Genomic DNA, 57,671 nt, shown 5'->3' with positions numbered 1-57,671 from the left:
ACAAGTGTTCTTTTTTGTAGTGGTGCATATTTTCAGATTGTGCCTGCGGAAAGACTTTGTTGTGGCTCTCACGAAGCGTACTCTGCTGAGTTAGAGCCTCAATATGCATAGGTATGTAATCCCCCAGCGGCTCTTATGACGCCCATCCTCGAATTATTAGCGAAACAAGTTAAGGAGCAGAGAATCCAGAGAGCCTCAATATGCATGAAAACGAAAGAGGGCATGTAATCCATGTACTGCATCATGACCTGCGCCTTTCGGATCCAGCTTCAACGGCCAACTCCTCGAAAACTTCACGCCCTCCACAAAAAGCAAGATCGGCTTTTTACTGCGGCCGCTCCAGTTTTTTTCGGAGCTGAACGGGCCGTTTCAGCTTTTCGTTGGATCCAGCTTCGGAAGCCAGCCCCTCGAAACTTTCACGCCCTCCATAAAAACCAGGACCGGGTTTTCATTGCGGCCGCTCCAAGTTTTTTCGGGGCTAACGGGCTTCCTAAGCTTTTCATTTAAAATTTCGGGTTATAAAACGATCGATTATCCAACCCAAATACTCGTTCTGTAAATTCGCCTGGTTTGGTATGTCGTAATGCTTTGTCCATCATGTTCATCGTTGCATCCATTAAATCAATCTGATGCAAAATTTCTGCCTCTCTCACAAGCGGCGGCTTAGGACTACCCCATTCACCTTTACCGTGATGGCTCAACAAGACATGCTTCAAGATCACAACTTCCTCGCCCTCAATTCCAAGCTCATCCGCCATCTTGCTCACTTCTTCCACTACAATCGAAATATGACCAATCAAATTGCCTTCCAATGTGTATGTAGTAGAAATCGGTCCAGATAGCTCAATCACTTTCCCCAGATCATGCAATATCACGCCAGCATACAATAAATCACGATTCACCGTTGGATATAAGTCAGCAATCGATTTCGCCAATCGTAGCATCGACACCACATGAAAACTAAGTCCCGACACAAACTCATGGTGATGGCGCACAGCCGCCGGATAATCAAAAAAATCATCTTGATATTTCTTCAAAAGCGCACGCGTAATTCGTTGCAAATTCGGATTTTGCATCTCAAAAATATATTTTGTGACCTCTTCACTCATCTCGCCCTTATCAATCGGTGCCGTCTCCATAAACTGCCCAATGCTCACGCCATCAAGCCCAGAAGTCTGCCTAATTTGGCGAATTTTCAACTGTTTTCTGCCACGATAATTCTGCACTTCACCAACGATATTTACAATATTTTGACTCGCATAACTTTCCTCATCACTGTCTGAGATATCCCAAAGTTTCGCTTCCAGCTCCCCAGACTTATCCTGTAATACCAGCGATAAAAACGGCTTGCCATTACTCGCGATTCCCTTCGTGCTCGACTTGATTAATAGAAACAGATCGAGCCCTTCTCCAATTTCATAATCCAATAATTTCTTATCCATCTTCAGATCGCCTACTTTCTCTGATTCCATTTCGCCTCTACTTTACCCTTCTAGTATAGCATGTGTTGCGCTTCCTTGGAAAAATATTTACTGAGCTGCTTGTGACACGTAAAAAAGATCACTTGGTTCTCGCGACGTATCTCCTGCAATAATACCATAATTTCTTCCAAACGTTCCTCATCAAAATTTACAAAACTATCATCAATAATAATCGGCAAACGCTGCTCTGCATGTAACATCTGAATTACTGCAAACCGAATCGCTAAGTATAACTGCTCTTTCGTCGCCTGACTAAGCTCTTCCGGGAAAAATCGTAGTCCATCACGCCTTTCCACTTGCAGCCTATTCTCTACAAAGCGAACCTGCGTATAATTTCCTTTCGATAGAACATCAAAGAAATGTGTTGCTCGGATCAATACCTTTGGCAACTTCTCTTCCTGTAACTTCCGCATAATCGAACTAACCATATCCTTTGCTAATTTGACGCGAGCCCATTCCTGCGCCAGCTCCTGAAAAGCCTCCTGCTCCGAATAAAAATGTTGCATCCGATCTGAAAAGCTCTGTCCATCCTCGAGTGTCTCCCGCGCTAATTCCCTTTCTGCAAGCACTTTATTATACTTATCCAATTCCGTATCAATCATGCGAAGCGCATCCTTGCGCGCCAGAATTTGCTCACTAATATCGCTTTCTTGCTGCACATTCGCAAGTCCTTCCAAATGCGCATCTGTTAACTGCGCTCGAAGTAAGACGACCCGTTCCTGCCATTTCCACTGTTGTTCGACCTGAAGTCCCTTCTGCCTAAATAATTCCTCACTCTTCACATTCGCAGCCTTTAATAATTCCGATTTATCCAGCGCAATCGACGCCTTCTCCCGCTCTAAAATCGCAATCTGATTCCGCAACTGCTCCTCTTTCTCCTGTGATTTCGCAATCTCCGACACAAATTCCTTCCTAGCCTGCCTTTTTGCCTTAAGCGCCATAACCTGCTCCTCCGTCGGTAGCTCATCCAAGCTCAGTTGCTCTGCCAACATTTCCAACCGTTCTTCCCACTCCGATACTTTCACAGTCAGAATTTCCGCATCATTTCGAGCCTTGCGCTTACTTTTTATTCCTTGCTGAATCTCACGCCACACATACAAAACACTTCCTAATCGCTTCCCAGAAAAATCACTCGGCAGAAAAAATAATTCCCGATAGCTCTGCCACTTAGCATCTAACTCCGAACCAGCCTGCCGTATTTGCATTGCCTTCTGTTCGCGCTGCTCCGCTTGTAAAGACGCCCGATCCATCTCATCATAGCACTCCTTAAGCGCCACGCGTGCTTGTTTCTGCCCCATAAACTCGGCATACTCTGCTGGACTATAAGTGGTATTTACAATATTCTTCCGGCTAAATGACAACCACAAGACGAAGCTTCCTGCTCCGAAGACAAAAGCAACAAAATACAAAACAAGCCACTGCAAAAACCCAGCTAAAATCAAACTCACCAAAAATAATAGCACTAGGCCAAGCACTGTAACCGGGAAATCCTTCTTTTTTCTCGTTTCCCGTTTCTCCATTTGTTGTTGCACTTGTTGAAATTTAGCAGAAGACCATAAATCGCCTTCTAAATCCTCACATTGCTTTTGTAGCTGATTTAGCTCATGTTTCCCCCATTCTAACTGCCGCTCTTGCTCCTCTAACGCTTTTTTGATTTTGATCCGCTTCTTGTTCTAAAACCTCCAATCCACGCTCCACCGACACATCTAATTGCATCGCTAAGATATCCTCATCTTCCGGGATCACCTTCACCGCTTCGATCATGGCAAACTGGCTAGCTTCTTTCTGCTCCAAATAAACAAGCTCCTGCTGCAACTCCATCTGACGCCGCTTCCATTCCTGAAAAAGTGGCCATGCTTCCAATAAACGATCCACTTTCTCCGCATCAGTATCGCTCCAAAAATCACTTGCTCGTTGCTTTTCCACCAGTTGTACCAAACGCTCTTGCCACTGAATGAGCTGCGCGTTTAACTCCTTCATCCGCCCCTCCAAATGCTCCAATCGAACGATCCCGTTCGCTGGAAACGTCAGATCTCCCAACTGTTCCATTTGCGTGCATAGAAAGTGCCATTCCGCATACACCGGCCAAACTTTAAGTAGCGATTCATCTATTTCCATTTCCGTCCGCAATCTTTGCCGCTCAGATTGATACTGCGTCATCGCTAGCCTTGCCGCTTCCAGCTCTTCCACAATAAGCAAATACTGCTGATTATTTCGCTTTCCATCCTGATACGTCGCAAAGGCCTGCTTTACTTTCACCAACTGCTGATTCAACTTCGGATTTTTCCCACTTGGCTTAAAAAGCTCATCCAGACGTTTCTGCAAGCGCTCCTCCGCCCGAATCAAAACATCTGATCCAATCGTTCCAGTTGCTAATAAATACCTTTCAAAATCCACTTCCTTCAAATTTTGCACATTTTGTAACCCATGAATATCAAACGAAAAAATAGATTGAAAACGCGATCGATCCATCCCACCTAGCAGTTTCTCCAAATCAGTCTCAGTGCCAATCGAACCATCCTCGTAATAAAGCGTCACATCTCCCGTAGCTTTGCCGCGTAATCGCTCTACCGTGATATGACCAAGTGTATCATCCTCTAATAATAGCTTTCCACCATACGCGCCTTTATTCTTTGGCTCCATCCGCGGTAAACTCTGCTGTTTAGTAGGAAAACCAAATAAAATACTATGAATGAACGCCATAATGGTCGACTTTCCAGCCTCATTTGGCCCAAAAAACAATTGAAAATCCTGCAAATTCGTTATCTTTTTATTTTCCCATCTACCATATCCTATAATTTCTAATTCAATAATCTTCATTTGAGGTCTCCCTTGAACTGTTCTAGCATATTCTCAAGCAAATCAGCGGATTCATCCACAAGCGCATCTCGCTCCAACTCATCCAAATCTTTTAAAAATCGATGCATTGTTCCATTGGCAAACAAGCTTGATGTCGCTTTATAAAACTCACTCTCCTGTTTCAAAGTCTCTTTTGCTAATTCCCACTCTGTCAAAAGCCCCGACGATGCCAACCAATCCGTATCCCGTTTTGCTTCCAGATAGCCAACACGCATTACCCAAACAAAGTTCGGCTCATCGATCCAAAGCTCCTGTAACATATCCAACCACTCGCCACTATCCATTCGCTGCTTCACATCACCACTGAGCGCTACTTCCGAACGCACAACAAGCGATAAAAGAACAGCTTTATCTGCTCTTGCTGACTCCTTTACTAGCTGCATCAAAAGCTGAAACAAATCTGAAATATCCATCTCCGTCTCCACAACAACATCCTTCTCTTCCCAAATAATCGGTGCTGTATCAACAAACTTTAATTCTGCTCCTGTCTCACTCAGCGAAACAATCGTCACGCCTTTTTCCCCAGTTTCCTTGCGATGCCTCCCCTGAATATTTCCCGGGTAATAAATCATCGGTTCCTTCGTCAAAATCTGCCGTAAATGTATATGCCCCAACGCCCAGTAATCCATTTCCTGCATCTCATTCACACGAAAAGGCGCATACACATCTTGCGTAGGGTTTCCCGTCATCTCTGATCCATGCAACAACCCAATATGAAAATCCGCCTTCCCCTCACGCCTATACCTATCATAGATAGTCTCACGAATATGCCGTTCCCCATAACTAAACCCATACAAATTCACAACACTACCCGTTTCACTCACAAAGCGATGCCATTCCAATTCCGTATCAAAAACCGTTACATTAACTGGTAGTTGCAATCGATCTTGATACTTCGCCACATAGTCATGATTACCATGAATTAAATACACCGGAATACCCTTCCGATTCAATCGCTCCATCTCACGGTAAAACCGCGCCTGCGCTTTAATGCTCTGATCTTCCTCATCATATATATCACCAGCGATTATAACAAAATCAACCGCTTCCCTAATAGCCACATCTACAGCCTTCGTAAACGACACAAAAGTACTATCCTTTAACTGCCTAAAAACAGCATCTGGCAAGTGTTTCAAGCCTAAAAATGGGCTATCTAAATGCAAATCCGCCATATGTACAAATGTTACCTCTTTCATTGTAGTCCTCCTAATTTACGAATATACGTTCTATTATACCCTATAAACAACTGCTAACACAACGATATTCCATTACGAATAAAATTTTTCCAAAAAGGCTCCCCATTAGCCGAAAAACATGCTATTCTTAACATAACACACCACAGGAGGGAATAAAAATGAGTAATTGGCACCGCAGCTTTGGCGTATACGGCATTGCAGAAGAAAATGGAAAACTATTAATGATATTGCGTGAAAGTGATCCATATAAACAAAAGTGGGATTTACCTGGGGGCAAGCTAAACGATGACGAAACACTAATGGATTGCCTCAAACGAAATATTGCCGAAATTGGCGGAAAGCCCGATATCACGGCCAATTTTGGCGTTTACGATTTCCTTGTTGGCTATCCATTTCTTGATAAACGTATTTTGCAACACATCACTGCGCTTTTCTATATGCAAGTAGATTTTTCAGCCGAGAAAGCTGTTCCACTAATTTTCCAAACAGAAACAGCTACAACTCTCAACTACAAATGGGTTCCAATGGAGCTTCTCACAGATAAAAACGCCACACCCGCCGCATTAAAAGCTGTCCAGATTCTTCAAAGTAAATAGAGCTCGAAATCAAAAGGAAAAGAAGCATCGTACAAAACCATTATATACTTGGCTTGTACGATGCTTCCCTTTTTTTATATTATTTTTCTTTTACGTCATATAACTCTTGTAACGGAGTCATGATAATGCGGTTTAAATCATTAATAATTAAGCTCATCGCTTGCTCTTTTTCCATTAAGTTCGTGATTGCTGCATTGCTTTGCACTTCCTCAGCCACTTCTTGCGCTAAGTTAATTGTGTCATCATCTATTTCTTGACCTGACATTTGTTTTTCTTGAATCGTCACCTGAACTTCACGGAAACGGTCAAATTTCACTTTCGCTTCAGCATCCGCGTTCACATCCGCATAAGCTTGTTTTAAATTCGAGAATTGTTCCGTTTCACGAATGCCTCGCTCTAAATCGTTTGCAATGTCATAAATATTGATAGTCATGTAATGTTCCTCCATATATACGAAATTTTCTTCCTTCCCCACTATATCAAATTTCGCAGGCAAGGGCAAAAGTTAAAACCAAATAGCGATAACTCCTTGAAGTATTCCAATGAAACCTCCCAAGAATCCTCCCAAGTAGGTAATCATTTTCAATTCTTTTCCTGAAATATCAAGTACGATTTGCTCCATCTCCGCAAGTGAAAAAGCTTCAATCTGATGTTGCACCATCTTGCCGATCTCAAGCCTTCTCATCACATCCGCACTATGTTCTCGCGCAAACTGCAGCACCGCATCCACTAGGAATGGCACGACTTTATCCAAAATCTCCTGCTCATACGGTCGAATCCACTCCTGAACCGGCGTATCCATCCATTTCTCCAATTGGACTGTCCGCATAATTTCAGCAACAAGCTGCTCCGAAAACTTCTCCTGTTTCGAAACCGGTATCACATCTATCAACGCTCGTCCCGAAAATTGTTGCCATTCTGAGACAATCAAAGCTTCCAAAACGCCTGCCGTCTCAGGCTTTCCGATAAATTTCACAACCTCTTTTTGCATCCGCGTTACAAAAGTGTCGTTGTTCAAAAATAACCCGACCATACCGCCAACTTTGCCATGCTCCGCCAAGATTCGCTCGATCATCGCTTTTATTTGCAATTTCCCAGCATCACTCGCTGTAAATAAACCTATTTTCTGTAGCGTTTGTGTCGTGATCGCCGGTATTTTCCGAGCCAACTCTTGCTGTACCACATCCGGCAACACCGTCTGTACTGATTGGTCATTACGCTTAACGAAAAACTGATCTAGCTGTCCCTGCAAAAATACCTCTATTCGCACATGTGCAGTATCACCAAATTCCGTCATATCCCACTGAGCTAATAATTCATTAGGCGTTGTTGCCACTCGTAATTTCTCCAGAACCAACTCATTTGTTGTAACGATTAGCTCCGCGCGTAGCGTTTCCTCAGAAAGCTTTTCTTGCACAGCCTCATTCGTTAACAAATGCTCTGCAACAACCTCACCGATTTTCACAGCCAGCTCCTCGCGCCTTTTTGGAATCACACCAGGCGTGAACGGAACCCGCCATTTTCCAATATATTTTGCCTCAAACGGCCTAAAAAGCATCCGAATAGCAATAAAATTCGTTGCAGCACCAATAAATGCCCCAACAATCACCATAAATAAAATTGTCATCCAAGCGTTCAAAATAGCGTCACCCTCTAATCTCTACGTCGTGTTATCATCTTACGGCATTTATACCTCCGATACAATGGTTTCGCTCTAATTTCAGCCTAAAGTATGACCGTTTTCCCCATCATCTATGTTCGTCATCGCAAGCGGATCAATCCAAACTTCAAACTGCTCTGCCGTCACAAACCCCGACTGTATCGCGGCTTCCTTTAAAGACAAGTCTTCAGCGAATGCCGTCTTCGCAATTTTTGCCGCTTTTTCATAACCAATATGTGGATTAAGCGCGGTTACAAGCATCAAGGAGCGATCCACCAGGCTCTGCATCGCCTCTTCATTCGCTTCCAACCCTTCCAAACAATGCACTCTAAACGAACGCATCCCGTCTGCCAACAAGCGTACAGACTGTAAAAAATTATAAATTATGACCGGCTTATACACATTAAGCTCAAAATTTCCTTGACTTGCCGCCACATTAATCGTCGTATCATTTCCCATTACTTGTGCCGCAACCATTGTCAACGCCTCACATTGCGTAGGATTCACCTTCCCAGGCATGATTGAACTTCCTGGCTCATTCGCTGGAATCTGTAGTTCACCAATACCGCTTCGTGGCCCACTCGCAAGAAATCTCACATCATTTGCGATCTTCATCAAGTCTGACGCCAATGCCCGCAATGCTCCGTGGACAAAATTAAGCTCACTATGACTCGTCAAAGCATAAAACTTATTAGCCGCCGACCGAAACGGATATCCCGTATCGGTTTCCAAATGCTTGGCTACCCGTTCTCCAAAATCAGCTGTCGCATTGAGTCCCGTACCAACAGCCGTGCCACCAATAGCAAGCTCCAATAAATGATCCATACTCTGCACAATGAAAGTTTGCGCATGCGAAATCATGCTTTCCCAACCGCTTATTTCCTGACCGAGCGTAAGCGGTGTCGCATCTTGCAAATGAGTTCGGCCAATTTTGACCATTCGCCAATATTTTTCCTTCTTCACGGCTAGTACCTCACGCATTGCCTCTAGCTCCGGTAGCAAGCGCTCCACTAGCGCTGAATAAGCCGCAATATGCATCGCCGTCGGAAACGTATCATTCGAGCTCTGTGACATATTCACATCATCATTCGGGTGCACCGAATCACCCGCTACATGTGCCACAACCTCGTTTATATTCATATTGGACTGCGTTCCACTGCCCGTTTGCCAAACCACAAGTGGAAAATGCCCATCCAGTTCATGAGCAACGATCCGATCACAAACAGCCACAATCGCCGCTGTCTTCTCCGCGCTTAGCTTTCCAAGATCCGCATTACTCTTTGCTGCCGCCTTCTTCAACTGCGCAAAAGCCTTCACAACCTCACTTGGCATCTTTTCCTCACCAATTTTAAAATTCTGTCTACTGCGCTCCGTTTGCGCTCCCCAGAACTTATCCCCGGCAACCGCTATCTCTCCAATCGTATCGCGTTCTATTCTCTCCATACTCATTCTCCCCCTATTGACTTGCGTGTTTAATTCTATCCTAGCAACAAATCAATAGTAACGCAATACCTTAACACCGTTTCAATAAACTACTTCCAAGCGTTAAAAAACCTACAGAAAAAGTGCCGTTCTCAGCGCCTATTCTGTAGGTTTTTTCATTATCTCCCAAATGAATCTAAAATATTATTGAATCCATCCGCGATTTGGCCACCAATTTCTTTTGCTTTATCGGCGCCTTTCTTAATCGTTTCGCCAGCACCTTTTGCAGAGTCTTTAATTGAACCCCAGAAATCGCCAGCTTGTTCTGTGACTGCATTCTCTTCGTTCTTCTGCTCCGTTTTAGCAGAGGCACTCTTCGTTCCAAAGTCTACTGGTTTCTGATACTTCAAACCACTCTTCATCACATAATGCGCAAGCGAGGCTACACCGTCTGAACTCGTTGTTTTTAAATAATGTGCTTCGTCTGTTTTATCAAAACCAATCCAGACAGAGCCAACTAGTTCTGGTGTATAACCAACAAACCACTGATCTTTCGTGCCATCTGTTGTGAATGGTACTTGTGTCGAGCCTGTTTTTCCAGCCATTTCATAGCCAGATACACCAGCATTCTCACCAGTACCACCATTATTAATAACATCGATCAGCATCGAAGTCATATCTGTCGAAACCTTCTTCGAGATGATCTGTTTTGTTGATGATTCATTTTCGTAAACTACTTTCCCAGTTGGATCAACAATTTTGCGAATAATGTGGGATTCTGGTTTCGCACCGTCATTCGCAAAGGTCGCATACGCCGTCGCAAGTTCAACTGGTGATACACCTTTGCTAAGTCCACCAAGCGTTAAACCAAGATACTCATCTTCTTTCGTCAATTGAATACCGAAACGTTTGACCGAATCGACACCTTTTTGCAAGCCAATCTTATCAAGTAGCCATACTGCTGGGGCGTTAATCGACTTCGCAACTGCCGTATACATAGGCACTTCCCCGCGGTATACACCACCAACGTTTGTAGGCGTATATTTACCATATGTTGTCTTCTTATCTTGTAACATGTCATCCACTTTCCAACCTTCTTCAAGCGCTGGAACATAGGTTGCCAGAGGTTTCATCGTAGAACCTGGTTGAGCTTTCATCTGTGTCGCACGGTTAAAGCCACGGAAAACGTGTTTTCCACGACCACCGACAAGTGCACGGACGCCTCCAGTTGCTGGATCCATCAATACCGCGCCACCTTGTACAAGCGTGCCATCAGGTGCATTGGACGGAAACAGACTGTCATTCTCAAACGTACTTTCAAGCGCTGCCTGGTAGTTCTGATCCAGTTCCGTATAGATTTGATATCCCTGTTTCATGATATCATCTTGCGTTAAATCGGTTTCCTTCAAAGCCTCATTGATGACCGCATCGATATACCAAGGGTAGTGATAGTTATCCGGATCATTTGATTTATCCGTCAGAACCAGCTTCGTCGCCTGATATTCCTTCATCTGGTCTTTCGTAATCTTACCATTTGTGTACATCGCACCAAGCACGATATTGCGTCTATTCACAGCTTTATCTGCGTGCGTATACGGATCGTAGGCCGATGGAGCTTGTAAAAGGCCTGCAATAGTTGCCGCTTGTGGTATCGTCAGATCAGAAGCGCTCGTCCCAAAATACTTCTTCGCCGCATTCTCCACACCCCACTCATTATTTCCGAAGTAGGACGTATTCAAATACATCTCCAAAATTTCATGTTTCGAGTAAGTCCTCTCGATCTCACGCGCCATAAACAATTCTTTGGCTTTCCGCGTAAACGTCTGATCTTGTGTCAGAAGCGCATTCTTTGCTACCTGTTGAGTGATTGTACTACCGCCACCCGTGATGCTTCCGGTCGTGGCAAGTCCCCAAACCGATCGGAAAATACCTTTCATATCGAAACCACCATGTTCATAAAAACGTTTATCTTCAATTGAAATAACAGCATTTTGCAGATTCGGAGAAATATCCTTAATGCTCACAAAAGTAGCATCTGACGCGGAAAGTTCACCCGCTTTATCATTATCCTTATCATAAATGACTGTTGTCGTTTCAAGTCCCTTTTTTAAAGCATCGATATCTGCTGACTTGGCCATAATGACCAGTGATACGATAAAAATCAGTATGCACGTCAAGCCGATAAGTGTTATAAATTTCCCGATATGCTTATTCTTCCAAAAACGGCGGAATTTACTCCAACCGATCCCCAACCACTTCTTTAGAAATAAAAAGAAGCTTTTTAAATAGGTCAAGATAGTTTTGTTCTCATTATTCACGCATATCTCCTAGCTTTCTTCATTAGTATTTGATAGTTATACTCAGCTGTATACTATCCATTTTACGGCAAAAGACGGATTTGCACCACCAACTTTAGACCGATTTTCGTCACCATTTTCTAATTATACACAATTTCGTAACAATATTTACACTTTTTTAATTTTATTTTCAAAATGAGGTTTTTCTCTATGGAGATGGGGTATTTACTTACTGTTAACGAGAAAGGCCAAACGAGAAAAACCATATATTGCATCACCGCCATCTCATTAAGAACGGCGTTATTACATGCTTTCATTTAGACAGATAAAATAACGCAAGCACCTTGCATTTTTTCAGTCTAACAAAGCAAGAAAGGATCTGGAGTATGAAGAAAACACTCATTTATTTTTTGTCCCCAAGGCACATTCGCAGTTCGATGGCCGAGGCTTGGGCTCAAAAACTGGCCATCAATGACGCCCATTTTGTTAGCGGTGCTTGGTGTGCTACAAAAACATCACCATTTGTCGCCGATGCACTTCACGAATACGCGATGGAACCACCAGCGTCAATGCCTGTCACTCCGAATCAAAAATTATTAAAAGAGGCTGATTTAATCGTTACCATCTACGATTCTGCGTCCGAACTCGCTCCTGGGTTCCCCGCTGAATTGGAGGAAAAAATTGTTTACTGGGATATTAAAGATCCTGAACAAACCACAGATGAACCAGACAAGTGGGCGTATTACCAAGAAGTCTGTGATAACATCGCCACCTCTGTCAAAGGATTAGAAAAAGTATTCTTATAAAGATATTTACGTCTCACTAGCAGTCCGTATATACTATACGCATTGTTAGCGAGATTTTTATTAGTTACAAAAATTAGTGGGGTGAGGCAACATGGATAACTATGAAGATTTAAAACGAGGCGAACGCGGAGCTTGGCTCAGCATTATTGTCTACATTTTATTAGCCACTCTGAAAATCGTGATTGGCTCATTGGGCAACTCCGACGCCTTGCAAGCCGATGGTTTAAATAATACAACGGATATCATCGCATCTGTAGCACTACTTATCGGCCTTAAAATTTCGCGAATTCCGCCTGATGAAGATCATCTTTACGGTCATCGTCGCACCGAAACCATCAGTTCTCTGCTAGCTTCTTTTATCATGTTCCTTGTCGGGATTGAAGTTATTTGGCGATCCTTCCTCGCTTTTTTGCATCAAGAATTCGCAACACCATCCACGTTGACCGCGATTGTCGCACTTTTTTCTGGCATCGTGATGTACATCGTTTACTTAATCAACAACAATCTCGCCAAGAAAGTTGATAGTCTAGCCGTCAAAGCTGCTGCCTACGATAATCGGTCGGATGCTTATGTAAGTTTTGGTACTTTTATCGGAATTAGTGGGGCAATTATCGGAATTACTTGGCTCGATAATGTCACCGCATTCCTCGTCGGTCTTCTCATTATTTACACCGCTTGGAAAATTTTCTATGACGCGGCGCACACGCTCACAGACGGTTTTGATATTAGAAAAATTGAAGCGATTCATACCATCATTGCCGATGTCCCACAAGTCCATGAAATCAGGGATATCAAGGCTCGGATGAATGGCAATCGAATTTGGATTGATGCTACGATTACCGTTAAAGCTGACTTAAACGTTGCCCAGAGCCATGCGATTACAGAAAAGATTGAAACAGCCATCCGCGCCGCCTATCCAAATGCTTATACACTTGTCCACATCGAGCCCTATTTCGATTCCGATGACAAAGTAAATTCAGACCAATAAATCACGATGAGCCAATTTTGAATCTTGTTTTATTGACACGTTTGATTTATAATTTAGATTAAGTATATTTTTTGCAGTCGTTGGGAGGGAAAAACACAGTGGGGCAGACAAACTAAAAAACGATATGGAACTAAATAATAGATGTAAACCGTTGCTGTCCTTGTGTTTCCTTACCGAGTGAATATCCTCTGGAACAGACACAAACGCAACATAAACTTTAGAAACCATAGGAGGTGTTCGCCATTTCTGGTGCTTTATCAGAGATGGCCAATCATTGATATTAACCACTAAATTTTTAATTATTGCTTTACTTATCGCCATTTCTGCCTTTTTCGTTGCAACCGAGTTTGCAATCGTAAAAATGCGTCCAAGCCGTTTAGACCAGCTGATATCAGAAGGAAATAAACGTGCCCATTTGGCAAAGCATATTTATAGTCACATGAACGCTTATCTTTCCGCCTGTCAATTGGGTATCACGATCAGCTCACTTGGACTAGGTTGGTTGGGGGAATCGACCGTTGAAGCCGCTCTTCATCCACTCTTTGTACTATTTGAATTGCCGAGCTCGATCACATCTGTACTCTCCTTCGCTATCGCCTTTATCCTAATCACGTTTTTACACGTAGTTGTTGGCGAACTTGTTCCAAAAACACTCGCGATCGACAAGACAGAAGCCGTGGCCCTATCCGTAGCGCGTCCACTGCACATTTTTTACAAAGTGATGTTCCCATTCATCTGGCTTTTAAATGAATCTGCGGTTGTCATTGCCAAAATGTTTGGCTTAGAAACAGCGACCGATCATGAAATTGCCCATACAGAAGAAGAGCTGCGAATTATCGTTGGCGAAAGCTATAAGAGCGGTGAAATTAACCAATCCGAGTTTAGTTATGTGAATAAGATTTTCGATTTTGATGAACGAATGGCAAAAGAAGTCATGATTCCGCGTACAGAAATCGTTACAGTTGCCACTGGCGGTACGATTGCTGACCTTTCGGATATCATGAAATATGAACGCTACACTCGTTATCCAGTTATCGAAGGCGATAAAGACCATATTATTGGCGTACTGAACTTAAAAGAAATCCTTTCCGCATATGTAGAGAATGGTTCCGATCCACTTTTTAGTATCGATCCTTATGTCAAACCAATTATTCGTGTTATTGAAACCATCCCGATTAAGGAATTGCTGATTCGGATGCAGCGTGAACGTTCGCATATCGCGATTTTGCTTGACGAATACGGCGGTACGTCTGGCCTTGTTACAGTCGAAGATATTGTCGAGGAAATTGTTGGTGATATTCGTGACGAATTCGATGCCGACGAAATCCCAGAAATCCGCAAAATTAAAGACGGACACTTCATTATCGACGCTAAAGTCTTGATTGACCAGGTGAATAACATGCTTGGCACAGATATCGAGGAAGAAGAAGTTGACACGATTGGCGGCTGGTTCTTAACACACAATTACGAAGTTGAAATCGGTGATGAAATTGAAAACAATGGCTATATCTTCCGCGTCAAAGAAGCTGAGCCACACCATATTTCTTACATCGAAGTTTTCAAAAAAGAGAAAAAGAAAACAGCAAGCGAAGAAGCGTAAAATAACCCCCGAGTCCACCATACAGGATTCGGGGGTTATTTATTATTTAGATTTGGCAACAAGTTCTACTTTCATCCGGTCTGGACCTTCTGCAAAAACCGCATAATAATTCGGTCCTCCAGCGAAAGGATGGCGATCCTCGTACAAAATCGGGATATCCTGTGCCTTAAATCGCTCCGTCCATGTATCAACGTCGGCACGCGTCGCGACATGAAATGCCAGATGACTAAGGCCTATATGTCCTCGATGATAGCCGGCATCCACAAAACGTGCCTGCGTCTGGACAAATACTAAATACGTCTCGCCGTACATCCAACTAACGCCCATATCCCATTCTGAATAAAGCGAATAACCAAGCCGTTCTAACAAATCATCCCAAAAAATACGTGCCTTTTTCAAATCCGAAACATTGATTTCTACATGATGCAACATCTCACTACACCTCCTTTTTAAAAATGTTTCAGTGCCTCCTTGCGACTTAGCGATGCCAAATCATGCGACTCCACAAAAGAAAGAACCGCATCCGGCTCAAATTTAGCATACTGTCGCAAAGCCCAGCCAATCGCTTTTTGAATAAAGAATTCCTCAGACTCTAGCCACTTCTCACAATTAGCGAACAACAAAGCCGCATCCGTTTTGTCCCTATACTTCAACTGAAACAAGATCGCCGTGCGTGCCAGCCATATATTTTCGCCACCGATCCATTTGGCATTATACGCCTCCATCAATTCTGGATACACCTGAAAATGCCCACCGACAAGCGTCCCTGCAAGCAAATCAACTGTATCCCACCACGAATCCGTCACGACCAACTGCTCATAAAAATCAATGGATTCACGCGGCTGCTTCTTCACATCCTTCGCCAAAATATCAATCGCGATATATCGAAACTCACGTTCGGGCTGTTCATATAACACCTTCGCCACAGCCAATGAATCCCGCGGCTTGCCCTGCTCAGCAACAAATTCCCGATAAACCGCGCGTCGCAACGGACTTCGTAACCCTAAAAAAACAAATTGATTTCGCATATACTGCTCCATCGCAATTTTTTCCTCCGGCAAGGCTCGGCTCCTCAAAAATGCTATCAATGTTTCTATATAACTATCCATGATTCTCTCCTTTTTTGCTCTTACTACGAAAACATGGCACGCTCTTTTTCCATGCTCGCTATCATGAAATCTACATCATCCGGATCGGGACCAACACGCTTACCAGTTTCCAATTGACCAATTCGCTTCATGTCCTCCGCGTCCAATTTAAAATCAAATAACTGCGTATTTTCAAGTGTCCGTTTCGCGCTGATAGAACGAGACATCGTAATCGTATTCCGCTCCATATGCCACCGTAAAATCACTTGATCCACATGCACCCCGTGCTTCCTCGCAATTTCTCCAATCACAGGATTCTGGAATAGCGCACCCTTCGCGAGCGGCGACCAAGCTCCGTGAGCAATACCCTGCTCCGCCAAATAAGCGCGCAACTCATTCTGCGGCAATAGCGGATGTGTCTCCACTTGGTCAATTGCCGGCTTCACATTCGCTTTCACAAACAAATTTGCCAAATGGTGCTCCTTAAAGTTCGCTACACCAATTGCGCGCACCATTTTTTCTTCATATAAACGCTCCATTGCCCGCCAGGTCTCCGTGTACATTTCCGTAAGCGGCCAATGAATTAAATACATATCTAAAAAGTCCACGCCCAAATTCTCCAGCGTATGCTCAAACGCGGTCAATACCTTATCGTATCCTTGATCCCCGTTCCAAATTTTCGAACTAATAAAAAGATCATCCCGAGCGATATCACTGTGTCCGATTGCCTCTCCAACTAGCTTCTCGTTATTATAAACTGCACCTGTATCAAACGAGCGATAACCAAATTCAAGCGCTTTCTCAATTGCCCCAGTGACATGCTGCTGATCGGTTACTTGAAAGACGCCCATACCAAGATAAGGAATCATGGCACCATTATTTAAACGATAACGTGCTTGAAAGGAATTGACCATCGATAAAACCTCCTGCTTTTCGTAGTTTATATAATATCGCAACGCTTTTCTTTCATTAAATACTTAAAACCAGTATACAGAAATCCACCCCGCTTATCTACCAAAAAGCAACCGCCATAAAAACAAAATCGTGAACAAAAACACAATCTAGTTCTCCAAAATAGGACCTTCATAAAAGTTACCTTCCCCTAACTAAAAAAATATATAAAAGAGCCCTTCGTCACGAAAGCCGTCAAATAGCAAATGTAACCGATTTCAAGTAGTTTTTACCTATTTTAACACAAAAAAAAGGATACCTATTGGCGTCATCCTATGTTAGTATGAATATGTAGTAAATTTCTATCCTTGTAATGATTTTTTTATGTATATTTTTTGTAAACATCCGCTCACTGACATCAATGAAAGGTGAGTCCTATTATACTGGGAAAAATCACACAAAAAAGATCGGGGGAATTAAAAAATGGCTTTTAAAAACAAAAAGGACCGTTTTGCATCATTATTACATGACATGGCAGTAAACCTACGTGAGGGCGCCAATTATTTCGCTTCTTACGACATTGAAACTGGGGAAGATCTACATACTTTTTCGGAGAAGATGAAAGAATATGAAACACATGGTGATTCACTTGTCCACAAAATGATTTTAGAACTAAACGATGCCTTCATCACGCCAATCGAGCGCGAAGACATGTTAGAACTAACAAACCGATTAGACGACGTAATGGACGGCTTTGAACAGATTGCCTTCACATTCGAGATCTGTCATATCAAACGATTTGACGATTATATGCAAAAATTCATCGATGCGATCGAAGCAAGTACTGTGGAAATTGAAAAAGCAGTAGACCTCGTATTCGACAAAAAATTAAAAGATGTACGCACATTAGCTATCAAAATAAAGAATTACGAATCGATTTGCGACGAAGTATACCGCGAGTCCTTGATTCAACTTTTCCAAAATGAAGAAAACCCAATCCGCTTAATTCGGATGAAAGAAGTGTATGAGAATTTTGAAGAAATCGCAGACAGTTGTCAAAGTGTAGCCAATACGCTTGAATCAATTGTTATGAAAAACGCGTAAGGGGCCGGCTAAATGGAAGGTATGTTATTTATAACGATTGTCATTGTTATTGCAGCACTAGCGTTTGACCTTATCAACGGATTTCATGACACGGCCAACGCGATTGCAACCAGTGTCTCAACGAAAGCATTAAAACCGAAGCATGCGATTATTCTCGCGGCAGTGATGAACTTTGTCGGTGCCATTTCCTTCACAGGGGTTGCCAAGACAATTACAAAAGACATTGTCGATCCATTCTCCTTACCACATGGTGACCTTGTTATTCTCGCAGCCCTTATATCCGCAATTACCTGGAACTTACTCACCTGGTACTTCGGTATCCCGAGTAGTTCCTCCCATGCTTTGATCGGGTCTATTGCTGGTGGTGCTATTGCGGCAGCAGGATTCGGTGCACTCGAATATAAAGGCTTCTTGACCATCATCATCGGTCTTATCGTGTCTCCATTCCTAGCATTTGGAGTCGGTTTCCTAATCTATAGCCTATTCAAGATGTTCTTAAAGAATTTAAACCTGACATCAACAAATCGTCGTTTCCGCTACATTCAAGTCGGAACTGCGGCACTACAATCCTACACACACGGTACCAATGACGCCCAAAAATCAATGGGTATCATCACACTCGCTTTGATCGCAAACGGTTTTCAACATACCGACGACGTTCAACTTTGGGTACAAGTATCCTGTGCGATCGCGATGGCCGTTGGTACATCGATCGGTGGTTGGAAAATCATCAAAACAGTTGGTGGCAAGATCATGAAAATCAAACCAGTAAGTGGCGTTGCGGCAGATCTAAGTTCCGTATTCATCATTTTTGGTGCAACATTCATTCATCTACCAGTCAGCACAACACACGTTATCAGCTCCTCTATTCTTGGTGTTGGAACAGCTCACCGTGTGAAAGGTGTTAAATGGGATACAGCACAGCGCATGATCATCACTTGGATCATCACATTACCAATCTCAGCCGCACTTGCTGCAGCTGTCTACTATGTCCTACGTTTCTTTTTAGTATAATACTTCAAAACTCGTTTCTAAAATATAGAAGCGAGTTTTTTTATGTTTCCCCTACTAAATAAAGGGAAAAGGTCTATATACAACAAATAGGTTAAGTTAGGAGACGATTTTATGCCAAGCTTTCACTTTCAAAAGCCTTTAGTCATCCGAAAAAATAATCCAATCGAAGTAAAAAATGAAAAAGAAGAAATCATCGGAAATATTGAAAAAATCTCATCACGTATTTCATTTCAAAATAACCATCCACTATACAGCTATTCTAACGACACCACACAAAAAGAATTGGCGACACTGACCATTGAAATTGGTTGGCTTGGAGAAGACGGTTCTTCCGTCGTCTACCACAACCTCGACCCAAGCTTTGATATTTCCTTCAAAGAAATACCAAGTAGCGATCACCATCTGCATATCCGAGCCAACCAAAAAGATCACCGTATCGATATCATTCAAACAGAAACAAAAAGCATCATCAAAATTTTAATAAACCATACCGATATCAGCCACATTTCCATCGATAAATCCATGTCCGGTAGCGCTGTTTTAATTGAATATCAAGAAGACAGCCCACTTCCGCCCGCCTTCTTTTTGTTGTCCTTTTTTATTATCAAATTAATAAAAGAGGAGTTCTAGAATTTAAGCCCATCTCTGTTCCTTCAAACAAGAGGGAGCAGTTTTTTATTGCCTTTTTGATCAAATCGCGTATACTATTGATTATTATCGAATATTCCATTACGAGGGGTTGTGGCTATATGCGTTCCAATGAAACACCGCAAGGAAGCCTATCTGAACTTTCTAGAGGAATGAGTTGGAAAGGCGCCGGTATTGTACTTCTTATTTTAATGGTTACCATCGTTGTACTTGCTTGTCTCTAGTCAAAAAAAGATGCTGCTATTAAGTCAAGCGATTAATAGCAACATCTTTTTTTAATTGGTGTAGAAATCCATCGAAACTGGTGACACACCTCGAAACGGGGTTTTCCCCTCCAATTTGTCAACGATGGCTTGGAGCACTTCGTCTGTTGGGCTGTAGCCATTAATAATTGTCATCACATCGGCAAAATCATACTCGTGATACGGGTTCGCCACCGAGATTAGCATTGTCGGGATTTCGTGAATAAACCATGGTGCGTCAAATCCGGCTAGCGACTTGAACTCCACGCGCAAATTCGTCTGATTCGACATCGTATCCTTCTTTACAAAATAAATAATCAGATCATACTTACTCGTGAACTCCGCAATACTTTCCTTCACCGACTCCATCATGACCTTAATCTGCGAATGATCGATAAAACTCACCTGATATCCCCGCCCTGTCAAAATTTCTCCGAACGCCTCATGGGATTTTTTCTTCCGCTTCTGAAATTTCAACGCAAGCTTCATAATTCCCGACGCGCCCTGCTCTAAAATATCGAAAACATCGAGTTCATTGCCCAGTGAGATAATTCCAATTTTCTGCTGTTCACTTGAATGAATCGGCAACAGATGCTGCGTATCCTTGACCAGCGTGACACCTTCATCCGCGACTTTTTTTCGCCAATTGTTTCGAAGTTATCTCTGAATCAAGCGTTGTTTTCCGCTCCAACCGAGCATCCAAATGTAACCGCGCCTTGAGCCCTAAAATCCGCTGCATCGCGTCATCCAAACGTTCCTCCGTAATAATCCCCTCGCGGAAACCAGCCATCATAAACTGATAATCCTCCTCTAAATTCTTCGTAAACAAGAACATATCATTTCCCGCCGCGATCGCCCTTGGCAACAAATCTCGCCGCTTTCCTTGCGATCCAAAACCGACCATCAAAGACGCATCTGTCATCACTAAGCCATTAAAGCCCAATTCTCCGCGCAATAAATCTTGAATCAAAGCTGGATTTAAACTCGCAGGCACGTCCCGAAGCCCCACTTCCTTATCTTCTTGAAAATAATCCGGCAACGAAATATGGCCCACCATCACGCCCGTCGCGCCATTATCAATGTTATCCCGGTACACTTTTCCAAAAGTCCGCATCCATTCGGGAAACGGCAAACTGTTCACACTTTTAACAACATGATGGTCGCGTCCGTCCACACCATCTCCAGGAAAATGCTTAATTGTTACCGCGCCTCCCGCCTCTTGTGCGCCCCTCACGTACGCCTGTCCCATTGCCGAAACCAGCTCCGGATTGTCACCAAACGAGCGGATATTCGTAATCGGATTTTCCCAATTATAGTTAATATCAATAATCGGTGCAAAAGACATGCTCGCACCAGCCAGCGCCGCCTCACCCATACAAAATTTCCCGAATTCATAGGCGTTATCCACGTTTCCCGTCGCCGCAATCAACATCTCATGCCCGATATTCGTATTCTCTTCTATCAAGCCATTCGAGCCCGTCTCCAAATTAGCCGCTAAAAATGGTGGAATTTTCGAATGCGTCATCAAGTAGGTGTTCACTTTTCTGACGTCTGCTTCCTTCAATGGACGCAACATGACGCCACCCGCTTCAAATTCTGCAACTTCTTGTAACGTCTTATCCTTCGCGTCTCCTGCCGCAATCACAAACAACTGTCGAATCTTCTCTTCCAAACTCATCGTCGCTATCGTATTCGCCACCCATTTCAACTGCGCCGCGTCTAAGTAAAATGGTTTTTTCGTCAAATCCACCGTCATACTTCCTTCACTCCTTTTCTAGCGTCCAAATCCTGCATAATTTGCGGATACAGCTTATCCACCTTATTAAAGGAAAGCACAATCGCCACAATCAAACAAATCATCCCTGGAATCCACAAATTGATCCACACAATCATCGATGATACCGCTTCTGGCTGTGTTGCTAACGTTCCATTATAATGCACTAGCGCTAGCAACCACCCCACGAGCGCCGCACCAACGCCACCACCAATTTTCGTACCAACGCTTGCCGCTGAGTAGGTCAAGCCCTCTATCCGCTTCTTCGTTTTCCATTCCCCATACTCGATCGTATCCGCAATCATTGCAAAAAATCCAGCTGTCCCGATGCCTAAAAAAGCCCCGTTCAGGACTAAAAATCCATAAAACAGCACCAAGTCATCTGGGGATTGGAAAATAAAATAAAACGCTACCGTTGCCAAAAACATAATCAAATTCCCAAATACCGTCGTCTTAATTTTGCCGAATCGTCTAAATAAAAGCGTCGCAACACCCATACCAATCAGCATTCCGGGCATCATCATGACATTTAAAATACCGACCAAGCTCTCATCACCAAAATAGTATTTTGCCATATAAATATTGGACGTCATCTTCAAGCCAGAGAACGTAAACACTAGAATCCCTACAAGCAACATAATCAGCCATGGCTTATTTTTCAGTAGCGCAACGAATCCCTCTTTAAAAGGCGTCACCTTGTCCTCTTGCGTCAAACCCACATGCTCTTCGGTTCCTTTAAAAGTCACTAAAAGACTTGCCGCTGCGACCAAACCAATGATCAAAAATGTCCACGTATAGCCGACAACCTCAATCAACATCGGCGCAATAATCGCCACTAACATTGAGCCAATCAACGCCCCAATTCCCCGAAATACGCCCAACGAACCGCGTTCCACCTGATCATCCGTCATCTTCACCGACAACACGCCATACGGAATATTAATCGCCGTATAAATCACCATCGTCACATTATACGACACAAATGCAAAAATAATATCCGCGATTCCGTTCGTTCCCGGCGTCCAAAACGTAATCATCGCCGAAAAAGCAAATGGAAGCGCTAACCATAATAAATACGGCCGAGCCTTTCCATATTTGGATTTCGTCTTATCCACCAAATTACCGAACACGACATCAATCACACCGTCAAAAATGCGCGAAATCAGTAGAATCGTCCCAGCCACAGCCGCACTAATTCCCGCGTAATCCGTCCAATAAAACAAAATAAAGATCGATATCCCTTGATACACCAGATTGGATGCAAAGTCTCCCATACCATACGATAACTTCTCTTTCATCGACAATTTGCGACGCTTCATCAATTCCCCCACGTACATAGCAAAAAACCCCCCTCGCTTTTTAGAAACCGCTTTCAAACACTATGTTACGCGTGTCCGAAAAAAAGAACAATGTCATTATGCGGCGATAAAAGCGAGAGGACTATCAAATTCCTATCGATGTTTTTTACGATACGCATTCGGTGTCATCTCATATTTCGCATGAAACAACTGATAAAAAAACTGCAAATTATTATAGCCCACTTCACTAGCAATTTTGTTAATAGGCAAAGTCGTTGCAGTAAGCAGTTCCGCAGCCTTATTAAGACGAATAAACTGCAGAAACTGCGAATACGTCATGCCCGTTATTTCCCGGATCAGTTTACTGAAATAATCCGCAGAATAATTAAACTTTCCAACGAGATCTTGCAATTTAATATCCCGATAATTCACCTCGATGTATTTTTCAATCTCATGATATAGCAACTGACGGTATCCTTTTTGCTCTGATTTGATAAAATGATAATCGCACTCCATCGTCAACATATTGAGAAGTCGCGAAAGTAGCCCCTTCATAATCAGAATATAACCAAAATCCTTCGCCGAAATTTCCTCAAACATCCGCAAAAGCACGTTTTCCATTTTCCGCTTATTCGTGCGTGGCGTGAATTTGATATACTCACTTCTCGTCTTCTCCTCAACCAACGCCATTTTCAAAAATTTCACCATGCTGATCTCATTCACATTACTAATCACCGTCTCATCCAACATCCGCTGCGAAATCCCCAGAAAAATAACCTTGCAATCCTTGTTTTGAATATAATCGGCATGAAGCGTATTACAATCCAGCATCAAAACCTCACCAGGATATAGCGTCACATCTTCCTTCTGCACTCGTAACCTAAACGTTCCCTCAACGACAAAGCATAATTCAATATGCCGATTCTTATGCATTGGCGTGATAAACTCCGTCTTGGCAAGCGCCGCCTCCTCGTACACGATCCCGCCATATCCTTCAAAATCCGCTAAATCTGCGTGAAACGACTCCTCCAACTTCTCAAGAAAACTCATTTTAGAGTCAAATATCCCGTTTTCCACCGACCAACGCGTCAAATAAAGCTCATCATCAAAAGACAACTCCCCACCTTGCGTCAAATGCATCGTCGTCGGCATCTGCATCTTTTTCAAATCCTCCACACCAAGCGTATGAGGTCGCGCATCCAACTCATCAGAAAATAAATCACGAAGCGGCATATTCTCCCTCCTCACACAATCCTTCTACTTATTCCTCACCCATGCTTCCCAACATCTTAGCCAGTATCGCATCCGCATGACGCGCCTGCGTATCCGAATCATTATACACCTGAATAAAGCCCTCTATTCCCAAATTAGCAAACTCAATCTCATGCTCCGGCGTAAATAACTTCCCAATCTCCACTTCCAACACCAAAAAAAGGGCATCCAACTGGCGTAACGGCCGCACATCCCGCTCCTCTTCCATTCTTGTAGCAAATAGCTTTAATTCCCGCTGAACCAACTCATTTACAAGGTGCCGCTCCTGCCTTTGCAACATCGGCTCATCCGACTCTGCGTCATAAGCCGCCTTATCCTTAGCAACAAAAAACTCCATACATAAAATGGTCCCATCAAATATCCCTCTAGAATCATTCGGAAACTCTACTTCTTGCATAACAAGTTCATATTCTTTTTCCATCATAACCACACCTTTTCTTTATTTTTAATCTACGATATAATAATCTTGCCTTCATTGTAACATTTACATACCCCCATAGCCATTAGAAAAAAAGAGGACCATCACACATCCATATCGAAGCCCGTCGAAAAAACCACCACATCTTTGTCTGACTTTTATTAAAAATACTATTGCATAATTACTCAAAATCATGTATTATTATATCTATCGAAATAAGTTATCAATTCTATGTTCATCTCTAATAGTTATACATGAAAATGCATAAATTGTCGAGATGCTATACATTATAAAGGAGTGTACGCATGTTTAAAGGGACGTTTTATCTCAAGTTAACCGCTATATTTTTCATACTAATGATCGTATTTTCTAGTTTCGCACCGGCTCTAGCCGCCACAAAAGATACCTCACTCGCTGATGTTCAAAATCGAGGTCGGTTAGTGGTCGGTCTATCCGCTGATTATCCGCCTTATGAATTTCACAAGACGGTTGATGGTAAAGACACATACGTAGGTTTTGACATCAGTATTGCAAAGAAAATCGCCAAAGATATGGGGGTCACGCTAGATATTAGCGAAATGGATTTTGACAGTCTGCTTCCTGCTTTAAAAACGAAGAAAATTGACATGATTATTTCTGGTATGTCTCCAACACCAGAACGTCTAAAAGAAGTTGATTTCTCCGACCCATACATGACTGTCCAACAAAAAGTCGTGATTCGAAAAACAGATAAAGATAAATTCAAAACAACTAATGATTTCGAAGGTGCCTCAGTCGGTGCGCAAAAACAAACAACACAAGAAGCACTCGCGCAAGATGAACTGACAGGCGCGAAAGTGAAGTCATTATCTAAAGTAACGACATTAATGCTTGAATTACAACAAAAGAAACTAGACGCGGTTGTACTCGAAGGTCCCGTTGCTGATGCTTATATTTCGCAATATGATGACCTGATGATTTCCGATGTGCAATTTGTCAATGGAACCAAACAAACCGCTATTGCCATGAATAAAGGAACAACATCACTACAAAAAAGCGTCAATGCCTCCCTTCAAGAAATCAAGGACAAGAATTTGCTAAAAGAATACCAAGAAGAAGCCAATAAAGCCATGTTCAAAGATGGCAACTTCTTCACACAATACGGTTCTTACTATATTAAAGGCGCACTTTATACTATCGGAATCGCTGCTGTTGGTGTCCTTTTCGGTTCCATCCTCGGTGCCTTACTCGCTCTAATGAAACTTGCTAGAACAAGATGGTTACGTTGGCCAGCAAATTGTTACATCGAATTCGTACGTGGAACCCCATTACTCGTTCAAATTTTCCTTGTTTATTTTGGGACAACCGCCATATTCGGAGGGCTTAATCTGCCAGCGATTGTTGCCGGTTGTATCGCCCTATCACTAAACAGTGCCGCTTATGTCGCGGAAATCATTCGTGCTGGAATCCTGGCCGTTGATAAAGGACAAGAAGAAGCCGCACGTAGTCTTGGTATGACCAAAGTTGCTAGTATGCGTTATATCATTTTGCCACAAGCGATTAAAAACATTTTACCAGCACTCGGCAATGAATTTATTACCGTTATTAAAGAATCATCCATCGTGTCCATTATCGGTATTACCGAATTAATGTTTATGTCCGGAGTCGTTGCAGGAGCAAGCTTCAACGCCGTGCTTCCATACGCAGTCGCAGCTGTGATTTACTTCATCCTAACGTTCGGTCTGTCCAGACTTCTAGGCGTTGCTGAAAGGAGAATGAGAACAAGTGATTAAAGTAACCAAACTACAAAAGCATTTCGATAAATTAGAAGTTTTAAAAGGGCTTGATATAGAAGTAGCGCAAGGTGAGGTGGTCGTTGTCATCGGCCCCTCAGGATCAGGAAAAAGCACTTTCTTGCGTTGTTTGAACTTACTCGAACAACCAACTGGCGGCGTTATCGAATTCGAGGGCACGAACCTCACAGATAAAAACGTTAACATCAACGAATTGCGTCAACGAATGGGCATGGTTTTCCAAAGCTTCAACCTGTTTCCACATAAAACCGTGCTTGAGAATTTGACTCTGGCACCGCTAAAAGTAAAAGGCGAATCCGCCGAGACTGCAAAAAAACACGCCTTGTCCCTGCTTGATAAAGTAGGCCTCGCTGACAAAGCAAACAGCTATCCATCATCGCTATCCGGCGGACAAAAACAACGGGTTGCCATCGCACGTGCCTTAGCAATGAACCCTGACGTAATGCTCTTTGATGAACCAACGTCCGCGCTCGATCCAGAAATGGTCGGCGAGGTTCTTCAGGTGATGAAGAGCTTAGCCAAAGAAGGCATGACAATGGTCGTTGTGACACACGAAATGGGCTTTGCTAAAGAAGTAGCCGATCGTGTCATCTTCATGGACGGCGGTTATATCCAAGAAGAAGGTACGCCAGAACAACTCTTCGATAACCCGCAAAATGAAAGAACACAAAGTTTTCTCGGAAAAGTGTTATAATAAACAAAAAGTGGAATGCCAATTCGGTCGCATTCCACTTTTATCTACATATGGAGGTTTTTTAAAATGAATGCATCTCATTTAGCGAAAAAATATCAACAAGCACCCGTTAATATCCTATCTCAAATCACAACCATCGCGAAAACAACGCCCAATCTGATTGACTTTTCGATTGGCGATCCCGACCTGATTACCGACCAAGAAATTATCGAGGCATCCTTCCAAGACGTCAAAAACGGCCAAACCAAATATACCGAAGCATCCGGTGACATCGAACTACTCCAAGCGATTTCAGGATTTTACGACCGCACGTATGATTTGCAGTTTCCAACGAGCGAAATTCGCGCAACAGTCGGTGCCTGCCACGGTATGTACTTAGCACTCCAAGCCATCATGGACGCGGGCGACGAAGTCATCATCCACGAGCCCTACTTCACGCCTTACAAAGATCAAGTAATGGCAGCTGGCGGTATCCCCGTCTTCATTCCAACCTACGAAAAAGACGATTTTGCAATCAATCTAGATATTTTAAAAGCCGCGATCACCGACAAAACGAAGGCGCTGATTCTAAATTCACCGAACAACCCAACTGGTGCGGTGTTCTCCAAAGAAATCTTTGAAGAAATCGCCGCACTCGCCAAAGAACACAATTTCTACATCCTATCCGATGAAGTCTACGACGGCTTTAGTTTTTACGAGAAGTTCACCCCGATGGCAAAATACGCACCAGACCATACCATCACGCTCGGCAGCCTCTCGAAAAACTTTGCGATGACCGGCTGGCGGATTGGTTATATAATCGCGGGCAACTACATCATTGAAGCCGTAAAAGCAATCAACGAAGGCATCACGTTCTCCGCCCCATCACCATCCCAGAGAGCCGCCATACACGCAATGAACCATGCCGAGAAGTTTATACCCGCCGTCACAAAAACCTTCCAAGAACGGCTAGAATACGTCGGAAAACGCGTTGCAGAGATACCGTACCTATCCATTCATCCCATCAAAGGCACGATTTACGCCTTCATCAACATCAGCGGCTCCGGCATGACCTCCGTCCCGTTCTGCGAATACGTCTTAAAAGAAACCCAAGTGCTACTCATTCCAGGCCTAGCGTTTGGCGACACCGGAGACAATTACGTCCGCCTAGCCGCGACACAAAACTTAGAAGTATTAAAAGAAGCTTTTGATCGCTTAGCAAAACTAGAATTCTAAACAGAAATAGAAATAAGACCATGGCGCAAAGCCATGGTCTCACCTTTACACCAAATTATACTTCCATTGTTCATGCCCATGCCACCAAACCTCAGCGGAGCGAGAAGGCCTTAGTTCCTAGGCAAAAGCGAGTACCGAAGCGTACGATTTGTACATTGACTGAAAACAGGGAGGGAGTCGTATCCCCGACCATGTAAGAAGTTATGCGAAACGTAGTGTACAAGAGCACCGGAACAGAACTTTTAACGACAGAGATAAGCGTTTGTCGCTTCGCTGAAGAGCCATTAGCCGATGGTTGGAGCCATGGATACTTGCCAATTCGTAATCATTCGGTGCATTTCTTCCTCCGTCAACACATTAAACGCGATAATCTGATCCACCGAAACCGTCAATCCCTTCGAAAAACGATTCACCCTTGATGCCGAAACACAGTTAATATACACATCTTTCAGGGCAACCACACTATGCGGAATCTCATCCGGAATATCGGTAATCCCAATAATATACCCAATGGCCGTCACAAATAAGACCGGCTCACCATGTGTCATTTGCTCGAATAACTCTACTTCTTTTATCGTATTTTCAATCATTTTCAATCACTCCTCATCATTTCCTTCTTTATTTACCCACTAAAAACGCATCCAAATCCACATCTTCAAATGAATCATAAACACTCGTACCTTCCGGGAACACAATGCCCTTCGTCACTTCATTTTTCACAACAATCACGTGAAGTCCTGCACCTACTGCTGACAAAGAACCATTCCGAGAATCTTCTACAGCAACAGCTTCCTCCGGTTTCACACCAAGCGCCTCTATTGCTTGACGATAAAGCGCTGGGTCAGGTTTGATAACCTCCACATCATCCGCCGTCTGAATCGTTTCAAAGTCCTCTAAGATACCAAACTTCTCTAAAATAGGATCTACCCAAGCCCGCGCTGAACTTGTCGCCAAGCCAATTTTGTAGCCATTATCCTTGGCATAATGAAACAATCGCATGAAACCCTCACGCATTTCCAATTTATCACGGCCGTTGTGCACTTGTAAGTCTATGTATTTTTGAAAAGCCGCTGCATCAAATTTACCATTCGTCTGCTCTGCCATATATAGAAGTAACGGCTCATCCGTGCTCCCAACCACCTGCTCATAAACATTCATCGGCAACTCCATACCATAGTTCTCTTGCAAATATTTCTGTGTTTCGTCAAACCAAACCGCTTCCGTATCAATCATCGTGCCATCAAAATCAAAAACAAATGCTTTCATGATTTTCCTCCAACTCACTTATTTCAACACCTTCATTATAACATATGAAACCGTTTCATCCTTAAAAAGAATATAACTTCCCAAAATAAGCTTGCATTTCAATCGAAAAACGAATATTATTGTAGATGTGATTTTAAAACGTTCGTAATAAGACGAGAAATCATCTTTTTAATTATAAAAGGGAGTGGAATTTTATGTTTCAACTAAAGGCTCATGGAACAGATGTCAAAACGGAGGTCATTTCAGGCTTTACAACATTTTTAACAATGGTCTATATCATTGTCGTAAACCCGGCTATCCTTTCAGCAGCAGGCGTTCCTTTTAACACAGTCTTCATGGCAACGATTATTTCGGCGGTCATCGGGACACTATGGATGGCACTATTCGCCAATTACCCCATCGCGATTGCGCCTGGGCTCGGGATGAATGCCTATTTCGTCACCGTTGTCACTACGCAAAAATTAGACTACACCACAGCATTCACAGCGGTTTTCGTAGCGGGTATCATTTTCTTACTACTATCATTAACACCCTTTCGTGAAAAATTAATCACGGCAATCCCGCATACACTAAAAGCAGGTATCACAGCGGGGATTGGACTTTTCATCGCCTTCCTAGGTTTCCGCATGACGGGAATCATCGTGAAAAGCGACTCCAATCTTGTGGGACTTGGTGATCTTCACTCACCAGAAGCATTGCTTGCCATCGCCGGCCTCTTAATTACACTTATTTTCTTGGCGCTAAATGTCAAGGGGGCGCTCTTCATCGGGATGATCGCCACCGGAATCATCGCTTTTTTCACAGGCGAATTAAAATTCAATGGCTTTGTCAAAATGCCATCGATGCCTGATCTTGTCATCACCAACCCAATTCACGCATTCGGTGATGTGATCTCATACAGCCTGTACGGCGTTGTTCTATCCTTCTTGCTAATCACGATTTTCGATACAACAGGAACGATGATCGGCGTCGCTAAAAAAGCCGGTCTGATGAAAGGCGAAAGCTTGCCAAATGCCAAACATGCCTTACTCGCAGATGCAGTCGCAACCAGTGTCGGCTCCATGTTTGGTACAACACCAACAAGTGCGTATATCGAGTCATCCGCAGGTGTTGCAACAGGCGGACGTACCGGTTTAACAACATTAACCGTAGCAGGACTATTTATTGTCTCCGCCTTCTTCGCCCCACTCGTCGGTGCCGTTTCAGGTATTTCAGCAATCACCGCACCAGCCTTATTATCGTTGGTAGCATGATGATTGGCGCCGTTAAAGAAATCGACTGGGACACGCTTGACGAAGCCTTCCCTGCATTCCTAGTCATCCTTGCGATGCCACTAACTTCAAGCATCGCAATCGGTCTTGCATTCGGCTTCATCTCCTACCCAATCCTAAAAATCTTCACAGGTAAATGGCGCGAACTCAACTGGTTCCTTATCGTCATCGCGATTCTATTCTTTATATTAGTCGCATTCCTACCACATTAACAACAAAAAGTGATATTCCTATCTTGGGAGTATCACTTTTCTAGTTCACCTATTTCCCAATTCGATGCAAAAATACCCACATTGAGCCCTCGTTTATTCACCATTCCGACAAACTCAAAGCCTCGAAATCATGCTATACTAGTACATAACACCTTAGAAGGGAGGGCTTATCATGGGATTTTTAGAATCATATAAATCATTTTGGAAAAACTATGTGAATTTCACTGGACGTTCTACACGCTCGGCTTATTGGTATGCGATTTTATGGAATGCTATTATTATTAGTATCTTTTATGTATTAATGCTAGTTTTCATCGTATTTACAGTGGCAACGTCTGCAACCAACGCCTCGGGGGACTTAGTGTTCCTCATGACATCCGGTTCCACATTGTTTATCTTGATACTACTATTTCTTTATGAATTAGCAACATTTATTCCAATGCTAGCTTTGAGCATTCGCCGTTTGCATGATTCCAATAAAAGTGGTTGGTTCATTTTACTCGGCTTGATTCCATTTGTAGGCAGTATTATTATGATCATTTTCATGTGCCTACCTAGCGAACTATCCATAGCAGACGATTTCGATTTTTAATACACAAGAGGACGCGAATCAATTTTCGTCCTTTTTGTTTGAAAAATTATATATATAGCCATTTTATTAGACATTCGCCTTACATATCTGCTATAAAGGAAAGAGAGATTTGAATAGAAAAGAGTGAGCCATTTGTGGAAAGCATTTTTTAGTGGCATTGGAATTGCCGCGTTAGTTATCATTTTCAGCTTATTAACGACCGGATACAGCATGTCATCGCTATTCTCCTTCGTATTGATGGTCTTAATATTTGCATCAATTATCTGCTCCGCACTCGTCTCCATTGGCAGGTCACAAAATCCAAACCGAAAAATTCAAATGCGATGGAGCATCCTACTCGTCGTTACCGCGATTCCATCCTTCGTTGGCTTTGTCGTGAGCTATTACTTCACGTAAAAAAACAGGCAAAACAAAACACGTACTCCTAAGCGATATTAGGAAATACGTGTTTTTGTTTTGTGTCCGAATATTATTTCTTAAAAGCTTCGATAAAAGCAGGTACATATTCCGGAAGATCTGGTGGGCGGCGACTCGAGATAATATGGCCATCCGTCACAACAGCCTCATCATGCCAAATCGCGCCAGCATTCGTCATATCATCCTTAATTCCAGGCGTACTCGTCACATTCACACCACCTAAGATCCCCGCCGAAATAAGCACCCAACCAGCATGGCAGATCTGCCCAATCGGCTTCTTCTCTTTATCGAAATAACGAACGAAGTCCAGCACCTTATCAAAACGGCGCAATTTATCTGGTGACCAGCCACCCGGAACCAAAATACCGTCGTAATCTTCCACTTTAATATCCTCAAAACTAAAATCACTCGTTGCAGGAACACCATATTTCCCATGATATACCGTATCCGCCTTTTCTCCAACTAAGTGAACCTCGGCACCAGCCTCGCGAACTCGCAAAACAGGATACCACAATTCCAAATCCTCAAAATCCTCACTGATTAAAGCGATAACTTTCTTACCTTTCAATACCATCTCGTCGTCCTCCTTCGATCATTGCTACTTCCAAGTATAACAATAGAAATAGCAAGCTTGAAGTAATCTGCTTATTTAAAACAAAATACCGTCCTACAAAAAAAGCCTAGTCAATAGACTAGGCACGCCATCATGTTCGAATGTTTATGCTTAACGGGATGAGGCACAAACGAAAACTACATGGCAAATGAGATGAATGAAAACAAATAATGGTTGTCGATGCGAAATCATATGATAAACATAAATGCTTACCATTTGGAAGATGGATACACCGAATTCCATTATAACCATGATAGGGTCTTATCCCCACAAAAATAAACAACACTTGTATACTTTTGTCAAAATAAGAACTTACACCATCTGCAAGGTATATATACATTCTACTTTTCTTCAGCAAAAAAAGCAAGGGAACAAACTGTGTAATTTTTGTGACTAAAATAACCGAAGTTTATAGAGTTTTATATGTAAAATCCTCTCCAAGTAGCCCAATAAAGGGCTTTTCTAGCTAAAACATGGAATTTTACCTAAATTGAGGTACAAATTCCTGCTCCCTCGATGCGAACAGATGCGAACGTTTCAAAAAAATATTCCCCAATGCCTCATTGGGGAATCGAGTTACGCTTATTAGTCTACTAATTTTATAATCATATTACAAATAATTGCTACGATCGGAATTAACGCCCAGATGGCCCATGACCAACTACCATTATGTGACTTCATCGTTTTGGCCTGTTCTAGTTCATTCACTTGCCTGCGTAACTCCAATACTTCTAACTCTAAATCCTGTACTTTGTCCTCAAGATCATATAACCGCTCTTCCATGATTAATCCCTCTTCCCGTCCTATTTATTCTATCATTATAACGTATCAACAAATCGAAGTCATCGTACCATAGCCTGATAAACCTAATGATAGCAATTCCTAGCACGCTTTGCTACAATAAGATAAAAGCGTTAGAATGAGGTGGAATAATGGATATTCATACAGAAGAAGCCGTTGTAAAATTAATTCTTCATGGTGGAAACACACGTAAAGAAGCTTATGCTGCCATCACGGCCGCTGAAAACTATAAATTTGAAGAAGCAACATCTCACTTACAAAAAGCCGAAGTCCAGTTTTTAGAAGGTCACGCGTGGCAAACAAAGTTGGTCTCTAGAAGGAATTCAGAACAAGAGATAACACCATCCTTTTTGCTAGTACATGGTCAAGATCATCTGATGACCGCTCAAGCAGAACTCAATTTAGCAAAACAAATCGTAAAACAATACGTAAAACAAAGTGAACTTGAAGCCCGCATTAAAAAATTAGAAGAAGAAACGTAAAAAGATACACAGATGTGATAGCGCAATAACCTGCTCGGTATTTCGCTAACGTATCTGTGCATCTTTTTTTATCGTATACCGAGTGCGATTTTAGCATAACGTGACATCCGGTCTTTCGTCCAAGCCGGCGTCCACACCAAGTCCACTTTCGTATCTTTCACTTCTGGAATATCCGACATTGCTACGCGTACTTGATCAGTCAAAACCCCAGCAAGTGGACATCCCATCGTTGTTAATGTCATTGTTACCGTACAAAGCCCGTCCTCATCCAAATCTACATCGTAAACTAGACCAATATTGACAATATCAATGCCTAGCTCTGGATCAATGACTTGCTCTAACGCACCCATCAAATTATCTTTTAGTTCTGCATCCATGAAGTAGTAGCCTCCTTTTGATTTTCTCTCATTATTGTAACATAGTTGAGAATGATTTTCATTATAATTTTTCCTCTAAAAAGCCGACACCTGCGAGCATACCCTCCATCGAGATTTTGTGTTTAGCTTTTTCGTCCACTATGAAAGCCACATTATCCGACATATCTTCCTCAACTAGCGCCTCATATAGCTTCTCGCTGTATTGGAATGGCACCACATCGTCCTCTTTACCATGCCATATCATCAATGGGCGATTTTTGAGCTTCGCGGGAGCCGCACTTAAATCATATGGTGCCAACTCAAGTATCCGCTCGTTCACGTCAAATGGAAACTGGAGTCCCTGTTTGATGACACCATCCGCTAGCGCCTTCGCAAAATGCCCGTAGTAAGAGCTACCAGCAAGACAAACACCAACTTTTAGCCACTCGTACTGCGCTAACATTCCAAAGCTTGTGATCGCCCCCATCGAAAAACCGCCTATAGCAAGCCTCGACGTATCAATCAAACCTTCTGAATCTAGCGCCGCTTTTAATATCGGTAATTCATCAATATTCCCTCGAACCGTATCCCAAAAATAAATTTCTTGCTCCATATCGGATTCACCGGCCTGCCGTTCCCCGTGCATCGGTGCATCTGGCAAAATCACACGCATTCCACGTTGCGCTAGCAAATACGCATACGGCAAATACAATTCCTTTTGCGATTGAAAACCATGATAAAAAAAGACAGTCGGTAATTTCTCGGTCGCATGTGTCCCGTCAAAAATATGTAGGACTGGAATTTTCTTTTATACATTTATGTTCTACTTGAATCATTGATAAGCCTCATTTCCGCGTCATTTATTAAGTTTTTGTAAAATCCTTAGACATTTACAAAGCGCCTAGGAACGTCTATCATGAAGGTATACTATCTATTCTATCACTTTATCAAAACGGGGACTAGATATACGAATTATGAAAAGAATGAGGAGACATATATGACAAAAAAATTAATCGTTCTTGATCTTGATGGAACCGCTCTAAAAGCTGATCAAACCATCTCGGATCGAACAAAAAAAGCATTAGAAAATGCGCGAGCAAATGGCCATGAAGTCATGATTGCAACGGGCCGACCGTATCGTATGAGCCATATGTATTATTATGAATTAGCTCTCGACACACCGATTGTGAATTTTAACGGAGCCGTATTCCATCATCCGCGTGATATCAAGTTTAGCGACGCCTATCACCAAGCGATTGACTTGAAAACAGCACACGAACTACTTGATTTTTCAACGAATTATGCACTTGATAATATTGCAGCAGAGGTTCAAGATAGTGTTTTCTTACGTGAGCGCAACGCCAGTGTTCCAGATATGTTCCAGCAAGGTAAGGACAATGTTTTTATCGGTGATTTGCGCAATACAATGACAACAGACCCGACCTCACTACTATTTTTCGCAAGCCACGACATGTTGCAAGAAATCAGTAGCCATATGGATACACGCCTTTCCAACATCGTGACGTATCGCAACTGGGGCGCGGAATGGCCCGCAATGGAAATGACCAAATTCGGCGTGCATAAAGCAATTGGTGTTCAAGCTGCAAGCCGAGCTCTAGGCATTGACCGCAAAGATATCATCGCTTTTGGTGATGAAGATAATGATCTTGAAATGCTCGACTATGCAGGCGTTGGTGTTGCGATGGGTAATGCCATTGAACCACTGAAAAATGTTGCAAACACAGTCACACTAACCAATGAAGAAGATGGTATCGCAGTGTATCTAGAAGAAAATCTCGGCGTTTAAAATAGAAAGTCAGAAACAAAAGATTCTCTGACCTAGAAAAATACGTAGCAACAATCTGAAACTAGATTCTTGCTACGTATTTTTTCCATTGTCATAAATTAAGTCCCTCCAAAACGGATGGCATAATTTCCGGACGCCTATGAGTAATACTTAATCCTTTAAAACTCCCGGTTTGTTTTTCATTCCAAATTAGGGCACGTTCTCCTTGCATATACGGGGAAAAAATAAGTATGGAAGGGATTCCTGCATCTATTAATGAGTCCTCATGATTCAAATACGTTATCGTGAGGACTCAAATTGTATTCTTTAATATGCATACCTAGTCCATCATGAACTTAAATAGTCCACGCAATGCTATTTCCATTCACATTCGTCGGCTATTTCTAATACCCGGTCTTGAATAATTGATCCATACCATTCCGCTGATTTTTTTTTTCGAACGCGTTCTTTTTTCGTTCTAGTTCAATTCTTATGAGGCCATATCGATTTTTAAAGGCATTCATCGGAGAAACGCAATCTGTAAACGCCCATAACATGTATCCTTCACAAGAGGACCCTTCTTCAACGGCTTTAAGTAACCATTTGATGTGCTGCTTAATAAAATCAATTCTATAGCTATCATTTACAGTGCCCAAATCATCCATATACGCTTCTTCATTTTCTCTGCCCATTCCATTTTCAGTGATAAGCCATGGAATATCTCCATAATTGTCTTTTAAATAGTGAGCCATATCATATACAATTTTCGGATATATTTCCCACCCGCGTGAATCATTCATTTTTTTCCCCGGCAAATCAAAATTTTCAAAGAACATTTCAGGATGGAATGGCGTCGTCTTATTCCACTCATACCTTGGAGCTTTGACTCTTTTTGGATAATATTGATTAATCCCTAAAAAATCAAGCGTATTTTCGCTAATTATTGATAAGTCGTTATCATCAGGATTAAAATAGATATCAAATGTCGTACATAACGCAATAAGTTCCGATGAATACTTCCCTTTAACCATAGGATCAAAAAAGACTCGATTATAAAACAAATCATACATTTCCGCAGCTTTTTTATCTTCTTTTGAATCTGACCTAGCGTATACCATTTCAGGATTTAATACACAACCTACTCTTCCCTCTAGTCCTAGGGAACGATATGCCTTAACAGCTTGAGCACTTGCTAATGCTTTGTGGTAATTCCATAACATCCATTTTTTAGTATTCTGTTCGTGAGGCCATCTGATAGCGTCTAGATAGATACGTGTTTGAGGAACTATTGGTTCATTGAAAGTAAACCATTGCTTCACTCTATCTCCATAGCGCTCAAAAGCTATCTTTGCATAGCCAGCATATAAATCTACTACTTTTCTTGACGACCAACCATCATATTTTTCAGATAAATACACTGGTAATTCGTAATGTTCCAAGCACAGCATAGGCTCCACATTCGCTTCTAACAGTGCGTTTATAACATCATCAATGTGCCCTGCATAGTCCTCATCAACAATTAAGTTCTCATAGTCAGTAAAAAAGCGGGACCAATTAATAGAAGTCCTATAATGAGTAAGGCCAATCTCTTTCATTAAATCAACGTCTTCTTGATATTGCTCCATAAAATTAGTTGCTACTGCAGGACCATACCCATTATGCCAAACAAATTTTTCATTTTTATACCACGAATCAGGATAGGAGTCTTGGCCTTCTTTCTTACCCTTCCAGCCTTCCGTTTGCCATGCTGATGAGGCCGCGCCAAGAATAAAATTTTCAGGAATGGATAGTTTCATAATATTCCTCTTTTCTTATTAATTTTTTTGCTGTGCTGTATTAGATATTTTAACAAATGGTAAATAGATAAGAATGGCAACTATAATACAGACAATTTGCGTAGCTACTGCACCCAAATCTCCTGCGGTTGCTAGATAAGCATTCACAATAGGCGGCATTGGCCATGGAACCATCACTACTGCTTTAGCTGCTATACCTGTTGCTGTTGCGAAATAGCCTATTGTACCTGTTATTAGCGGCGTAATGATAAACGGGATAGCCAAAATTGGATTCAACATGATTGGCATACCAAAAATGACGGGTTCATTAATGTTAAAAATGCCTGGTGCTGAAGAAAGTTTTGTTATTTCACGCATATCTTCTCTTTTACCGACCATGAAAACGGCAACAAGCAGCCCAATCGTCACTCCAGAACCACCTATACTCATATACATATCCCAAAAAGGCATCGTAATAATATTAGGAATTTCTTTACCCGATTCAAATGCTTCCGTGTTTACTGCGATTGATGCAAGTAGCAATGGTTCTCTTATCGGTTTAATCATTTGGTTACCGTGAATCCCTATTACCCAGAAAATTTGCGCTATTAGCATTAGAAGTAATATTCCAGGCAATCCTTGAACGACTCCTTCTAAAGGCCGTTGCACAAGATGATAGATAATATCATAGGCATACATACCTGTCATTGCTTTAACAGCGAATCCTGCGGTAGCCATGGCTGCAATTGTAATTATGGTAGGAACTAATGCGGAAAAACTAGCTGATACATTTGCTGGGACTGTATCGGGCATTTTGATTTGTAATCTTTTTTGACGGCCTAGCCAGCTATATAATTCTACAGATACGATGGCAACGATCATTCCTAAAAATAAACCTTTTGTATCTGTGTACTGTTTAGCTAAAACATTTTCTACAAGTATGTTTTTATCATCAGATAAGAATCCATAAATTGTTGGGGTAACCGCTAAATACGACATCACCGCAATTATGCCAGGAAAAACTCCTTTCAAATTATTCAGCTTGGCTAATTCAATCCCAATCAGGAAAACAGCATAAATTGTTAAAAAGCTTAAAGTAACATAACTAATCGATGAAGCAATAGGTTTTAGCTCCGCTAGAAAACTCAAGAATTGAATTTTTGCTAATCCGTTTTCTGCATCAAAAACCATTGCTGAAAATAATGTACCAAATGCCCCTGTGATAATAACCGGGATAAGTGCAGAAAAGGCATTTTTAATTACCATGATATAGCGTAAACTATTCACTTTGGTTGCAAATCTTCCTAAGACATCTGATAATCTCCCCATAAATCCGCTTCCCATAATTTTTTGACCCCCTATTTATTTAATGTTTTCTATCTATCATTTCATATTATTACTAGCTACCCAACTTAATTATTGCGTGCGGAAAATAGTATTATTTCTAACTATTTAGTCTATTTATAATAAATTTTTAAAATATAGAGAACTCGAACCATCCCTAGACATACAATTGCAACAGCTAGTTTACATGCCAATTTTAGATAAATTTTTCAGAGTCTTTATGTAATTTCTAATCACTTATCTCTATTTCCTCATGTATGATTACGCTTTCAATTACTTTCAAAAAAAATTCTGATTCAATATTATGCTTGAAAGACTATATATTGCTTCACCCACAGGTTTCCAACGTTCGCATCATGCTAGCTGTTATATATGATAGCTCTAAACTTACTAAATTTGTTGAGCCAACCAATTCATAGCTTAATTCTCTATGCATCACTCCTAATAAGTCATCTGATGTATTTATAATAAAATACATCAGATGACTTGTCAATAGTTTTTGCTAGTTTGACTGACTAACTTTGCTAAATTCCTTTCTATTATTCGCCATATGTACTGTCATAGCATCCAACGCGCTTAGTTCATCGTGTTTGGCAATAGCGTTTACCAAGTCATTATGCAGTTCTATTGTTTCAGTTTTTTAAATTACTTACATTATAATTTTCATTAAACAAAGCGATAGATTCATTAATAATGGGCACAATGTGAGAAAGTGCGATATTCCCACTCGCTTCTGCAATAGTTTTATGCAACTCTATATCTAATTCTATATGTTCATCCGTATTACTTTTGAAGGAAACTTCGATAGCATCTTTTAAGTGAATCATATGGCTTATTTGATGTGCTGTAGCATTTTTTGCTGCTAAAGCTGCCATTGGAGGCTCTAATATATATCTTAAGACAAACAAATCTTTAATCATTTTGTTTTTATTTTTAATTAAAGAAAATCCTAAGGGGTCCTTGACAATACCCTTTCCCTCACTTATATATGTTCCAGAACCTTGCCTAACTTGTAGTATATTTCGCGCAACTAATACTTTGACCACCTCTCTGATGGTGCTTCGTCCAACATGCAATTCCTCAGCAAGGGCATATTCATTAGGTAATTTGTCTCCCATCTTAAATTCCTTTAAACGTATATATTCAAGTAATTTATCAGCTGTATTTTCTACCAAATTTTCACGCATTTTATTTTCTCCTCTCTAGTCATCTGATGTATTATTATTAGCATTTTGTAAATTTACGCTATGTCCAAATTCTAGTTAGTGAACATAGGTAACTTTATTTCTTATTCTGTATAATGTCAGTCATACTATAGGTTCCGATTTGCCAAACACTGTAATTTCATTTTATAATACTCTTCTTAATTTGTATAACTTTTAATAGGTAGTTGAAAAATGATATACTCAAAGCATAGACCTTCTCCAAAGGACGTGTTAAACAATGTTAGCCATTATTATTATCTTCTGCTGGTTCATCGCTTTCATGGCCGTATGGGCAATCATAAAAGCATCCACAAAAAAGCCAAAATAAGTCCACCATTCACTCGGCGCGTGCTTATTTTGGCTTATTTTAGCTTTTTTCATCATTAATGCATTCTAGTTCTATACATCTCCATCGCCATTTTCTGATCAGCCTCCGAACGGAAATCACCAAATACACTAGATGTCTCCACAACATTAATAAAGCATCGCGGATCCACAGCTTGAACAACATGCGTCAAATCATACAATTCATATCGCGTAATCACAATCACAAGCATCGTCACGCTTTCCTTCGAATACGCCCCGATCGCCTCAACGACTGTAATCCCACGAAACATGTTATCCTGAATCCCTTTAATCACATCTTCTGGATTTTGCGTCATAATCATCGCCGTCAATTTCTGATGTCTCGTATGAATCGTATCAATCACCCTGCTCGAAACATACAATGAAATCAGCGTATAAAGAGCAAATGTCCACTCATATGTAAAACCAGCAATCAGAATAATAACCCCATTCATCAGCAAAAAATACTTCCCAAAAGAGCGCCCCGTCTTAATCGTAATATACATCGCGATAATGTCAAGCCCTCCCGAAGATATCCCGAACTTAAGCGCAAGACCAATCCCCACAGAAGAAATAACTCCACCAAAAATCGCATTCAATAAAATATCCGAAGAAACCTCTTGCACCGGTATCACAATCAAAAATAACGACATAAAAGCAACCGTCACAAAACTGAATACCGTAAACGCCCGGCCAACCTTAAACCAGCCCAACACTGCCACTGGAATGTTTAGCAGTAAGACAAGCAACCCCGTCGACAAACTAATACCAACACCATCTTGTAATAAATCCGATGTCAGCTGTGCAACCCCAGTCAAGCCACTTGCATAAACATGCGCCGGAATTAAGAAGAAATTCATTCCAATCGCATTAAGCAATGCAGCAAGCACTGCAATAAAAAATTTCTTCGTACCATCAATATAAATTTGCTGTTGATTCAACCCAATTTCCCACTTTCAAAAAAATTAAAGCACGCTTAAAATAGCGGTCTTCCTCCAGATAAATAAAAACCAACACTCACTGTTGCAATCACGCACACGATAAACAACACAAAAAAGAGCTTCGATGGCTTCTCTTTTTTCCGATATATAAGTAGCATTTCCACAACACCAATTGTTGCCAAGCCAAGCAATATTTTAAAAATCGACACAACAATATGCTCGCTAAAGCTATATTGCATCATCATAATACCACTCAAAATAACCGTAATATAAAACACCCGATTACACATTTGCATAATGGTAAACACTTTTGCCGATTTCTTATAGATAACCAACGCAACCAATGTAAAAATTACGATACCCACCCATGAAATCAAATGAATATAAGACCACATAAAAATTTCCCATTCCCCTCTTTACATAACTTGATTTTCTAGCGTTCCAATGCCTTCAATCGTAATTGTAACCGTATCTCCTTCATTTAGAAAACGCGGTGGTTTCATCGCCTTACCAACCCCATCAGGTGTCCCCGTTGCAATGACATCTCCAGGCATAAGTGTGTGCCCTTTAGACAACTCCGAAATAATCATCGCAATAGGGAAAATAAGCTGATCCAGCGTACCATCCTGCCGCTTCTCCCCGTTCACCCATGTCTGAATCCGTAATGCACTCGGGTCACCAACTTCATCCTTCGTAACCACATAAGGACCAATCGGGCAACTTCCATCTAAACTTTTCGCTAAATAAAATTGCTTATGCTTCACCTGCAAATCGCGCGCCGTCACATCATTCAAAATCGTATAGCCAAAAATCGCATTCAAGGCCTCTGCCTCAGAAATATTCGTCACTTCCTTGCCAATTATAACCGCGAGCTCCCCCTCATAATCGAGTTCACTAGTCACACACGCATGTAAAGGAATCGTCCTCTGTGCCCAACCAGTGTATTACTGCTCTTCGTAAAAATCATAATCGCCTCAGGAATATCCGCGACGCTCCCCATCTCCATCACATGTTTCCTATAATTCTTCCCAACCGCCATCACATTATTCGGCGGTATAATCGCCGGTAAAAACTGCACATCCTTACACGGAATCGCACCATGCATCGCTTCTTGTTGCTTTTCAATATGAGCCAATTTCTCCGGTTGCGAAATAAGCTCCACCAATGTATGCGGACACTCAGACTCTGCGAAGAATGCGCTAATATCAATAATTCTATCTCCCTTAACGATACCAAATGACTCCCTACCACTAATTCTAAAGCTAGTCCATTTCATTTTCTAATTTCCCCCTATCAGCTCACAAACATGATCCCCATCAAAAAAGTATAAATAAACATGATCCACTTGTCTACCACTAATTTTCTCAATAGCCTCTTTATACATATCCATCTGCACCTGATACCGTTTCTTCAAAATAGCTTCTCCCCCAAGCCAGCCATTTTCAAATTTCCCAGTTATCTGATCTGTCTTATAATCAATAATAATAAGCTGATCATCAAGCTCCACCATCACATCAATCATCCCTTGAACGATAATCTGTTCCATCGTACCCACATCTTGATGCAAACGATTTGCAGGAATCTTATAACTAAACGGAATTTCCCGCTGAGTAAAGTCTGGGTTGGCAAGCATCAGTTGCCCTAAAGCACTATCAAAGAAATTCAATATAAGATCTACTTGTATAGATGCCGCCTGCTCCTTATTCATAATCTCCTTTAACACAAGTTCATCAAGCAATGATTCTATTCCTATTGCAGTCGGCCTCTCGTTTAAAGACAACGCCTGCATCACCGTATGCATCGCAGTTCCAAGCTCCGTTGCCGTCAATTGTTTTTCTTGTAAAAATTTAGGTCGCTCAAACGATACTGGTTGCGTACTTCTCGTAAATCGCGTATCACTAAAGCTATCCGAAATGGAAAATTGACGCTTTACTTCCGTCACCGATTGTTTCGATCGGATGGTCGTTTCTTCTGTAAAGCTATACTGGAAGGAAAGGCGCTCCTGAATCTGCTCAAAATAAGGTGATTGCTCCACAGGCTCCTTCCCGTACTTCACAATATCTATCCAACTTGAATCCAAGCGAGCATCCTCGTCCACCATTAAAAATTCCTGGTAATGATATTTTCTAATCACCAGACCCATATTCGTAGGTAAACGGACCGCATCAGGTAAAAGTCCCTTCTCCATCTGATCCAGATAATCCGGATGCCTTACAAAAGCATTTCCAATCCATTGTAAATAATTTTTCGCTTGGTATCTTATACTTGCTGGCAATATCCAATCCGGATACATCAAATTACGTTCCCACTCTGTAACCGCTTTTTCAAGATTTGGGAGTGTACCAACCAGAATCAACTTCTCTTCCGCCCGCGTCAAGGCTACATATAGTACACGCATTTCCTCCGCCATCATCTCAGCAACCTTTTTATACTTAATTGCTTGTTGCATAATGGATGGATATACTAATCGCTTTACAGAATCATTATACCGTGTTGCAAAGCCAAAGTCTTTATCAAATAAATATTTATTATAAATGTCACGCATATTAAACTTACGATCTAATCCAGATAAAAATACAACAGGAAACTCCAAGCCCTTGCTGGCATGAATCGTCATCATGCGGACAACATCCTCTTTTTCTCCCAGCGTTTTAGCAGTTCCAAGATCTTGCCCCTTCACCTGTAACCTCTCGACAAACCTGATAAACCGAAATAAACCACGAAATGCGGTCTTCTCATACTGATTAGCACGATCCAACAATGCTCGTAAGTTCGCCTGTCTCTGCTTTCCACCAGGTAAACCACCAACAAAATCATAAAAATGCGTCTCTTGAAAAATTTGCGCAATCAAATCTGCCAAGTTCTCACGCATAGACAACTCTCGCCACTTGCTTAGCTGTCTCAAGAAAGACTGTACCCGCAAAGCCAAATCTCCCGTTTCAGAAACCGAGTATATTTCTAGGGCTTCCAAATACGGTTTATTTTTCCCAGCGGCACGAATGCGAGCCAACGCATCCTCATCCAAATTAACAATCGGTGATCGTAATACAGAAGCTAGCGGAATATCTTGATATGGATTATCGATAATTTTGAGCAAAGATACCATAATAGCAACCTCCGTCGCCTCAAAGTATCCCGAATTATTGTTTGCATAAAACGGAATATCTAGCGCCTTCATCGCATCCTCCATATCAGGTGCACTCGTGAGCGCTCGCGATAAAACCACGATGTCTCGGTACTCTATCGGCCTGTATTGTTTCAATCTCTTATCAAAAACAGGCATCTTATCAGCAATCAATGTGGCAATTCTTTTCGCAATATAACGCGCCTCTACTTGCCTTTTTTTCAACTGTTCTGGCGCCAATTCATCCTCTTCACTCGATTTTTCATCCTGCTCCATACCAATCAAAATAAGTTCCGTCTGAGTATTATCTGACTCTGGAAAATGAGCACCTAAAACCAGTTCCGCTTGCTCATCATATTCCATTTCTGCGACTTCCGTATCCATCAGCTGATTGAAAATAAAATTCGTTGTATCAAGCACATCCCCGCGACTTCTAAAATTCTGTGATAAATCAATTTTCAATCCAGTCCCATCGCCAGCCTTGGTATAACGCTGATACTTCGCCAAAAACAAACCTGGTTCCGCCAACCGAAAACGATAAATCGACTGCTTCACGTCGCCAACCATAAATAAATTGCCCTCTGCCTCTGAGGGTGCCGTAACTAGTGATAATATACGTTCCTGCACCATATTGGTATCCTGATATTCATCGATCAAAACTTCTTTAAATTTCTCCTGGTACCCCACTGCCGCATTAGACGGAGCACCTGCCTGTTCTGGATCACTCAGAATCCGCAGTGCCAAATGCTCTAAATCATTAAAATCTAGCATTCCTCGCGAAACTTTCTCCTTATAAAAACGCACCGAAAATTCTTTGGTAAGCTCCACTAAAGTTTCGATGGTCGGCTTCATTTTCTCTAAATCTGAAATATACCGAATACCCTCTCGTGTAAACCACTCACTTCCTGCATCTGTCACAACCTTTTTAGCCTGATCACGAAGCTTCTTTACCTGATCGACTAAATCTTCATCATACAACTCTTTATTTTTCAAAGTTGCAATCCGCTGAAATTTGGTGGCCTTCCAACTATCCGTCAAACTCTTCCAATTCTGTTTAAGTGCCTGCATCAAAAATCGAATTTGCTCCAAATCATTCTCAAGTGTCATTAAATAGAGCTCTGGACCAGCTGACTCACCACATAAAAAAATCGCATGTTTCAAAAAATGCTCCGCCTGTCGCAACGTCATACTTAATTGCTTCTCAATAATCGAATAAAACGGCAAAGCCGACACATCTGTTATTTCACCGACATCATAGTTAGTAAGAATCGCACTCAACCATGCCTCAGGTTCAGGGTGTGCTCGTGAAAAATCATAAAGTTCGCCAACAACTTTTCCAATATCATCATCTGACCGATCACCAGAAAAAGTATCCACTAACTCAAAAAATGCAATATCCTCTGCATTTCCATAATGCTCCTCCAATAACTGATCCATCACCTCATCACGCACCATTGCACTTTCAATAGGCTCAATCAAACGAAATTCTGGATCAATATCCGCCAAATAGTAATATTTTTTTATCACATCTAAACAAAACGAATGAAGCGTAGAGATAGAGGCATAGTGGAGCAAGCCAATCTGCCGTTTCAAATGTGCAGACGATTCATCAAGCAACAAAGCATTCTCCACAGCCTTGCCAATTCTAGCCTTCATTTCAGCAGCAGAAGCGTTCGTAAATGTAACAATAAGTAGCTCATCCACATCTATCGGTGCATCTGGGTCTACAATTTTCTCGATTACCCGGTTCACTAGAACAGCCGTTTTTCCAGATCCAGCAGCAGCAGCAACAAGAATATTTTGGCCACTTGCATGTATCGCATTCCATTGGTCATCCGTCCAAGTGACGTCCTCTGGTTTTACTGGAATCATCCTTTTCATTCCTGCCCCTCCTCACGCATCTTCCTCAAAATATCTTCCCGTTTTTGATTCTCTAATTTACGATATTGATTGCTCTCAAGCGAGGCATCAAACTGGCAAACAGATCGAAATGCACATAATTGACAAGGTGTCCGTTCCTTTAATTTATAAGGATTAATCGAGACTTCCCCATCAATAATCTTATTCCCAGCCCTCGTGTATTGATGACGCACATACTGCCGCATTGTGTCAAACTCTGCCTTTGTCGCCGTAGCTGAATGTGCATTAAATTGCCCATCCTTTTTCAGTCCTGTTGGTATGACCGAAGATGTTTTACCAGCCTCAAGCTCCGTATCCATAAGCGATACCGCCAACGCATCATCCAAAACTAATCCCTTCATCCGAAAACTTTTCAATAATTCCTTCTCAATCTCTGTCTCCGTTAATTCTTTATCCGCATGAACTAGCGGATTGTGCATATGAAAATATAGCACTCCAGCAGGTTCTGCCACTTTTCCAATAAGCTTCGCTGAATTCTCTACAACAATATCTAAATAAGTCAACATCTGCAAGGCTAACCCATAATAGACTTCGGTCATCGGTAAATCATGTGCACTTGACTTATAATCAATAATTCTTAAAAATGTCCGTTCTCCCTGTTCCGCCTCATCAATTCTATCAATTCTTCCTTGTAAAATAAGTTCTCGCCCATCATTAAGTGGTAATTTCAAAGGTGGTATTTCTCCCTTCACCCCAAAATCAACCTCTAATCCAACAGGCTTAAACTTACTTGTCTTAGCCTGCTCATTCAATACACGTGTAGCCCGTATAATGATATTTAAGAGCTTATACTGAATATATTCCAACCTCTTTGTACTAAGCAAAATCTCATGTTGTAGCTTGGGCGCCAAATATTCCATAGCAAGTTTCGCCAGTTTCATGCACTGCTCTACTGACAACTCTCCCCATTCCAAATTATTCTTCCGGAGTTCAGCTGAAATCCATTCCATAGCTCCATGAAATATTTCACCAATATCCACTGACTGCAGCTTGAAATGCGCCCGCTCCTCCAACTTCAATCCATGCTGCGCAAAATGCTGAAAATGGCAACTATAAAATCGTTCCATCCTTGAAACACTCGAATGAATATTTTCTCCAAATAAAGAAGTTGAAGCTTCTTCGGAAATATTCTTAGCCTTATTTTGATAAAATAAACTTTCTAAAATCCGTAAAGCAGGGCTTCTCCACTTGTCATTAGATTGGAAAAAATCGTAAGCATCCCACCAAACAGAAGACATCGGATATCCTTTTTTCTTATGCTGCATTTGTGCTGTTAAGAGCGCAATTGCAGATCTTGGTGTTGAAATATAAGCCGCCTGCTCTGAATCATCCAAGAAAGAAGGATCACTCAAATAAAGCCCTCTCTCAAGCTTTGGAAAAATCGCTTCTATACGCCTAATATAGCTCGATTCTGACAATTCCTTTCCATTATCATCTGCATTAGGAAAACTCAAAAACAAGCGTTCTGAAGGTAGCGTAAACAGACGATAGGCAAGAAACTCTTCCGTCGAAAGCATATTCTTCCCACTAGGCCGAACCGTAATTCCTGATTGATTTAAATAATCTCGATCCTCATCCGATAAAATACCACTCTCCATCTTCTTCATCGGCAAAACGCCATCATTAATACCTACGGCAAAAACAATCTTCATATTCAGCAGCCTTGAGCTATCCATATCAGCAACAATTAGCTGATCTAGCGATGGTGGTAGCAAAGCAAAATCCAATGCATCGAGTCCTGTATTAATAATATCAAAGAAAATATCAAGCGGAAGCTCCTCATCGCCCATAACCTCCACAAACTCATCCAACAAAGCCACAACCGACTTCCAAGCTTGTTCGTGTTCTTTCGCTAACTCAAGCTCATTCATCTCCTCCGCCCGTTTACGCCACATATTTAAACGTCCATCAACCTGTACATCCAACATAAACTCAAAAAGCGCACTCGCCTGTGCTCGGCCAGTATTAGCAGCTTTCAATCGTTTTTCTAAGCTCATTAGCGGCGTTTTAATTTGCTCTCTTACTTCATTAATCGTAGCTTCTTTTGCCTTCTCATCATCTGTTTGTACCCCTTGCTTCAAATCTAACCCTCGTATTTTCCGATAAGTCCAAGACCGCTTATCCATCCACCTATGTTTATTATAAATTCCATTCTCCAATATATAATTCTCAAAAATATCTACTTTTCCTCGGTAAGCACTACTACTAACCTCTAAAGGGAAGAAAAATTCTGTTCGAACAGCTTGAAACACAGACTCATACTGCCAATTAGTGCGAATTACATCCAAGCTAGAACGAAGAAATTCAACCATTGGATGATTAGCCATTGTCCGTTGCTTATCGATAAAATAAGGAATATCGTTCGTGCTCAAAGAAGCCTTTAAAATCGTCTCATATGCATCCGCATTTCGAAGTAAAATAGCCATATCTCGGTAGCGATACCCCTCTAATACCAACTCTCTAATACGCCTCGCAACCCCATCAATTTCTGCACGTCGATTATTGGCCTCATCGATAGCTAGACTTGGTGCAGCACCAGCAAATTTCATCGTAGAAAATATACCCCAATGCTCCTGTAAGTAGGTTAAATCCTCATTTTGAAAGCGATGATTATCTTTTAAAACAACATCAGGCAATATCTCACAAGCTTTGTTCTGCGCAATTTCTTTTAAGTTCGCATAAGTCATTCCTGTTAGTTGAAATAAATGATACTCCTGCAAATTATTCATACTATAGGCTTGGTCCAATGTCAACGCAATCGTCACATTTTTACAAGTAGCAAATAGTTCACCTAAAATCAAATACTCTTGTGGTGAAAATTCATGAAATCCATCAATAAAAATATTACTCCCTCTTAGAAATTGACTACCAGAAATGGCATTCGCAAGCAGCCCCAGATAATCCTCATTCTCTAAATATTTCCCAGCTAGCACTTCTTCATAGGCTTTATAAAGCACTGCTATATCTGCCATTTTATTATTTAAATCAATGCTACTTTCATTATCGAAACCTTGCAATTGTTCCTGTTCAACACAGCATTGTTTCATCTCTTTAAAAATCTGTTCCAACTCTTTAATAAATCCTTTTTTAGAAGCATTTCTCCCAAACAACTTTAATTCATCCTGCTTCTCAAGCATTATTTTACGAATCACCATTTCTAATCCAGAATCAGTCAGAAAAGTCCTAGCCAAGCCACCAGTATCTTGTAAAATACGCCAAGCTAGACGACTAAAACTAAAAATTTGCGCATGTAATAATCCTGCAATATTCTCACGCTCAAAAAATACCGTCTCGGTTTGCAAAGTCATCTGATCTGGAACTAAGAAAACACAATTCCCCTCCTCCGTGCTATTCATTCGTTCCTCTAGTTGATCCATTACCATCCTGGTTTTTCCCGTACCCGCTCGCCCTATAATAAACTGTAAACTCATTCCACTCACCACCGAACATATGTTTGTTTTTTATATCATAACACATATTACCCAACTCGACCATACTTATTTTAAATTCCTAGTTTCAGTCTATCACTATAATTCAATTTCAACAAATGACAAAAAAACTAGAGCCCAAAAGACCCTAGTTTCCGATTTGTTTATTTAAAAAACCAGCATTTCCTGCTGCATTTTGTTTAATTTCTCTGTTAAAAGATAAAATCTCTCTTTATCCTTATTATCTAGAGCTGCATCAATCTCATCCTTTACTTGTTGCATCCGATGTTCATCAAGGAGCATTGTCATGTAGCACTCAATAAATGTATTCACTAACTCTTTTTCTCCTTTTAGAACTCCAACTTGATTAACTAATGAACTTGAAAAATCTCGCATTTCCATGACTGATCACTCCTTCTTAATTTTTTATTACTACGATGAAAAAGTATGAATAAGGGGTTAAAAAGTCATATTCTTTATAAAAATAGAATTTTTAGAAAAAATAGTGACTTCGAGAATTAGCTGTGCTATACTCAAGCTAGCAAATGAGATGAACCACTGACAGATAGCTTCAAAGTAGGTGTACCTAGGTTTTTTTTCAAAAACAAACCGGATATTCCACAACCTTAACTCGGTGCATTTACACTACTTACTATACATCCAAAGGAGTGACATTATGTCCAAGAAAATGAAAATGCCAGTGTATGAGGTCAATCCCCATACCATGATAATCCTACCTCTAAAAACAAAATCAGGGGTGCAATCAGAAATCTTTGAATTAAACGATCATCGTATATCTAGTTTTACCCCATTATTTCTAATTAAAACAAGCTGTCAATATTTTGGATCTAGCTATGAAGGTCGAAAAGAAGGAACACGCTTCTTAACAGGCGTTACTCACAAGCCTCCAATCATGATTGATCCATCCAGCTTCACCTATGCTTTCCCAACAACTTCAGCTGGAAGAGATGATTGTATTTGGATCTTCCCACAGCATATCTCAGAGTACTATGATTCCAACTATAACTGTACGACTATCCTATTTAATAATAAACAAAAAATAAAATTATCTGTTTCTTTCGCTACATTCAACAATCAAATGGCCAGAGTTTCCATGCTACATATGAAATTCTCTCAAAAAATGCGTAGCGTGGAAAGTGAGTATCCGTACTCAAATCTATTGTTCCCACCTATCTCTCTTACAGCAGAAAGTCGAGAACCTTATACTATTAGCGAAGTTCGAGAAGCCAATGATCATTTTCTTGATTTTAGCCTCTCTAGCGATGAGAACCAAAAAAAGAAGACAAAAGACGAAGAAGAGAAATAAAAATGAGGCAGTCACCTTTTTCCGGTTTGTGGCTGCCTCTTCTAAAATTAATTATTTCCTAACGCTTCCGAAATTCTTTTCAAAAGTAATAGTTCTTCTTCTGAATAGGAGTAGGGCAACTCTAAGTACCATTTTTCTAGCTCTGGATTCCCAATAAGAGGAAAAGCATTCACTGAATTTTTTTCCCTAAGACCTGCTACATCATCCAATAAAAAATCCGTTGTTGTCCCTAACTCCTCCGCCAATTTAGCAAGAATAAATATAGGTGGCCTATGATTATCATTCTCATATTTACTAATTGTAGAAGATGTGACACCAACCTTTACTGCTAACTGCTTTTGAGTTAATCGATGTTTTTTTTCTAAGTGCTATTAATTTTTCTCCAAAATCCATACCCTCACCCCTTCCTATACATTCATTATAGCAATGAACTACAGATATTTCGACTATTATTGTGTAAACTTCTTTAACGTACAAAAAAACTGCTCCATTTCTAGAGCAGCTTTTCCTCCTATTTCGCTTTTTTCCAAAACCCGTATAGAAGTCCGGATATTACTGTCCCAATCAAGATTGATAACAGGAACAACCCTGCATGATTAGCCAATCCTGCAACAAAAATACCACCGTGCGGCGCTGGAACATTGATATCCCAGAATTGAGTCAGCCCACCAGCCACTGCAGACCCTACTACACATGAAGTAATAACCCTTAATGGATCGGCTGCTGCAAAAGGAATAGCACCTTCCGTTATGAAAGATAGTCCTAAAACATAGTTTGTGAGACCAGCTTGACGTTCATCTGATGTAAATTTATTTTTAAATATAGTTGTTGCCATTGCAATCGCCAGTGGTGGAACCATTCCTCCAGCCATAACAGCTGCCATGAATGCACCATCTGTATTTCCTGTACTTGTAAAAACTCCAATCGCAAATGTGTAAGCAGCTTTATTAAATGGGCCACCCATGTCTATCGCCATCATGCCACCTAAAACAGTTCCTAAGATAACTGCATTAGCCGTTCCTAATGACTGTAATTGATCTACTAAAAACTTATTAATCGTTGAGAAAACAGGATCAAAAATGAAATACATTAATCCCCCCGTAATAAGCAATCCTAAAACAGGATATATAAGAATGGGTTTCAAACCCTCAAGTGTCTTAGGCATTTTAGAACAAAGTACTTTTAATCCAAGTACGACGTAACCTGCTAAGAAACCTGCAAGTAGTCCTCCTAAAAAGCCAGCATCAGATGTAGCCGCAAGTAGTCCACCTACCATACCGGGCATTAAGCCGGGACGATCTGCGATGCTCATTGCAATAAAACCAGACAAAATTGGAATTAAGAACATAAACGCGCCTGTTTTGCCGCCACTAATTGCCCCAAGCATATCGGTAAATGTCTTAGCACTTGGGAAGTATTGCTCTAACAAGAACGAAAAAGCTAATAATATACCGCCACCGACAACAAATGGTAGCATGTGAGAAATACCGTTCATTAAATCTTTATATATTCGACTCCCGATAGAAACGCGTTGCCCATTAGGTGAAGAACTATCTTTTTCTCCACTATGATGGTACACTGGAGCATCTTTAGCAATGGCTTTATTGATCAGTTCTTCTGGTTTTCTAATTCCATCACTCACTGGTGTTTCTAAAACCGGCTTCCCATCAAAGCGAGCCATCTCTACTTTTTTGTCAGCCGCAACGATGACACCACTCGCTCTTTCAATTTCTTCTGCCGTCAGCTTATTTTTAGCACCATCTGAGCCGTTTGTTTCTACTCGGATATCCACGCCCATTTCTTTAGCTTTGTTTTTCAAAGCATCCTCAGCCATGTATGTATGCGCGATACCTGTAGGACAAGCTGTAACTGCGACAACAAACGGTATGTCCGATAAGCTGCTATCTTCCTTTAGTTCTGGTTCCTCAGCCTCTGCTTGTGCTTCGTCAAATAGAGCTACAACTTCATCGGTACTTGTAGACCCTCTCAATTTCTCAACAAAATCAGGGTGAATAAGCAATCTAGATAAAGCTGCAAGTGTTTCCAAATGCGTTTGGTTTGCTCCATCTGTCGCTGCAATCATAAAGAAGAGAGAAGCCGGCTGACCATCTAAAGAATCATAATCAAGCCCATTCTCACTCTTTGCAAAAACGACAGCAGGCTTGCTAACAGCCTTTGTTTTTGCATGAGGCATGGCAATACCATCACCAATGCCTGTAGAGCTCTCCTGCTCTCGTTTCATTATTTCAGCTTTAAAAAGAGTAGAATCATTCACTTTCCCCGTTTCAACAAGCTTAGCAACCATTTCATCAATAGCACCTTCTTTTGTTGTCGCCTTTAAAGAAAGTATCATTGTATCCTGACTCAAAATATCTGTTATTTTCATCATGTTCCCCCTAATTAAATTTCTGTAATTTCAACCTCTGGAATTAATTTTTGTATCGCCTCACATGTTGCTAAATCCGTAGAAAAAGCAGTTGCACTTCCTGTAGCCACAGCAACCTTAAACGCCTCTAAAACATCTTGATTCTTTGTATAAGTGCCAATAAATCCACCAATCATTGAATCCCCAGCACCTACAGAATTGTTTACCGCTCCAATTGGGGTATTAGATCTATAGACTTTATCTTCTACAAACAACAGTGCTCCATCACCTGCCATCGATACTATCACATGCTTAGCACCAAGCTCTAAACACTTTTTACCATAAAAAATAATATCTTCTATCCCACTAAAAGTAACACCAAAAAGTTCAGCTAGTTCATGATGATTCGGTTTTATGAGAAAAGGACCTCTACGTAAGGTATTCAGTAAGCTATCACCCGTTGTATCAATCGCAAAGGCTACATCCATCGCCTCACATTTTGCAATTATTTGATCATAAAAATCGCTTCCAATAGAAGGTGGTATACTACCTGATAGGACAACGATATCCCCTTGCTTCATTACATCAAATTTTTCAAAAAATGAAGCTATCTCAGCCATATTAATAATAGGGCCAATACCATTTATTTCCGTTTCCTCACCATGCTTAAGCTTGATATTGATTCTCGTATCATCAGCTATGTTTGTAAAATTACTCTTACTTCCCTCCGCTTCTAACCATTTTTGAATAAAATCACCAGTGAAGCCGCCTAAAAAGCCTAAACGCGCAATTATCTATTCTTAATTGATTCAAAATACGAGAAACATTCACGCCTTTACCACCAGGAAGCTTCAAATTACTATCCATTCTATTTAAACTACCTAACCTTAACCCCTCTACCCTTACAATATAATCAATTGACGGATTCAGTGTCACTGTATAAATCATTCTTGTACCTCCAAAACATTTGTCTTTTTCATGAGTATTGATTTTTCTTCTGGTTTTACTTGATTCATAATAAGCACTCCGTCCGCTAAATCAAATATTTTGGCAAAGTGGCTATGATGCAATTTAGAGGCATCCGCCAAAATAAAAGTCTCATCAGCAAGTGACATCGCTCGGCGCTTCAGCAAGGCTTCCTCCATATCAGGCGTTGTATAACCATCTATCAAATGGACACCATTTGCACCTATAAAAGCCTTATCAAATCTGTAATTTGCGATATTATCTAAAGCAATCGCCCCAATAATGGCCTTTGTTCTCGCTTTCATTTTCCCACCGAGAATATACGCATCTAAATCTAAACTAACTAACTCCTCTACATGCATCAAGCCATTAGTAACAACCGTAATATTGCGCCCTCTCAAAAAATCAATCATTTCAAAGGTTGTAGACCCAGCATCTAAATAAATGCAATCTCCCTCCACAACCGTTGAAGCAGCTAATTCAGCAATTCCTTTTTTCGCTTGAACGTTTGTGACTGATTTTTCAACCATGCTCATTTCGATAGTTCGGTCCTGACCGAGTATTGCTCCTCCATGCACTCTTTTTAATACTCCCATCTCTTCTAATTCCGCTAAATCACGACGAATTGTTGATTCCGAAGATCCAGAAACTTCAACCAAATCCATTAGTTTTACGCTACCATTGCGCTTTAGTCGTTCTATTATAAGGTTATGCCTTTCCGCATTAAGCATATAACCCCTCCATTCACCATAAGAATAACACCAAAAACATTCACAGTCAATCAAATTCTTTCAAATATATATATTTTTTTCATATCTATGTCTTTCGGGCAATTATTCCGATATTGGTATTTTTTTAAGGGTATTTTTTCACGGAACTATTTAATCAATCTTTTCCGTAGTCTTTAAAAATATACATTAATCTCCAAAACAATTATCTATATATTAATTTTTTATACTATTATTTGTCATTGAACGATTTTGAAAGAGTTCTTTTCTCCTAATTTATGCATTCTTAACGCCACTCATGAACTTAATTGACGTCATCTTGTGCGATATATCCAAAATTTTACATCAAAATTTCCTTATTTTTATTGTTCTTTTACAAATTTATGTCTAATTTGTGTCTATTAATTAGACATAATCAACCATTTCTCTTAGCATTTTACACTCATATTAAAAATAAACTATAATTTCTGTTTTAACAGATTATTTTTAAATAATATCTTCTGTTAATGGTACTGGTTCTACTAATTTGCTGTCTTTCTGAGATGTAACAATTTCCTCCACAAACAGCTAAAGAAACATATTATCTTTTTAACAACGAGGCATATCGTACCCTTTTTTGCCCCGCAATTACTATAGAATCAAAACAAAAACCCCAACACTTTTGAAGGTGTTGGGGGTGCTTTGATACCGGCGGCCGGGGTCGAACCGGCACGATCGTGAGATCACTGGATTTTGAGTCCAGCGCGTCTGCCAATTCCGCCACGCCGGCATAATAATATCATTATACTGTATTCTTAAGAAAAATTCAATGGAGGCGCCAACCGGATTTGAACCGGTGATAAAGGTTTTGCAGACCTCTGCCTTACCACTTGGCTATGGCGCCATTCATAAGAAAAATAAGCGGAAGACGAGGTTCGAACTCGCGACCCCCACCTTGGCAAGGTGATGTTCTACCACTGAACTACTTCCGCAATAACTGGGCTAGCTGGATTCGAACCAGCGCATGACGGAATCAAAATCCGTTGCCTTACCGCTTGGCTATAGCCCATCGTTTAAGTATTAAAAATGGGGCGGATGATGGGAATCGAACCCACGAATGCCTGAACCACAATCAGGTGCGTTAACCACTTCGCCACACCCGCCACTATTCAATTTACTATTTTGGCAGGGGCAGTAGGAATCGAACCCACACTGAAGGTTTTGGAGACCTTAGTTCTACCTTTAAACTATGCCCCTATAAAAATATGGTGGAGGGGGGCAGATTCGAACTGCCGAACCCAAAGGAGCGGATTTACAGTCCGCCGCGTTTAGCCACTTCGCTACCCCTCCAAAAATTAAGGTGGCTTGGGACAGAATCGAACTGCCGACACCTTGAGCTTCAATCAAGTGCTCTACCAACTGAGCTACCAAGCCATAATGGCGGTCCCGACGGGATTTGAACCCGCGATCTCCTGCGTGACAGGCAGGCATGTTAACCCCTACACCACGGAACCACTATTAGAAAAATTTAAAATATAAAATTTTAATTGCGGGGACAGGATTTGAACCTGCGACCTTCGGGTTATGAGCCCGACGAGCTACCAGACTGCTCCACCCCGCGACGATATAATTCATAAATAAATGGTGGGGGCTAACGGGATCGAACCGCTGACCCTCTGCTTGTAAGGCAGATGCTCTCCCAGCTGAGCTAAGCCCCCTCTAAAAATGACCCGTACGGGATTCGAACCCGTGTTACCGCCGTGAAAGGGCGGTGTCTTAACCGCTTGACCAACGGGCCATGATAATATAATAATGAGAAATCTGTAGTAGAGAACGGAGAGCAAGGGATTTGAACCCTTGAGACAGCTTTCACCGCCTACACGATTTCCAATCGTGCTCCTTCGGCCACTCGGACAGCTCTCCATAATGGCTCCACAGGCAAGACTCGAACTTGCGACCGATCGGTTAACAGCCGATTGCTCTACCAACTGAGCTACTGTGGAATAATACATTGCCCGGCGACGACCTACTCTCACAGGGGGGAAGCCCCCTACTACCATCGGCGCTGAAAA

General features: G+C 41.3%; 47 protein-coding genes, 14 tRNA genes and 6 pseudogenes. 17 read left to right on the top strand and 50 right to left on the bottom strand.

Annotated elements, in window-relative coordinates; all coding sequences use genetic code 11:
* Nucleotides 1–503: 503 nt before the first annotated feature.
* The 4 genes from yhaM to PGRAN_RS10100 form a co-directional block, all read right to left on the bottom strand.
* Nucleotides 504–1,442 carry a 3'-5' exoribonuclease YhaM gene (yhaM, locus tag PGRAN_RS10115; RefSeq protein ID WP_036067017.1) on the bottom strand — a complete coding sequence of 313 codons (939 nt, stop codon included), beginning with the start codon at nucleotides 1,440–1,442 and terminating at the stop codon, nucleotides 504–506.
* Between the two features lie 50 nt (nucleotides 1,443–1,492).
* Nucleotides 1,493–3,001 (bottom strand): ATP-binding protein, encoded by a 1,509-nt coding sequence (locus tag PGRAN_RS10110; protein WP_149024038.1) that lies wholly within the window; start codon nucleotides 2,999–3,001, stop codon nucleotides 1,493–1,495.
* 82 nt (nucleotides 3,002–3,083) lie between these two features.
* Nucleotides 3,084–4,301, bottom strand: coding sequence for an AAA family ATPase (locus PGRAN_RS10105; protein ID WP_051998568.1), 1,218 nt, complete (start codon nucleotides 4,299–4,301; stop codon nucleotides 3,084–3,086).
* Nucleotides 4,298–5,536: a metallophosphoesterase family protein gene (locus PGRAN_RS10100; RefSeq protein WP_036066888.1), complete on the bottom strand. Its 1,239-nt coding sequence runs from the start codon at nucleotides 5,534–5,536 to the stop codon at nucleotides 4,298–4,300. The genes PGRAN_RS10105 and PGRAN_RS10100 overlap by 4 nt, the downstream gene beginning before the upstream one ends.
* 158 nt (nucleotides 5,537–5,694) lie before the next feature.
* Between PGRAN_RS10100 and PGRAN_RS10095 the strand changes: the two genes are divergently transcribed.
* Nucleotides 5,695–6,132 carry an NUDIX domain-containing protein gene (locus PGRAN_RS10095; protein ID WP_036066886.1) on the top strand — a complete coding sequence of 146 codons (438 nt, stop codon included), beginning with the start codon at nucleotides 5,695–5,697 and terminating at the stop codon, nucleotides 6,130–6,132.
* A 79-nt stretch (nucleotides 6,133–6,211) separates the two neighbouring features.
* Here PGRAN_RS10095 and PGRAN_RS10090 read toward each other — a convergent pair whose 3' ends face one another.
* From PGRAN_RS10090 to PGRAN_RS10075, 4 genes are all read right to left on the bottom strand, one after another.
* Nucleotides 6,212–6,565, bottom strand: coding sequence for a YlbF/YmcA family competence regulator (locus PGRAN_RS10090; RefSeq protein WP_036067012.1), 354 nt, complete (start codon nucleotides 6,563–6,565; stop codon nucleotides 6,212–6,214).
* Between the two features lie 72 nt (nucleotides 6,566–6,637).
* Nucleotides 6,638–7,771, bottom strand: a complete 1,134-nt coding sequence (locus tag PGRAN_RS10085; protein ID WP_051998567.1) for a DUF445 domain-containing protein — start codon at nucleotides 7,769–7,771, stop codon at nucleotides 6,638–6,640.
* A gap of 81 nt (nucleotides 7,772–7,852) precedes the next feature.
* Complete coding sequence (gene fumC / locus PGRAN_RS10080) at nucleotides 7,853–9,235, bottom strand: class II fumarate hydratase (protein WP_036066884.1); 1,383 nt, start codon at nucleotides 9,233–9,235, stop codon at nucleotides 7,853–7,855.
* A gap of 158 nt (nucleotides 9,236–9,393) precedes the next feature.
* Nucleotides 9,394–11,532 carry a transglycosylase domain-containing protein gene (locus tag PGRAN_RS10075; RefSeq protein WP_036066883.1) on the bottom strand — a complete coding sequence of 713 codons (2,139 nt, stop codon included), beginning with the start codon at nucleotides 11,530–11,532 and terminating at the stop codon, nucleotides 9,394–9,396.
* A 365-nt stretch (nucleotides 11,533–11,897) separates the two neighbouring features.
* Between PGRAN_RS10075 and PGRAN_RS10070 the strand changes: the two genes are divergently transcribed.
* The 3 genes from PGRAN_RS10070 to PGRAN_RS10060 all read left to right on the top strand — a co-directional run bounded on the left by PGRAN_RS10070 (nucleotide 11,898) and on the right by PGRAN_RS10060 (nucleotide 14,905).
* The gene (locus PGRAN_RS10070; RefSeq protein WP_036066881.1) at nucleotides 11,898–12,317 is read left to right on the top strand and encodes a low molecular weight phosphatase family protein; all 420 of its coding nucleotides are present in this window, start codon (nucleotides 11,898–11,900) and stop codon (nucleotides 12,315–12,317) included.
* 91 nt (nucleotides 12,318–12,408) lie between these two features.
* Entirely contained in the window at nucleotides 12,409–13,305 is an 897-nt protein-coding gene (locus PGRAN_RS10065) for a cation diffusion facilitator family transporter (RefSeq protein WP_036066879.1), read from the top strand.
* Between the two features lie 274 nt (nucleotides 13,306–13,579).
* Complete coding sequence (locus tag PGRAN_RS10060) at nucleotides 13,580–14,905, top strand: hemolysin family protein (RefSeq protein ID WP_036066877.1); 1,326 nt, start codon at nucleotides 13,580–13,582, stop codon at nucleotides 14,903–14,905.
* Nucleotides 14,906–14,947: 42 nt separating this feature from the next.
* Here the strand turns inward: PGRAN_RS10060 and PGRAN_RS10055 are convergent, their stop codons facing one another.
* The 3 genes from PGRAN_RS10055 to PGRAN_RS10045 are packed head-to-tail and all read right to left on the bottom strand — an operon-like array spanning nucleotide 14,948 to nucleotide 16,907.
* Entirely contained in the window at nucleotides 14,948–15,337 is a 390-nt protein-coding gene (locus PGRAN_RS10055) for a VOC family protein (protein WP_036066876.1), read from the bottom strand.
* Nucleotides 15,338–15,354: 17 nt separating this feature from the next.
* A complete protein-coding gene (locus PGRAN_RS10050; RefSeq protein ID WP_036066874.1) occupies nucleotides 15,355–16,014 on the bottom strand; it encodes a DNA alkylation repair protein in 660 nt (219 codons plus the stop codon).
* A 23-nt stretch (nucleotides 16,015–16,037) separates the two neighbouring features.
* Nucleotides 16,038–16,907 carry an aldo/keto reductase gene (locus tag PGRAN_RS10045; RefSeq protein WP_036066872.1) on the bottom strand — a complete coding sequence of 290 codons (870 nt, stop codon included), beginning with the start codon at nucleotides 16,905–16,907 and terminating at the stop codon, nucleotides 16,038–16,040.
* A 460-nt stretch (nucleotides 16,908–17,367) separates the two neighbouring features.
* Here PGRAN_RS10045 and PGRAN_RS10040 point away from each other — a divergent pair, with 460 nt between their 5' ends.
* The 4 genes from PGRAN_RS10040 to PGRAN_RS17305 all read left to right on the top strand — a co-directional run bounded on the left by PGRAN_RS10040 (nucleotide 17,368) and on the right by PGRAN_RS17305 (nucleotide 19,874).
* Nucleotides 17,368–17,988, top strand: a complete 621-nt coding sequence (locus PGRAN_RS10040) for a DUF47 domain-containing protein (RefSeq protein ID WP_036066870.1) — start codon at nucleotides 17,368–17,370, stop codon at nucleotides 17,986–17,988.
* A gap of 12 nt (nucleotides 17,989–18,000) precedes the next feature.
* Complete coding sequence (locus tag PGRAN_RS10035; RefSeq protein ID WP_036066869.1) at nucleotides 18,001–19,002, top strand: inorganic phosphate transporter; 1,002 nt, start codon at nucleotides 18,001–18,003, stop codon at nucleotides 19,000–19,002.
* Between the two features lie 111 nt (nucleotides 19,003–19,113).
* Nucleotides 19,114–19,632 carry a hypothetical protein gene (locus PGRAN_RS10030; RefSeq protein ID WP_036066868.1) on the top strand — a complete coding sequence of 173 codons (519 nt, stop codon included), beginning with the start codon at nucleotides 19,114–19,116 and terminating at the stop codon, nucleotides 19,630–19,632.
* Between the two features lie 119 nt (nucleotides 19,633–19,751).
* Nucleotides 19,752–19,874 (top strand): DUF6366 family protein, encoded by a 123-nt coding sequence (locus tag PGRAN_RS17305; RefSeq protein WP_241433332.1) that lies wholly within the window; start codon nucleotides 19,752–19,754, stop codon nucleotides 19,872–19,874.
* A gap of 51 nt (nucleotides 19,875–19,925) precedes the next feature.
* Here the strand turns inward: PGRAN_RS17305 and PGRAN_RS16320 are convergent, their stop codons facing one another.
* The 5 genes from PGRAN_RS16320 to PGRAN_RS10010 all read right to left on the bottom strand — a co-directional run bounded on the left by PGRAN_RS16320 (nucleotide 19,926) and on the right by PGRAN_RS10010 (nucleotide 24,660).
* Nucleotides 19,926–20,480, bottom strand: coding sequence for a hypothetical protein (locus PGRAN_RS16320; protein ID WP_051998566.1), 555 nt, complete (start codon nucleotides 20,478–20,480; stop codon nucleotides 19,926–19,928).
* A 34-nt stretch (nucleotides 20,481–20,514) separates the two neighbouring features.
* Entirely contained in the window at nucleotides 20,515–21,648 is a 1,134-nt protein-coding gene (locus PGRAN_RS10025) for a glycoside hydrolase family 3 protein (protein WP_051998565.1), read from the bottom strand.
* Entirely contained in the window at nucleotides 21,645–23,003 is a 1,359-nt protein-coding gene (locus PGRAN_RS10020) for an MFS transporter (RefSeq protein ID WP_036066867.1), read from the bottom strand. Before PGRAN_RS10020 ends, PGRAN_RS10025 begins: the two co-directional genes overlap by 4 nt.
* Nucleotides 23,004–23,117: 114 nt before the next feature.
* A complete protein-coding gene (locus PGRAN_RS10015) occupies nucleotides 23,118–24,197 on the bottom strand; it encodes a helix-turn-helix domain-containing protein (RefSeq protein ID WP_036066866.1) in 1,080 nt (359 codons plus the stop codon).
* 28 nt (nucleotides 24,198–24,225) lie between these two features.
* Entirely contained in the window at nucleotides 24,226–24,660 is a 435-nt protein-coding gene (locus PGRAN_RS10010) for a hypothetical protein (RefSeq protein ID WP_149024037.1), read from the bottom strand.
* Nucleotides 24,661–24,959: 299 nt separating this feature from the next.
* On the opposite strand from PGRAN_RS10010, the gene PGRAN_RS10005 reads away from it, so the two are divergent.
* From PGRAN_RS10005 to PGRAN_RS09995, 3 genes are all read left to right on the top strand, one after another.
* Nucleotides 24,960–26,426 (top strand): ABC transporter substrate-binding protein/permease, encoded by a 1,467-nt coding sequence (locus tag PGRAN_RS10005; protein ID WP_036066861.1) that lies wholly within the window; start codon nucleotides 24,960–24,962, stop codon nucleotides 26,424–26,426.
* Entirely contained in the window at nucleotides 26,419–27,141 is a 723-nt protein-coding gene (locus PGRAN_RS10000; RefSeq protein WP_036066860.1) for an amino acid ABC transporter ATP-binding protein, read from the top strand. Before PGRAN_RS10005 ends, PGRAN_RS10000 begins: the two co-directional genes overlap by 8 nt.
* A gap of 66 nt (nucleotides 27,142–27,207) precedes the next feature.
* Entirely contained in the window at nucleotides 27,208–28,356 is a 1,149-nt protein-coding gene (locus PGRAN_RS09995; RefSeq protein WP_036066857.1) for a pyridoxal phosphate-dependent aminotransferase, read from the top strand.
* 284 nt (nucleotides 28,357–28,640) lie between these two features.
* On the opposite strand, the gene PGRAN_RS09990 is transcribed toward PGRAN_RS09995, so the two are convergent.
* Together PGRAN_RS09990 and PGRAN_RS09985 are read right to left on the bottom strand one after the other, a co-directional pair.
* Nucleotides 28,641–28,931 (bottom strand): hypothetical protein, encoded by a 291-nt coding sequence (locus tag PGRAN_RS09990; protein WP_051998588.1) that lies wholly within the window; start codon nucleotides 28,929–28,931, stop codon nucleotides 28,641–28,643.
* A gap of 43 nt (nucleotides 28,932–28,974) precedes the next feature.
* A complete protein-coding gene (locus tag PGRAN_RS09985) occupies nucleotides 28,975–29,622 on the bottom strand; it encodes an HAD family hydrolase (protein ID WP_036066855.1) in 648 nt (215 codons plus the stop codon).
* 194 nt (nucleotides 29,623–29,816) lie between these two features.
* On the opposite strand from PGRAN_RS09985, the pseudogene PGRAN_RS09980 reads away from it, so the two are divergent.
* From PGRAN_RS09980 to PGRAN_RS16315, 3 genes and pseudogenes are all read left to right on the top strand, one after another.
* Nucleotides 29,817–31,105, top strand: a pseudogene (locus PGRAN_RS09980) (NCS2 family permease).
* Nucleotides 31,106–31,277: 172 nt separating this feature from the next.
* Nucleotides 31,278–31,697, top strand: a complete 420-nt coding sequence (locus tag PGRAN_RS09975) for a DUF805 domain-containing protein (protein WP_036066851.1) — start codon at nucleotides 31,278–31,280, stop codon at nucleotides 31,695–31,697.
* Between the two features lie 156 nt (nucleotides 31,698–31,853).
* Nucleotides 31,854–32,093 (top strand): hypothetical protein, encoded by a 240-nt coding sequence (locus PGRAN_RS16315; protein WP_420911975.1) that lies wholly within the window; start codon nucleotides 31,854–31,856, stop codon nucleotides 32,091–32,093.
* A 73-nt stretch (nucleotides 32,094–32,166) separates the two neighbouring features.
* On the opposite strand, the gene PGRAN_RS09965 is transcribed toward PGRAN_RS16315, so the two are convergent.
* Both PGRAN_RS09965 and PGRAN_RS09960 read right to left on the bottom strand, forming a co-directional pair.
* Entirely contained in the window at nucleotides 32,167–32,688 is a 522-nt protein-coding gene (locus PGRAN_RS09965; RefSeq protein WP_036066847.1) for a type 1 glutamine amidotransferase domain-containing protein, read from the bottom strand.
* Between the two features lie 624 nt (nucleotides 32,689–33,312).
* On the bottom strand, nucleotides 33,313–33,510 hold the full coding sequence (locus tag PGRAN_RS09960; protein ID WP_036066845.1) for a hypothetical protein: 198 nt from the start codon (nucleotides 33,508–33,510) through the stop codon (nucleotides 33,313–33,315).
* 149 nt (nucleotides 33,511–33,659) lie between these two features.
* On the opposite strand from PGRAN_RS09960, the gene PGRAN_RS09955 reads away from it, so the two are divergent.
* Nucleotides 33,660–34,010: a PTS sugar transporter subunit IIA gene (locus PGRAN_RS09955; RefSeq protein ID WP_036066844.1), complete on the top strand. Its 351-nt coding sequence runs from the start codon at nucleotides 33,660–33,662 to the stop codon at nucleotides 34,008–34,010.
* A 68-nt stretch (nucleotides 34,011–34,078) separates the two neighbouring features.
* On the opposite strand, the gene PGRAN_RS09950 is transcribed toward PGRAN_RS09955, so the two are convergent.
* The gene (locus tag PGRAN_RS09950) at nucleotides 34,079–34,387 is read right to left on the bottom strand and encodes a metal-sulfur cluster assembly factor (protein ID WP_036066843.1); all 309 of its coding nucleotides are present in this window, start codon (nucleotides 34,385–34,387) and stop codon (nucleotides 34,079–34,081) included.
* Between the two features lie 61 nt (nucleotides 34,388–34,448).
* Nucleotides 34,449–35,202: pseudogene (gene yjfP, locus PGRAN_RS09945) on the bottom strand (esterase).
* A 161-nt stretch (nucleotides 35,203–35,363) separates the two neighbouring features.
* Here yjfP and PGRAN_RS09940 point away from each other — a divergent pair.
* A complete protein-coding gene (locus tag PGRAN_RS09940) occupies nucleotides 35,364–36,173 on the top strand; it encodes a Cof-type HAD-IIB family hydrolase (protein ID WP_036066842.1) in 810 nt (269 codons plus the stop codon).
* Between the two features lie 354 nt (nucleotides 36,174–36,527).
* Here the strand turns inward: PGRAN_RS09940 and PGRAN_RS09935 are convergent.
* The 10 genes and pseudogenes from PGRAN_RS09935 to PGRAN_RS09895 all read right to left on the bottom strand — a co-directional run bounded on the left by PGRAN_RS09935 (nucleotide 36,528) and on the right by PGRAN_RS09895 (nucleotide 50,636).
* Nucleotides 36,528–37,948 (bottom strand): annotated as a pseudogene (locus PGRAN_RS09935) (glycoside hydrolase family 1 protein).
* Nucleotides 37,949–37,966: 18 nt separating this feature from the next.
* Entirely contained in the window at nucleotides 37,967–39,271 is a 1,305-nt protein-coding gene (locus PGRAN_RS09930; RefSeq protein WP_036066841.1) for a PTS sugar transporter subunit IIC, read from the bottom strand.
* A gap of 632 nt (nucleotides 39,272–39,903) precedes the next feature.
* Entirely contained in the window at nucleotides 39,904–40,458 is a 555-nt protein-coding gene (locus PGRAN_RS09925) for a FadR/GntR family transcriptional regulator (protein WP_241433331.1), read from the bottom strand.
* 249 nt (nucleotides 40,459–40,707) lie between these two features.
* On the bottom strand, nucleotides 40,708–40,860 hold the full coding sequence (locus tag PGRAN_RS16820; protein WP_159101134.1) for a hypothetical protein: 153 nt from the start codon (nucleotides 40,858–40,860) through the stop codon (nucleotides 40,708–40,710).
* A complete protein-coding gene (locus tag PGRAN_RS09920; protein WP_036066838.1) occupies nucleotides 40,860–41,762 on the bottom strand; it encodes a YitT family protein in 903 nt (300 codons plus the stop codon). The genes PGRAN_RS16820 and PGRAN_RS09920 overlap by 1 nt, the downstream gene beginning before the upstream one ends.
* A 35-nt stretch (nucleotides 41,763–41,797) precedes the next feature.
* Nucleotides 41,798–42,157 carry a YisL family protein gene (locus PGRAN_RS09915; protein ID WP_036066836.1) on the bottom strand — a complete coding sequence of 120 codons (360 nt, stop codon included), beginning with the start codon at nucleotides 42,155–42,157 and terminating at the stop codon, nucleotides 41,798–41,800.
* Nucleotides 42,158–42,178: 21 nt separating this feature from the next.
* A pseudogene (locus PGRAN_RS09910) lies at nucleotides 42,179–43,038 on the bottom strand (fumarylacetoacetate hydrolase family protein).
* Nucleotides 43,039–43,041: 3 nt separating this feature from the next.
* Nucleotides 43,042–46,767: a helicase-exonuclease AddAB subunit AddA gene (gene addA / locus PGRAN_RS09905; RefSeq protein ID WP_036066834.1), complete on the bottom strand. Its 3,726-nt coding sequence runs from the start codon at nucleotides 46,765–46,767 to the stop codon at nucleotides 43,042–43,044.
* A complete protein-coding gene (gene addB / locus PGRAN_RS09900) occupies nucleotides 46,764–50,237 on the bottom strand; it encodes a helicase-exonuclease AddAB subunit AddB (protein WP_036066832.1) in 3,474 nt (1,157 codons plus the stop codon). Before addB ends, addA begins: the two co-directional genes overlap by 4 nt.
* A 165-nt stretch (nucleotides 50,238–50,402) precedes the next feature.
* The gene (locus tag PGRAN_RS09895; RefSeq protein ID WP_036066830.1) at nucleotides 50,403–50,636 is read right to left on the bottom strand and encodes an IDEAL domain-containing protein; all 234 of its coding nucleotides are present in this window, start codon (nucleotides 50,634–50,636) and stop codon (nucleotides 50,403–50,405) included.
* A gap of 271 nt (nucleotides 50,637–50,907) precedes the next feature.
* On the opposite strand from PGRAN_RS09895, the gene PGRAN_RS09890 reads away from it, so the two are divergent.
* Nucleotides 50,908–51,561, top strand: coding sequence for a competence protein ComK (locus PGRAN_RS09890; RefSeq protein ID WP_065427915.1), 654 nt, complete (start codon nucleotides 50,908–50,910; stop codon nucleotides 51,559–51,561).
* A 47-nt stretch (nucleotides 51,562–51,608) separates the two neighbouring features.
* Here PGRAN_RS09890 and PGRAN_RS09885 read toward each other — a convergent pair.
* From PGRAN_RS09885 to PGRAN_RS09800, 18 genes and pseudogenes are all read right to left on the bottom strand, one after another.
* A pseudogene (locus tag PGRAN_RS09885) lies at nucleotides 51,609–51,954 on the bottom strand (helix-turn-helix domain-containing protein).
* Nucleotides 51,955–52,072: 118 nt separating this feature from the next.
* The gene (locus PGRAN_RS09880; RefSeq protein ID WP_036066825.1) at nucleotides 52,073–53,947 is read right to left on the bottom strand and encodes a PTS fructose transporter subunit IIABC; all 1,875 of its coding nucleotides are present in this window, start codon (nucleotides 53,945–53,947) and stop codon (nucleotides 52,073–52,075) included.
* 14 nt (nucleotides 53,948–53,961) lie between these two features.
* Nucleotides 53,962–54,874, bottom strand: a pseudogene (pfkB, locus tag PGRAN_RS09875) (1-phosphofructokinase).
* Nucleotides 54,871–55,623 carry a DeoR/GlpR family DNA-binding transcription regulator gene (locus tag PGRAN_RS09870; RefSeq protein WP_036066823.1) on the bottom strand — a complete coding sequence of 251 codons (753 nt, stop codon included), beginning with the start codon at nucleotides 55,621–55,623 and terminating at the stop codon, nucleotides 54,871–54,873. The pseudogene pfkB and the gene PGRAN_RS09870 overlap by 4 nt, the downstream one beginning before the upstream one ends.
* Nucleotides 55,624–56,305: 682 nt before the next feature.
* Nucleotides 56,306–56,389: transfer RNA gene (locus PGRAN_RS09865), tRNA-Leu, on the bottom strand.
* 40 nt (nucleotides 56,390–56,429) lie between these two features.
* Nucleotides 56,430–56,503, bottom strand: a tRNA-Cys gene (locus PGRAN_RS09860).
* Nucleotides 56,504–56,519: 16 nt separating this feature from the next.
* Nucleotides 56,520–56,591: transfer RNA gene (locus tag PGRAN_RS09855), tRNA-Gly, on the bottom strand.
* Between the two features lie 5 nt (nucleotides 56,592–56,596).
* Nucleotides 56,597–56,668: transfer RNA gene (locus PGRAN_RS09850), tRNA-Gln, on the bottom strand.
* An 18-nt stretch (nucleotides 56,669–56,686) separates the two neighbouring features.
* A tRNA-His gene (locus PGRAN_RS09845) sits at nucleotides 56,687–56,762 on the bottom strand.
* Between the two features lie 20 nt (nucleotides 56,763–56,782).
* Nucleotides 56,783–56,856, bottom strand: a tRNA-Trp gene (locus PGRAN_RS09840).
* 9 nt (nucleotides 56,857–56,865) lie between these two features.
* Nucleotides 56,866–56,949, bottom strand: a tRNA-Tyr gene (locus PGRAN_RS09835).
* An 11-nt stretch (nucleotides 56,950–56,960) separates the two neighbouring features.
* Nucleotides 56,961–57,033: transfer RNA gene (locus PGRAN_RS09830), tRNA-Phe, on the bottom strand.
* A gap of 4 nt (nucleotides 57,034–57,037) precedes the next feature.
* A tRNA-Asp gene (locus tag PGRAN_RS09825) sits at nucleotides 57,038–57,113 on the bottom strand.
* Nucleotides 57,114–57,146: 33 nt separating this feature from the next.
* Nucleotides 57,147–57,220 (bottom strand) — tRNA-Met (locus PGRAN_RS09820).
* Nucleotides 57,221–57,241: 21 nt separating this feature from the next.
* Nucleotides 57,242–57,317: transfer RNA gene (locus tag PGRAN_RS09815), tRNA-Val, on the bottom strand.
* 8 nt (nucleotides 57,318–57,325) lie between these two features.
* Nucleotides 57,326–57,397, bottom strand: a tRNA-Glu gene (locus PGRAN_RS09810).
* A 36-nt stretch (nucleotides 57,398–57,433) separates the two neighbouring features.
* A tRNA-Ser gene (locus PGRAN_RS09805) sits at nucleotides 57,434–57,522 on the bottom strand.
* A gap of 4 nt (nucleotides 57,523–57,526) precedes the next feature.
* Nucleotides 57,527–57,602, bottom strand: a tRNA-Asn gene (locus PGRAN_RS09800).
* Nucleotides 57,603–57,671: the final 69 nt, after the last annotated feature.

This window comes from Listeria grandensis FSL F6-0971 (assembly GCF_000525835.1).
GTDB lineage: Bacteria > Bacillota > Bacilli > Lactobacillales > Listeriaceae > Listeria_A > Listeria_A grandensis.
The sequence above is the reverse complement of the archived record's forward strand: the minus strand, read 5'-3'. Positions and strand labels throughout refer to the sequence as shown.

Excerpts from the sequence above, each read along its gene's own strand:
- yhaM (WP_036067017.1), bottom strand. The coding sequence starts at position 1,442 with ATGGATAAGAAATTATTGGATTATGAAATTGGAGAAGGGCTCGATCTG.
- PGRAN_RS10110 (WP_149024038.1), bottom strand. The coding sequence starts at position 3,001 with ATGGAGAAACGGGAAACGAGAAAAAAGAAGGATTTCCCGGTTACAGTG.
- PGRAN_RS10105 (WP_051998568.1), bottom strand. The coding sequence starts at position 4,301 with ATGAAGATTATTGAATTAGAAATTATAGGATATGGTAGATGGGAAAAT.
- PGRAN_RS10100 (WP_036066888.1), bottom strand. The coding sequence starts at position 5,536 with ATGAAAGAGGTAACATTTGTACATATGGCGGATTTGCATTTAGATAGC.
- PGRAN_RS10095 (WP_036066886.1), top strand. The coding sequence starts at position 5,695 with ATGAGTAATTGGCACCGCAGCTTTGGCGTATACGGCATTGCAGAAGAA.
- PGRAN_RS10090 (WP_036067012.1), bottom strand. The coding sequence starts at position 6,565 with ATGACTATCAATATTTATGACATTGCAAACGATTTAGAGCGAGGCATT.
- fumC (WP_036066884.1), bottom strand. The coding sequence starts at position 9,235 with ATGGAGAGAATAGAACGCGATACGATTGGAGAGATAGCGGTTGCCGGG.
- PGRAN_RS10070 (WP_036066881.1), top strand. The coding sequence starts at position 11,898 with ATGAAGAAAACACTCATTTATTTTTTGTCCCCAAGGCACATTCGCAGT.
- PGRAN_RS10065 (WP_036066879.1), top strand. The coding sequence starts at position 12,409 with ATGGATAACTATGAAGATTTAAAACGAGGCGAACGCGGAGCTTGGCTC.
- PGRAN_RS10055 (WP_036066876.1), bottom strand. The coding sequence starts at position 15,337 with ATGTTGCATCATGTAGAAATCAATGTTTCGGATTTGAAAAAGGCACGT.
- PGRAN_RS10050 (WP_036066874.1), bottom strand. The coding sequence starts at position 16,014 with ATGGATAGTTATATAGAAACATTGATAGCATTTTTGAGGAGCCGAGCC.
- PGRAN_RS10045 (WP_036066872.1), bottom strand. The coding sequence starts at position 16,907 with ATGGTCAATTCCTTTCAAGCACGTTATCGTTTAAATAATGGTGCCATG.
- PGRAN_RS10040 (WP_036066870.1), top strand. The coding sequence starts at position 17,368 with ATGGCTTTTAAAAACAAAAAGGACCGTTTTGCATCATTATTACATGAC.
- PGRAN_RS10035 (WP_036066869.1), top strand. The coding sequence starts at position 18,001 with ATGGAAGGTATGTTATTTATAACGATTGTCATTGTTATTGCAGCACTA.
- PGRAN_RS10030 (WP_036066868.1), top strand. The coding sequence starts at position 19,114 with ATGCCAAGCTTTCACTTTCAAAAGCCTTTAGTCATCCGAAAAAATAAT.
- PGRAN_RS17305 (WP_241433332.1), top strand. The coding sequence starts at position 19,752 with ATGCGTTCCAATGAAACACCGCAAGGAAGCCTATCTGAACTTTCTAGA.
- PGRAN_RS10025 (WP_051998565.1), bottom strand. The coding sequence starts at position 21,648 with ATGACGGTGGATTTGACGAAAAAACCATTTTACTTAGACGCGGCGCAG.
- PGRAN_RS10020 (WP_036066867.1), bottom strand. The coding sequence starts at position 23,003 with ATGTACGTGGGGGAATTGATGAAGCGTCGCAAATTGTCGATGAAAGAG.
- PGRAN_RS10015 (WP_036066866.1), bottom strand. The coding sequence starts at position 24,197 with ATGCCGCTTCGTGATTTATTTTCTGATGAGTTGGATGCGCGACCTCAT.
- PGRAN_RS10010 (WP_149024037.1), bottom strand. The coding sequence starts at position 24,660 with ATGATGGAAAAAGAATATGAACTTGTTATGCAAGAAGTAGAGTTTCCG.
- PGRAN_RS10005 (WP_036066861.1), top strand. The coding sequence starts at position 24,960 with ATGTTTAAAGGGACGTTTTATCTCAAGTTAACCGCTATATTTTTCATA.
- PGRAN_RS09995 (WP_036066857.1), top strand. The coding sequence starts at position 27,208 with ATGAATGCATCTCATTTAGCGAAAAAATATCAACAAGCACCCGTTAAT.
- PGRAN_RS09985 (WP_036066855.1), bottom strand. The coding sequence starts at position 29,622 with ATGAAAGCATTTGTTTTTGATTTTGATGGCACGATGATTGATACGGAA.
- PGRAN_RS09975 (WP_036066851.1), top strand. The coding sequence starts at position 31,278 with ATGGGATTTTTAGAATCATATAAATCATTTTGGAAAAACTATGTGAAT.
- PGRAN_RS09965 (WP_036066847.1), bottom strand. The coding sequence starts at position 32,688 with ATGGTATTGAAAGGTAAGAAAGTTATCGCTTTAATCAGTGAGGATTTT.
- PGRAN_RS09960 (WP_036066845.1), bottom strand. The coding sequence starts at position 33,510 with ATGGAAGAGCGGTTATATGATCTTGAGGACAAAGTACAGGATTTAGAG.
- PGRAN_RS09955 (WP_036066844.1), top strand. The coding sequence starts at position 33,660 with ATGGATATTCATACAGAAGAAGCCGTTGTAAAATTAATTCTTCATGGT.
- PGRAN_RS09950 (WP_036066843.1), bottom strand. The coding sequence starts at position 34,387 with ATGGATGCAGAACTAAAAGATAATTTGATGGGTGCGTTAGAGCAAGTC.
- PGRAN_RS09940 (WP_036066842.1), top strand. The coding sequence starts at position 35,364 with ATGACAAAAAAATTAATCGTTCTTGATCTTGATGGAACCGCTCTAAAA.
- PGRAN_RS09930 (WP_036066841.1), bottom strand. The coding sequence starts at position 39,271 with ATGGGAAGCGGATTTATGGGGAGATTATCAGATGTCTTAGGAAGATTT.
- PGRAN_RS09925 (WP_241433331.1), bottom strand. The coding sequence starts at position 40,458 with ATGCGTGAAAATTTGGTAGAAAATACAGCTGATAAATTACTTGAATAT.
- PGRAN_RS16820 (WP_159101134.1), bottom strand. The coding sequence starts at position 40,860 with ATGATGAAAAAAGCTAAAATAAGCCAAAATAAGCACGCGCCGAGTGAA.
- PGRAN_RS09915 (WP_036066836.1), bottom strand. The coding sequence starts at position 42,157 with ATGTGGTCTTATATTCATTTGATTTCATGGGTGGGTATCGTAATTTTT.
- addA (WP_036066834.1), bottom strand. The coding sequence starts at position 46,767 with ATGAAAAGGATGATTCCAGTAAAACCAGAGGACGTCACTTGGACGGAT.
- addB (WP_036066832.1), bottom strand. The coding sequence starts at position 50,237 with ATGAGTTTACAGTTTATTATAGGGCGAGCGGGTACGGGAAAAACCAGG.
- PGRAN_RS09895 (WP_036066830.1), bottom strand. The coding sequence starts at position 50,636 with ATGGAAATGCGAGATTTTTCAAGTTCATTAGTTAATCAAGTTGGAGTT.
- PGRAN_RS09880 (WP_036066825.1), bottom strand. The coding sequence starts at position 53,947 with ATGAAAATAACAGATATTTTGAGTCAGGATACAATGATACTTTCTTTA.
- PGRAN_RS09870 (WP_036066823.1), bottom strand. The coding sequence starts at position 55,623 with ATGCTTAATGCGGAAAGGCATAACCTTATAATAGAACGACTAAAGCGC.